A 55,830-nucleotide genomic window follows, 5' to 3' on the forward strand; every position below is an offset into this window, starting at 1 on the left:
CAACGAAGCATCCCGGCGGTGGCCGCCCCACGTCCAGGCATCACCCCAGGTCAACGACCAGATCTACGGCTGTAGTACTAGCCACCGGCCCTTCGCACCCCGAATGGAACCTCGCCGAAGCCAAGCGTCACCGCGCCAGAGACCTCAAATGCTTTGCCAGAACCCCGATTATCGAGTGGTCTTACAAACTCAGGCGCCGGATCTGCCATTCGGCGTCAGTATCGCCAGCCTCGGCCGCACGGTGATACCAGCAGAGCGCTTCCTGCCGGTCACCCAGCTCGTTGTACCGGACACCCAGGTTGTACATCGCGTCGCGAACGCCACGCTCGGCGGCCTGGTGATACCACGAGATGGCTCCGTCGTGGTTGCCGTCATTCAACTCAAGGATCCCCATACGGAACATCGCCATCTCATTGCCGGCGGCCGCGGCTTGGGCATGCCAGGCGCGGGCAGCTCCGAACTGTTCGCGTCGTTCACACTCGAGCCCGAGTTGGAGCATTGAGTCGACGTGCCCTTCAGCCGCTGCGTGCTCCCAGAACGTCAAGGCTCGGTCCATATCTCCGCGGCGCGCGTGCATATGGGCCAGATGCACAGCGCCGCGGACGTCCCCTGCGATGTGTGCCTGAAGGAACGCTAACTGTGCGGTCTCATTCGCGCCGCGCCGGAAAGCTTTGATTCCGTCGAGAATGAGCGAGTCGGGATCCGGGGAGTTGGTAGCCCTCGGCACTGACGAAGCCGGGGTTACGGTAGGTGCGCTGGGCGCAGGCCCTGCCCCCGGGGGTCGCGAGGCAGGAGGGCTGGACGCCCTCTCCCGACTGAACCAGCCCATATTTTCCTCTGCCTTTTGGTGACGCTTCTGACGTTCGGCGACGAAAGCGTTACCCAACACATCACGATGTTGAGCCAGCCGAGCTCCACGCTGGGACGCTAGAGCAGGTCATAAGTGCCGGTCAAGCACCGACCGGGTGAACCGCATCTGGCTGCCTTCGAGGTGTAGACGAAGTGCGCCAGAAAGCCGGACGGGGAGTACCGCTACATGGCGCTCCCCGCGATCAGATGCCGTGTCCTGAGCCGGGCCGATCGCGTCGGCGCCGCGGCGCGGAACGGACATCGCGGTGAGGACCTCCGTCAACGCCGACTTTTGCGAGTGCGGCGGTAGTGCGCAGCACCCCGCAGGGCCTCGAGTAGCGACCGCACGCGCCACATTGGCGCTGTGGGTGGCCCTCCCTGCGGCAGGCTCACGCTGGCGCGCGAGCCTCACAGGCCCGGGGCATCCGCGCCGGTGGATGGTCGCGGATGCGGTGGTGCGACAGCGGGCCGGACTACTCGGCTGCCCGAGCTGGTCGCGGGGTTAGCGTGGTCCGTGGTCACGTGACTGGCGGCCCAGGACTCCTCGGCCTGGCGGAGTCCGTCACGGACGGCCTCAAGGAGCCCGGGGCGCATCGGGGCAGGATTTGCCCCAGCTCGGAGGGCACCGGTGATGAGGCTTGTGAGCCGGCTCGCGGGGTCCGCGTGCTGGAGCACTCCCCACACGAGAGGTGGGTGCCACGCTGCGAGAAATGCCGCGGCGGCGGCAGTGGTCGCGAGCATGGGCCGTTGTTCGGCCGGCGCTGCACGGTAGGTGCGGACCAAGGCTTCGACGCGGTCATGGCGGGGATCTCCGTCGAGAGCGGACGCGAGCACGGCATCGCGCACGGTGACGTCTGTAGTGACTAGATGTGCCAGCGACTGCAGATGAGCCGGGTCGTCGATGCGGCCAGCAGCAATGTGGTCCAACGCGGCGACGGCAAGATCTGCGCGCGTGGCAGGCGAGACGGTGGTCAGATACTTCGCCTTAGCCCGGTCCAGCGGCCCGAAGAGCGGTTCGGGAAGGGGCGCGACTGAAGCGAACAATTCCTCGCGTGACGCTGCCGGGGCGCGCATGCCCAGACCGACCATGTCGGGTGAGGCCTGGGGGATCGGGAGTGCCGAGCTCCACGGACCAGCCGGGTCCTCGACCGACCGCCAGGTGCCGTCGAGAACCTGAACAGGCGTCGAAGCCACCTCGAGAGCATCCTCAATCTGCTCGGCAAGGAGTTCTGCGCGATCGTTCCCGTGGGGGCCATACCCGACGACGAACACATGCGCGACAGGATCGGCGTCCTGCATGTTCCTGCGGAAAGAGGCGACGACATCGCGTGTATCGATGCCGTCTTCCCACTGGAACGCGCCGTGCGCGATCGCCCGCTTGTCGGTCCCAAAGAATCCCACGACCACATGGTCGTCGGTGAGGTGGTGGCCGATCGTGAAGGGGATCTGCGCGACGTAGTGGCCGATCGATGGGACCTTGATGGTGGACATGGCTCGCTCCTTGTCGTCCTCTTGCCTGTGACTACGAGGTGCGCGCTCCGCGTCGCAGATGACGTACGTCGTGCATGCTTGCGGCCCGTGACCGCGAAGGTCACGGGCCGCTCGTTCTCGCGACGGTTTCAGAATCCAGGTCCGGGAAGGTCGGGACGTGCCTCACCTCCTGGTCCCGGTGGCTGCGACGGCGGATCGGGACTCGACTTTCCCGATTCGGCTCGTTGATGCTTTGAGACGCGGAGGTTCCTGATCCGGCGCCGGACGGCATCCATGTCATCCCGGCGGGCAAGGGTGTTGTCGATCGACACGTCGGCGTCGAGACAGTGATCGGTGTTCGCGGTGAGCCCGGCGGCTCGGGCGTGGTCGGTGACCTTCGCCAGACCCGCGGTCAGATCTCGGTCCAAGCCGAGCCCGGTCGAGTGGACCACCAGCTCCGAGGAGCCCCAGACGCTGGGACGTGCATCAAGTCGGCCCAAGACGTGGCTCGGGTTCGCGCGGAAGTACTGGTTGATCCGGACCTCCTGGCCACGAACGAGCTGGACCGACGTGGGTAGGAACGTGTGCGACCGGATGGGTGCGCCGAAGTGGCGACGCATGATCAGCAGGTCGACAACGGCGTCGTTGCCCGGGTTCTCCCGCAACGCGCCGGACGGCAGGCGCAGGGCTCCGACGAGCTCGCCCAGCTCGGTCAGGAGGCGACGACCCTCGACGTCGGAGTCGTCCAGCACGTCGCGGGAGACCAGAGCGATGGTGTAGCCGCCGGGTTCGGTGTTGGCCAGGCAGCCGATGATGCCCAGGATCTGCTCGATCCTGCGATCGCTGCCGACCCCGGGCCGGTGAAGCGCGACGTCGGTGTAGGCCGGGACGGCTATAACGACGTCGAACCGGTCGTGATCGACGTTCCGATCCCATGTGCGGAGCAGAATCCCTGGGTGTGGGGCCTGACCCGGCAGCCCGGGCCGCTTGGGGATCGTCGCGGCCAGCCTCGACAGGGCACCTGGATCCATGCGTCGCTCGAACACCGGGACGCCGGCGAAGGTCTCGGCGTCCTGCCCAATGGTGAGCATCCGACCACCGCTGATACCGAGGTCCCGCAGCGCCGCCCAGACTCCGCGGGCGATGAGTTCGTAGGCGCGTGAGGCGTCGGTGGTGTTGTGGTCGTGCATCGCAGTGATATCGGCACGAGCAGCGGCTTTGCCATGCTCGTCGTCACCGTAGACCTGATCGAGTGCCCGCTCGAACAAGTTCGGCTTGGCGTCGTCGTCGAACATCAGATTCCCCCTCGGGGCAGCGGGCGTCCGCCCAGGACGGGCAGGGACGACCGAATGTGATCCTCGACCGCACGGCGGGCAGCGATGTCCTCGGCGAGCCAGGTCTCGAAGTCGACGGCGCGGTCGAGGATCGGGATCGGTTCCGCGGCGTCTTTCCAGGCTTCCTCCTTGCCGAACCTGGGATCTCCGGGCCACAGCGTGACCTTCGTCGGGCGGTCCTCGGTCAGCGTTGTACCGGACTGGCCGACCCAGTCGTGCAGCCGCCGCAGCGACTCGGCGAGCTCGCGGTGCCAGGAGACAGGCGCGAGCGCCGATGCCTCGGGGTCAAACGAGGCGAGCCAGGCCGCGTGCAGGGCGGAGAGCTCCCAGCGCAGCACGGCGTGCCGGTGCCACAGCGGCGGGATGTGCGTGGTTCCGAGGCCGTAGTCCCGGCGCAGCCAGTCGACCCACTCGTCCAGGACCCGCCAGTAGATCTCCGCCTCGTAAGAGGTCAGCGCCCGTAGGTTCACCGGCTGCAATGGGATGGGGGCGTCCGGACCGCTGCCCGACGTCGGCGAGCCGGGCTGGTCGTCGCCATCCTCGTCGTATTCCTCGCCGGTGAGGGCTGCGACGTCACCGGGGAGCCCGAAAGCCTTCGAGAGGTAGGCGTCCAGAAGCGACTCGGCGTCGGACGCGATCCCCTGCTGGGTGGCGTCAAAGTCCTCGCGGCCCCTGCCGTCCGGCTCCGCGCGGTACGACTCGTCGCCGCTGGAACCGTTGGTGTTCTCGTTCATGACACTCGCCGCCCTCACGCTGTCCGCGCAGCGGAGGCACGCTCGGGCACGATCAGGCCCGCGACGATCGGCTGGTCGTCGCGCATACTCGTGGACCGTGCGGCCTTCTTCCTGGCGCGGGTCAACCGGGTGCGGCGCACGGTGTAGACGGCGTTGACGGCGTCGTGCCCGATCCGGCTCGCAATGAACGACGGCACGGCGGACCGGCCGTCCTTCAGCCGGCCCGACGCGATGAACCAGTCCCCGAACCGGAACCGGTTGTGCAGCACGTCCGCAATGTCTGCGAAGGCGACCAGGTTGCAGGCGACCGGGTCGGATTTGACGTAGTCACTGTTCTCGGACCGACGGCGAGGTGGGAAGACGTCTACGCGGATCCGGACATAGGCCGTGTTATTAGCTGCGCGCCGCAGACGCGGGTCGCCGGCGAGACGGCCAACCAGGCTCGTGGACATAGGAATGGGGTTCGACATGGCTGCCTCCTGAGATCCGTTCGCCCGCCGATCGACGGGCATTCTCAGAACTCAGGTACGTAGGCAACGCCAGGTCAGGCGCTGGCTGTGAGTCCACGTGATCAGGCGTAGCCCCTGGTGAGAACTGGGGCTCACGACCGCGCGAGCTTCACCTCTCGCGGCGTCCGCCCTTGAGGTTCGCGAACGGCAGGGTGTCGTACTGCCGTCGGAAGTCGGCGATGAGTTCCGACTCCAGGTCTTCGGCTCGGTCTGCGGTCGTGGCCATCCAGCAGACGAGCAGCTGGTCGCTGTCGGCGAGGTGCCAGATGTAGCGGCCTCCCCAGTGGGCAACGGGTTCGCCGGATCCGTGGCGGCGGTACTCGTCCAGACGCTTCCGCAGGGTGCGACGGCCGTTGGTGCCGCCTGTGGCCGTTCCGATGTAGACGACCGGCGTTCCGGTGACCCATTTCCGGTCCAGCTTCGTCCGGATGACAGACGGGTCGCGTCCTTTGAACCAGCCTGCGGGATTGACCTCCAGGAACTCTGGTTCGTCGCTTGCTTCTCGAACGATGACGTAGACGCCTGGTTCGTCCGGGACCCTGGATGTTGAAAGGTCTGGGAACGGCACGAAGCCGAGAAAGCCAGCTCTGCGTAGACCTGCTGTCGTCCACTCCACGGCATCAGGGTAGAGCGGACGACGCAGGTCAAGAGACCGGCCGGTCGTGATCGCTGTGTGCGTCCTCGAACGCGACCCGCCCGGTGGTGAGTTGGCCGGCGTCCGACCGCCTCGTCCATGGCCGCAGGGTTGCAACGATCGGCGGAGCAGCCCGGAGCAGCATCAGCCCCTGTCCGAATGGCAGGGTGCGGATCACCTCGGGCGGCATGACCGGCACGCGGCGCAAGGACCGCTGGACGGAGCGGGCACCGTCAGCTCCGATGGTCCAGGAGTCGGTGATCTCGTCTTTCTCGCCGAGCAGTGCGGACAGGTCGCGCAGGTCGGAGGCCGACGACGTCCCGCCGAGGACGACCTTGACGATCGAAGAATCCCAGATCGCCGCGGCCGACTCCGCACCCCACTGGTCTCGAGCCTGGGCCAACGACTGGAAGACCGGGATCGTGGTGATGCCGGTGCCACCGCCGTCAGCCATGAGAAAGCGCAGGGACGGTAGCGGTGTGATGTTGCCGATCTCGTCCAGCGCCAGCAAGAGCGGCGGGTCCAGGCGCTGCCCCGATGAGCGCGCGGCGAGACGCCGGGCCGTCTCGGTGAGGTCTTCGATCAGCGCGGCGACGAGTGCAGACGACGCGGACGCACCGGAGCCGGTGGCCAGGAGGTAGAGGGTCCCGCGCTCGCGCAGGAACGTCTCGGGGTCGAACCGTTCTTCGGGGCCGGGCGAGACGGCGGCGAGCACGGACGGGTCCGCGAGACAGGCCAGGGCTTGCCCGACGCCCATCCAGAGGCTGTCGCGCGTGCGGGGGTCGCCGTTGATCATCCCGTCCAGACCGTCGCCCCACCCGTGTGCGGCGCCCGGGTGGCCACGCAGGATTGCAACAGCGTCGGCCGCGGCGGCTGGCGACAGGGACCAGATGTACAGGTCCTTCGCGGTGCGCCCGGCGAGCGCCGCGGCGTGGAGCATGGCCTGCAGGGCCCCGCGTGTGGTGTTCTCCCAGAACCCGCCGTTGTCTACGCCCTTGCCGCCGAGCCCGGTCTCCTTCGCGAGACCGGCCGCGCGGACCATGGCTCGGCGCGGGGTCTCGCAGCCGCGGATCGGTGACCAGCACAGGCCGGCGCCGACGTCGTTGGCCAGGCCCTGAGGGTCGAACACCGCGACCGGGCCGATCGTCCTGCGGGCCGCGATCGTCACAGCGAGCGTGTCCGGCCGGGTGGAGGTGGTCACGACGGCACCCGGCGCGTCGAGGACGGCGTTGATCACCAGGTGCAGCCCCTTACCCGAACGGGGTGGACCGAGTACGAGCATCGAGTCCTCCACCGACGCCCACAGCTCACGCCCGTGGGCGTGACCGAGGAGGTAGCCAACGTCGGACGCCATCGCTTTCTCGAGCGAGGGGCGCAATGTCGTCGACCGCTTCACCAGGGCGCGGCGGGAGGCGGAGCGGGCCAGGTCGGAGGACGACGCCAACCCGGCTGTGTGGTTGGTGTGGGCCGACGGCGTCCGCAGTCCCTTCGCGAGCCGCCATACGAACCAGATGACGATCACGGCTGCAACGATCATCACGGTGACGGCGAACCAGTAGACGAACGTGTTCAGCCCCGCCGCGCCGAGAACGGTGCCCGGGTGGGCCGGGTCGGTGAGGACCTTCAAACCGGCCGCCGCGCCGCCGTCGGGCATGGCGTGGCCGGTGAGGAACGCGGCGACGTTGCCCGCGATCCGCAGCACCGCCGACAGGGTGATCAGCGCGGCCAGGGCCATCAAGGCGAGGTTGGTCAGCTCGTCCCCGCCGCTGCGGGTGGCGTTCGTGGTGGACATGTCATCTCCCGAGTTGCGGACCGTCGGCGTGGCTGCGGAAGCCGTGGTCGAGGTCGTCCGACCCCGGCGCCGGACCGGAACGGGTCGGACTGTTGAGGGCTTCGCGGATCGCTCGGAGGCTGAGCGGTTCGTGGTCGGCTTGGTTGACGTAGATCTCGCGAGACTCCTCACCGATCGCGACGACGTCGCCGACCATTGCCCGCAACGCGGCTGGCAGCGTGAACCCGACGGCGCCGCGCTCATCGGCGGCCAGGCGTGTGATGACCACGGCGACGGCGACCTGCTCCCCCGGTGTGTACCCGCCGGCCTCGAACCAGCCCGACGACAGGCGCCCGGTCTCGGTGGGTGTCCCTGACGGTGGCTCTGTGGGTGTGGAGTCCGGTCGTGACGGCTCCGCCAACTGCGCCGGTCGTGGGCCGAGATAGGCCAGCCGGTCGCGGGTGACGACGTCGGTGAAGATGCGTCCGCCGTCGTGCAGGACGACGTGCAGCGGACCGTCGTTCGTGGTCAGGAGTTGGTCCAGCACCCACGGCACATCCGATCGCCCCAGCCGCACCTCCGGAGCGATCCCGCCGGGGCCAGGCGGAATCCACGGCTCTTCATCGACCGACACGGCGACGTGTCCTTCGCTGTCGACGTCCATCACGACGCCGACCGGTCGGGCATTCATCGCCCTAGCCCATCCGTCAGTGCCCCCAAGGCAGTGCGGCCCGGGTGTGGTGCGCGACGGGTCAGCCCGTTGTCTACCACCGCAGCGTGAGCCGAGGCGGCGGGCGAAGGCGTCGTCGGACCGGAGCGCCGTCCGGGCCCCTTGCGATCGAGCGTGCGGTCCAGGCCGGGCGGATCGCCGTCGGGCACCATCTGCGTGTCCAGGCGGTCGAGGATCTGCAACGCGATCGTCCGAACTCGGGCCGCAGTCTGCTGGACCGCCATGACCGGGTCGACGCCCTTGACCCGGGACGCCCAGGTCGACACATACGGGACGGTGTAGTCCGACGAGTCGACGCCGTGCGCCGCCAGGACGAACGCAGCCACGGACTCCGCCTCGACCTCCGCGATCCCGCGATGGGAGGGCACATCCGGGTCGTTCGGGTCGTGCCCGACCAGGTGGCCGACCTCGTGACTCAGCGTCTTTGTCCTGGCCAGCGGTTCCATGTCCGCACGGACCAGGATCTTGTCCGGGCCCCACATCGTGACGCCGTTCGCGCCACCGATCTCCGCGGCGTTCGCCACATCGTCGAGGCTGAAGTCCTTTGCCCGGATCAGCGCCGCGAGCCCGTCCCACAGCCCGGGCGGCGCTTCACCACGCAGGAGCTGCGGCGCCGGTACCTCGGGCAGGTCAGGGCCGTCGGTGAAATCGACCGGAAAGACGTGAGCCGGGCGAACGCCCACCATCCGTCTGGCGACCGCCTCGCCCGCCTCGGGCTTCTCGCCCTTGGCCAGGCGGCGGACCGAGCCGTCGTCGGCGACTGCGACCCGTGCCGTAGTCGGGGCGAGGATCTGGAACGAGTGCGCGCCGCGCATCACGTTCCGCCCCAGCTGCTGCCACTGCCGGTACCCGGCCACGAACCGGGGATACGGCTCGGGCAGCAGCCCCTTCTCGTAGGCGGCAAGGCTCTGCGTGTACAACAGCAGACAGTTACCGAAGCTGTACCGGCGAAATTTCGCGGCGAACGCCATCGCGCGCTGCCAGTCCTGCCCGCTGACGAGCGCCTCGACGGCGCCGGTGAGCGTCTCGTGCAGGGCGTCGAGCTTCGCGTTGCGGTCGACGATCTTCTCGTCGGACGTCGGGTCGTCCTTACGCATGGGTCCTCCCAGTGGGTCTCTGGGATGCAGGTGCGTGCGACGTCCTAGCGCTGGCTGCTTGTGGCGGCCATATGGGATCTGAGGCGAGTTCCGGAGAGGCCGGTCACCCGACCGTGTGCTTCTGCACCTTCCTTGGTGTCAGCGTCAGATCGTCCAGGAGAGCCACGACTCACATGTCTGTCACCAAGTTCGGCACGGCCGCGGTTGTCGCTGCGGCGGCTGCGCTGCCCGCAGCCGCAGGCTGGGCTTTCGCGTCTGCCGCGGTCGCGGTAGTGCTCATCGCGGTGGCGGGGTTCCTGATCGCTTTGCAGCGCTTCACCAGGGCCTCGGGAGCGGTCCGCAAGGATCTGATCGCGCTCGTCGACAGGATCGTCACCGCTGCTCGTGGCGAGGATGAGGCACGCTGCCGGCGAGGCGGTGACGGCTGCTCGTCCGGTCGTGGAAACGGCCCAGACACTCGGGGGGAGGACAGATGACTGGGCTCACAACTCGGACCATCGACAGCTCCGAGCACGGTCTGGTCCAGTTGCGTTGCCGGTCTACGGCGATGTTGGGGCCGCGTCGGTCTCACGTATGACCCAAGTGGCCGGGCGTGAGACTGCCCCTGCGGCCAGGTACGGATCGAGCCCCGCGACCATCTACTTCTCGTCAGGGGTGCAGTCCGCGACGACGGTGGCGAACGTGACCCCTTCGAGGTCTTCGAGTCGTTCGGGCGACTGCGAGACGACTGTGCAGTCGTTCTCGTTCCAGGTGCTCTCAGGTACGCCCTCGACGACCAGTGTCAGCCCGCGGTCATCGAGCCTGTCGCGTGCTGAGTCCAGCGGCGAGCCCACAATGCCCGGCATGTCGTCACCGCGGATCCACTCCTCGTAGAAGAACTCGTAGGCGGGCCAGGCGAACCACATCACCAGGCAACTGACCACCAGGATCCCCAAGCCCTGCGGAATCCGGCGGCTGAGAATCATCACGATGCCGACCAGCGCGGCGATCGGGGCCGCGATCAGGACCGCGAAAAAGAGCAGGACGAACGCGATCGCGTAACCGAGCAGTGAACCGATCTGCCGATCTGACGCCCCAACGTGGACCGGACCCACGCTGCCGCCGACATAGACACCCATGCCAGAACTGTATTGGCCCGACATGCACGGTTCGCCCGTTGTGCGGGGTGAACTGTCGAAGCGACTATCCTCCTCGCCCGCGATCCGTCCCAACCTGACAGCTGTGCCGAGTCGGTGGCCTCGCCTGCGTGGACACCCCGCCCCGGAGCTGTCTCCACAGCCTGTCCCGATGCAGTCCATAGCTCGTCGGAAAGGTCATCGATGTGCCGCGCCCCGGCGGGCCCAGCGCCAGTCCATGGACAGGAACAACTTCGAGGTGCAATCTCCAGGCGCTCAGGTTCGTTCGGGATGTCGGAGTGCTGGTCGGCTGCGAACGGTAAGTTGCCACCGCTGTATGCCTGGAGCTGTGGATTCGATCGTTGGTCAGCGGAAGTGACGGTTTGCTCGTAGGGTTGACGGATGGTCGACCTGGTTGAACCGAGTGGTCCGTGACCCTTGTCGCGCTGCGTGGTGGCAGCGGCGAGGACGAGGCGCTGCGCTATCCCCAGGATGTCGAGGACTTCGAGCAGGAGATCGTGGACCAGCACGCGCTGGCGATGAGCGCGGCAGGACTGAGCGATCAGCACGTGGCATCGTCACGGTCGGTCGTGGTGGAATTCGCCCGGTCGTTGACCGTCCCCTTGTGGGCGGCCTCGTGCCAGGACGCTGACCGGTTCCTGGCCGAGCAGCGACGGCGAGGGCTGAGCGTGACCACACGCGCGGGCAAGGCCGGGGTCCTGGCACGGTTCTACGAGTTCGTCATCGGGCGCTATCAGGGGCAGATCCACCGGCTGACCGGGGTCGTGGTCGAGCAGCCGGTGGACGAGTTCAACCGGCAGTCCGGGGCATCGCTGGGCAAGGTGCGCGTGCCGCCGTCGGAGGTGGAGGTCGACAAGCTGTTCGCGGGGTGGCGCACGTCGGTCGGCGAGGCTCGGAAGTATCTACCGGCGGCCAGGGACTACTTCGCAGCGTCGTTGTGGCGTCGGCTGGGGCTGCGGATCAACGAGACGGTGATGCTCGACATCCGCGACTGGCGCCCAGATCTTGGCGGGATGGGCAAGCTCCACGTCCGGTTCGGCAAGGGGTCACGCGGCCGTGGACCGAAGCAGCGACTGGTCCCGGCAATCAACGGCGCTGACGAGCTCATCGACTGGTGGCTGGCCGAGGTGCGCCACCAGTTCGGCGACGACTGGTCGAACCCAGACGCGCCGATGCTGCCGTCCGAGCGGTTCGATGACGAGCTGGGCAGGTGCGGGCGGGTGGGGTCGAACGCCTTGCGTCGCACGCTCGGTATCCAGACTGGGCTGTGGCTGCCGTCGTGGTCGGGTCGGTTGACCCCGCACGTGCTGCGGCATTACTGCGCTTCGTCCCTGTACGGGGCCGGGATGGACCTCAAGGCGTTGCAGGAACTGCTGGGGCACCAGTGGCTCGCGACGACGTCGGGCTATATCCACGTGCGCAGCGAGCACGTCGAGCAGGCGTGGAAGAACGCTAATCAGCGGGTCGCGGCCCGCTTCGGGGAGGTCTGAGGATGAAGTGGAACCTGCGGCTGACCGCAGCCGAGCGCGGGATCTGGAAGTCTGCGCAGATGCGGCGCATGCTCGCCGAGGCCGGGTTGGAGATCAGCGCCGGGAAGATGTCCTCCTGGTGGGCGGCCAGCCCGCCGGTGATCCGGCTGGAGGAGCTCGATGTGCTGTGCGCGGTGCTGGGGTGCGTGCCCGGCGACCTGCTCATCCCGGAGCCGGAGAAGGTCGCTGCACGGCGCCCGGCCCAGGCCGAGGCGGTCGGCGGGGAGCATCCGGGAGCCACGGTGGTGACCCCGCGGTTCGGCAAGCCACGTTCGCAGCCGCCGCTGTGAGGTGGATTCGGTGAGGCCGGGTCCGGGCGCGCCGTTGCGCCCGCCACCTAAGTGCAACGGGTGCCAGACGGCGAAGGTCGCCTGGTCCAAGCCGCGGGTCGACTACTGCTACGCATGCCTGCCCGGTGGCCCGTTCACCCCGCCGCCGTGCCGGGCATGCGGTTCGACGGCGTACTTCAGTCAGGGACTGTGCGAGGCGTGTCATCCCGGCGGGCCGAGGTTTCTGTCCTCCTGCACCAGCTGCCTGGCGTGGGGCGTGTTCCGGCAGCACAACTGGATGTGCTGGACCTGCCGATGGTGGGCCACCCACTTCCCGACCAGCACGTGTGACTACTGCGGGCGCACCGCGCCGGTGGGGGACGCCGGCTCCTGCCGGTTGTGCCTGGAGCAGGCGCGCATGCTCCACGAACCCGGCCACGGCATCGACCTGGCCGGAGCGAACAAGCACGGCCAGCAGATGTTCCTCGCGAACATGCCCACGCCCACGCAGGTGCTGCGCCCACCGCCGCCACCACGGCGACCCAAGCGCCGCCCCAGTGCACCGACCCGACCGTTCCGCCCGGTCGACGGCATCCAGGGCGCGCTGCTGACCATGACGCCCGACCCGCAGCTCGTGACCGAGCGCGCCCGGTGGGAGGACGGAGAGCTGACCCGGCACTGCCACCAGATCGTGCGCGAGCACGCGGCCCAGCACGGCTGGTCGACCCGGCAGCGCAACGACGTGGTCCGCTCGCTCCGGCTGCTGCAGACCTACCGCAGCCGCCCCGAGGAACGGATCCGCGTCACCGACGTGCTGACCCTGCCGACCTACGACGGCAACATCGTCTCCACCATGGACGTCCTGGAGGCGGCCGGTCTCCTGGTCGAGGACCGCATCCCACGCATCGAGACCTACTTCACCACCAAGACCCGACACCTGCCCCAGCCCATGCGCGGCCAGCTTGAGACCTGGTTGAGCGTCATGATCGACGGGTCGAGCACCGCTCCCCGCCGCCGTCGTCGAGCCCCGGTCAACATCCGCCAGCAGATCCACGCACTCACACCGATCCTCACCGACTGGGCCGACCAGGGCACCACCTCCCTGGCCGCCGTCACCCCCGGGATGGTCACCGATGCCCTGCCAGCCTTTGGACACCGACGCGCCACGACAGTGACCGGCATGCGATCGCTCTTCTCGATCCTCAAGTCCCGCAAGGTCACGTTCCAGAACCCCGCCCGCACCCTGGCCAACCCTGGCACCGGAGGCAGCACACCGCTGCCGCTGGACACCGCGGCGGTCCGTGCCGCGCTGACTTCGTCCGACCCGGCCGTGGCACTGGCGGTGGCGCTGGTGGTCTTCCATGCCCTGACCAACCTCCAGGTCCGACGCGTCCAGCTGACCGACATCGCCGACGGTCGCCTCCAGGTCGGCGACCGCAGCATCCCCCTGGCCGACCTGGTCCGACCCCGGCTACGTGCTTGGCTCGACCACCGTGCGAAGACGTGGCCGAGCACGATCAACCCGTACCTGTTCGTCACCCAACGCAGCGCACCGCGCCTGGTCCACCCGGGCACGCAGTTCCCGTGGAACAGGACCACCCTTCGTCCGCAAGCTCTTCGGGAGGACCGCATCCTGACTGAGGCGCACGCCAGCGGCGGGGACGTGCGCCGGCTGTGCGACCTGTTCGGGATGAGCGTGGAGGGCGCCAGCCGCTATTGCGTCACGCAGGCCTCGCCGATCGCGCCACTGAACCACGGGCACGAACCGGAGTCCCGCTGAATCTGTCGGGCGGCTCGTCGGGTTCGAGTGGCGGGAGACGTCCGAGCGCGGCAGTCGCCGCCACGCATCCACCAGAGCGGTCGAGCAGAGTTCAGAGCCTTCGCAATGGCGTCCTGCGGGCAGCTTGCGCTGTGTAGAGCGGAGCTGGTCAGGCGAGGGACAGGAACAGCTTCTCGAGCTTCGCGACATCGAGCGCAGGTTCCCCGCTGGGTGTCGTCGGCTCGGTCAGGCATTGCTTCATGCCGGACGCGATGATTGCGAAGCCCGCCCGGTCGAGCGCTCGTGAGACAGCGGCCAGTTGCGTGACGACGTCCTCGCAGTCCTCGCCTGCGTCGAGCATGCGGATGACGGCGGTGAGTTGACCTTGTGCCCTTTTGAGGCGATTGCTGACCTTGATCATCTCCTGGGGATCGAGTTCCACCAGGTCCTCCCTTCGGTGTTGGCTCACCGTCGGTGAGCGCAGCTGGTGGTTCAGGCGCTGCGAAGCGTGGAAAGAGCCGTTCGCAGGCGGGTGCCGGCGTCGTCGGCAACGGCCCGGAGCGCGTCGTTGGTGGTGACCTCGACCATGACGGCGGGGTCGAGCGCCTCCACGACGATCGTGTTACTGGTGCCCTCGCGGACGACGACGTTGCACGGCAGGAGCAGCCCGATGCTGTCCTCGACCTGGAGGGCGGCGTGGGCCAGGGGCGGGTTGCAGGCGCCCAGGACGACCTGGCGGGGAACGTCCACGTCGAGCTTCTTCTTGAGGGTCGCGGCGAGGTCGAACTCGGTCAGGATGCCGAAGCCCTGCTCGGCGAGGGCGGCGCGGACTGCATCGACGGTTGCGTCGAAGGAGTTGTCGACGGTGGTGCTGATTGCGTAGGTCATTGTTGTCTCCTTGTATCAGGCCGGCCGGGTCACCGGCCGGTGGGGTCCACAGTCGAGCACGGGACGGACACACCGTGTGACCGGTGGCGGGACGCTCCGCAGGTCGACGGACAGCGTATGGGTGTCTTTAGCAGTATCGCCGGGTGTGGTCAGGGGTGGTGGTTCGTGGTGCTCCTCACGGGCAGGTGCACTGCTGGTCCTTGGGCACGTCGGCCATGACGGCGTCGACGTGCATGCCGCAGCCGGTCCAGGTGACCTTGCCGCAGGTGCTGCAACGGGCGGGGCTACACATGGTGGCTCTCCTTACGGGTCTTGCGGGCGGGGGGTGGGTCAGCGGCGCACGGAGCCGCCGGCGGCCTGCCAGGCGCCGATGCCGCCGGAGAGGCTTGTGGCCTGCATGCCGAGGGTGCGCAGCTTCTTGGCTGCGCTGCGGGAGCGGACCCCGGAGGCGCACATCACCACGACGGGTTTGTCCTGGTCGAGGCGGCGCGGTGCCTGTGAGGTGTTCGAGAGCGGGACGTGCACGGCCTGGGGTGCGTGGCCCTGGTTCCACTCGGCGCGCTCGCGCACGTCCAGGAGGCTCGCCCCGTCGCGAACGAGCTGGACGGCGGTGGGTCCGTTGACCGTCGAGGGCAGGGTTTCGTCGTCGGTGCGCCCGAGGATGCGACGCAGGGTGTCGAGCAGGCTCACGGGTGGGCTCCTTCGATGGTGCGGTGTGGGGCCGAAGCGGGTGGCGCGCAGGCTGAGTCGGTAGTCGGACAGGTTGTGCGCATCCGAGCCGCGCGTGTATCAGAACGCGCGGTACGTGCTCGGACTACTCAAGGACGGCGATCCCCACGCTCTTGTCTGTGCGGCGGATGTAGCCAACCGCGCCCGTGCCGCCAGCGACATCAATCGCCACGACGGTGCGCCGCGGCATGGTCATGTTCGATCCTTGACGCGCTGGACATGAGCCTACTATACCCCAGGGGGTATTAGGTGCAAGTTGAGCCTGGTGGTTCCTGCCTGTCGTGTCGGTCGGCGTGCGCCGCGGGTGCGCAGGTGCGTCGTGAGGGGGCTGGACTGTGCTCGCGCAGGAGGCGGGTGCGGTGGGCCACGGGCTTGCCGATGGCGAGTGGCTGCCATCGGAGCAACGGATGGTCTCTGGGTCGAGAGTGCGGAGCGCCCGTGCTGATCGGTGTCGACGAGCACCTGCACGGCGGTAGCGCGAGCGAGGCCAGTGGGTAGTGGGTCCTCCTCGTGCCGTTCCTGCTAGCCACCGATGTCTACCTGGCCGCAGTGGCCAGCGACATCCGACACGGACACACCTGGCCGTGGCACCGCCCCCTGGTGTGGGTCTCGGCGTGATGGCCGCTGCGCCGGTATTCGTCGGCCCCTCGCGACGGCTGCCCACGGCAGTTTCGCGGCACACATGGGGGAGCACCTGCTGGTGGGAATGGTGGCGCCGCTGGTGCTGGACGCTCCCGTCATGCTTGCGCTGCGGGTCACAAAACGTGAAGCCGGCGCGGGCGCTGAGCCGGGCGGTGCACGGCCCGGCCGGCAAGCACTGACCAATCCGGTCGTGCGCCGCTGTTGAACGTGGGTGGCCTGTGTGCGCTCTACCGCAGCCCCCTGTATGGGCTTATGCAGCAGGGGATGCTGGTGCACGTGCTGGTGAGGGTGCACTTCCTGCTCGCCGGCTACCTGTACACCGTCGCCTTGGTGCCGGTCGACCCGTCTCCGCATCGCACCGGGTTCGTCCTGCGCCCGATCGTGCTGGTGGTATCTCTGGCCGCGCACGGTGTGCTGGCGAAGCTGCTCTACGCCTACCCATCGCCGGGCGCCACCCCAACGGACACACACAGGCGCGCAGCTGATGTTCTACGGGGGCGACCTGGTCGACTTCGTGCTCATCTCGCTGTTATGCGCACAGTGATACCGCCTCACCGGACGGCGAACGGGTGTCAAGTTCCCCCGTGTAGGTCTCCGCGGGCTTTGCGCGGGAGGCTGTCTGAGTCAGTTCTCCGCACGAACGGCCGTCGCGGACATCGTGGCATCGTGGCATCGTGCTGATGGCAACGCTGGACCTGCCAGGCGGCAAACACGCCCGCCTGTAGATGTCATCGGATGCTAGATCCGTGCCGGTTCTCAACCGACCGCAGGCCGAGGGATCTTCCCGCCGCTGAACCGGCGGTGGGAACCGAGTGGTGCCGCCAACCCTGCCGGCGGCGAACGACCGACGACCTGAGCGTCCGTGCTGGTCCTCTGACGGTCAGCGGTGGCAGCCTCTGATTCGAGCGGCCTGCCGGCCCGACGCCGCTCGAGCGCGGTCGGCATCGAGCCTCTCTGGCGGGTGTTTCCCGCTGCTGAGCTGCCCCGCGTCGTGATGCCGTCCGCGTGGCATGAGTTGCTCTCTGCGCAAATCTGATGCACGCCCGTACACGCCCGACTTGCATACCCCAGGGGGTATCGGTGAGACTGTTGTAACGCCTCATGGAACGACCTCAAGGAGAGACACATGCTGCTCGAACGGATATACGACGAGGACCTCGCTCAGGCGAGCTATTTCATCGGTTGCCAGGCCACGGGTGAGGCACTCGTTGTCGATGCCCGGCGCGACGTCGCCGAGTACCTCGAACTCGCCCGGCGGCACGGTATGCGCATCGTGGCGGCCACCGAGACCCACATCCATGCCGACTACTTGTCCGGCACGCGGGAGCTCGCTGCCACTACCGGTGCCCAGATCTATGTCTCGGGTGAGGGTGGTCAGGGCTGGCAGTACGGGTTTGAGGCGAATCGTCTTCGCCACGGTGACACGATCACGATCGGGAACATCACTGTCGAGGCGCGCCACACCCCCGGGCACACTCCCGAGCACCTCGTACTACTCGTGACCGACGGCGCCTTCAGCAGCGCGCCTGGGTACGCGCTCACCGGCGACTTCGTCTTCGCCGGCGACCTCGGCCGCCCGGACCTGCTCGACGAGGCCGCTGGCGGTGCCGACACCCGGTTCGAGGGCGCCCGCCAGCTCTTCGCCTCGCTGCGCGACGAGTTCCTCAGCCTCGACGACCACATTCAGGTCTTTCCCGCGCATGGTTCCGGGAGCGCCTGCGGCAAGGCTCTGGGTGCGCTGCCGTCCACCACGGTCGGCTATGAGCGGCTCAACGCCTGGTGGGCGACGTACCTGCGCGACGGCGATGAGCAGGGCTTCGTCGATGAGCTGCTTGATGGGCAGCCTGACGCGCATGCATACTTCGGGCGGATGAAGCGGGAGAACAGGGACGGGCCTCAGCTGCTTGGCTCGCTGCCCCCGATGGTCCAGATGGCGAACGACGACCTTGCACGCCGCCTCGAGGCGGACGAGGTGATTTTCGTCGACACCCGCGACCAGCACGCCGTGCACGCAGGGACTGTCGTCCGCAGTCTCAACGTTCCCGGACTTGCGAAGGCGGCCAGCTATGGTGCCTGGGTCTACGACCCGGAGACCGAGACCCGTCCGCTAGTGCTGCTGGCCCCGGATCAGGGGTTCGCCCAGGCGATGCGTGATCACCTGGTCCGCGTAGGTGTCGACCACGTGGCCGGCTACACGACCGATCTCGACGGCCTGCCGACCACGGTTCCAGCCGTCGTCCCTCCGGCCGAGCTTGAGAGCGTCGATGTCGCGATGCTGCTCGATGTCCGCAACAGGACCGAGCACACCGCGGGCCACATTCCGGGTTCGGAGCAGCTCAGCGGCGGCCGGGTGCTGTGGCACCTGGACCAGCTGCCTGATGGCGGCACGATCGCGACCTACTGCCAGTCCGGGGTGCGCAACTCCGTGACCGCCAGTGCTCTGCGCCGGGCCGGCTACGACGTCGTCGAGCTCGAGGGCAGCTACGCCGGCTGGAGCACCTGGAAGCAGTCCCAGTCCGTCGCCACCTCCGCGTGACACGTCCCATCCCACCGACGAAAGGCACTCCTTCACACATGGCCGCCACCGCCACCGTCACGACCATCGAGCCCGACGAGCTGAAACAGCGCCTGGTTGACGACGCGCTGACCATCATCGATGTCCGGACACCCGCAGAGTTCGAATCGGTCCACATTCACGGCTCGTACAACGTCCCACTGCCGCTGCTGTCCGAGCACACCCACGATCTGGCCGATCGGCTCGGCGGCCGCGTGGTACTGGTCTGCCAGTCCGGAGTCCGCGCCGGGCAGGCGCAAGTCCGGCTGTCGTCGGTTGGGCTGCCCAGCGGCGAGGTGCTCGCCGGCGGGATCACCGCGTTCGAGTCCGCAGGCGGCCCTGTGGTGCGCGGCGCGCAGCGCTGGGCCATGGACCGCCAGGTTCGGATGGTCGCTGGGTCGCTCGTCCTGGTCGGGTTTCTCGGAAGCACGCTGATCCATCCCCGCCTTGGGTACCTCACCGGTGCGATCGGAGCTGGACTGACCTACTCTGCCCTGTCGAACTCTTGTGTCATGGCCGCGGTGCTGTCCAGGATGCCGTGGAACCGCACGTCGGTCAGCCCGACCTACGAGAGGTCCATCCGTTTCATCCCAGTCACGCCCCAGGCCGTCGTGGCACAGACCGCCTGAGCAGACGGGACGACCATGTACATCACCATGATCACCGTGCTGGTGCTCGCGGTGGCGGTGGGCATATCCCTCGGACTGCTCGGGGGAGGTGGCTCCATCCTCACCGTCCCGCTGCTCACCTACGTGGCCGGTTTCCCGCCCAAGGAGGCGATCGCATCTTCCCTCCTGGTGGTCGGCGTGACATCGATCTCAAGCATGCTCGCCCACGCCCGGCGTGGAAACGTGCAGTGGCGGACCGGTCTGATCTTCGGGACTGCCGGAACAGCCGGCGCCTTCGCGGGCGGTCTGGTCGGCGGGCACATCCCCGGCACGGTCCTGATGATCGCCTTCGCGGTCATGATGGTCGCCACGGCAGGCGCCATGATCCGCGGTCGCCGCGCCAGCACGTCTCGCGCTGTCCACGCCAGCGCGCGCCCGTGGGTGCGGATCGTCCTGTTCGGGCTCGGTGTCGGTCTGGTGACCGGTCTGGTAGGTGCGGGGGGCGGCTTTCTCGTCGTTCCAGCGCTCGCCCTGCTCGCAGGTCTGCCCATGCCTGCGGCCGTGGGGACGTCCCTGCTGGTGATCACCATGAACTCGTTCGCAGGGCTTGCGGGACGGCTCACGACGGTGTCACTGGACTGGGCACTCGTAGCCGCTGTCACCGCAGCCGCGGTCGCTGGCTCCCTGCTCGGAGCCCGTCTCACGACCCGAGTGTCCGAAGAAACGCTGCGACGAGGCTTCGGCTACTTCGTGCTCGTCATGGCCGTGGTGGTGCTGGTCCAAGAACTGCCTGGAGCGGCCGCTCTGGTCGTGGTGGCGGTCGCCGTGGTGGTGGCTGCTGTCGGAATCACGTGCCGGCTCACCCGGGTCCGCTGCCCCTGGGTCGCGCAGCCTGGCGCGAGCTGATCGTGCTGGGATGTGTCCAGGACTGGAGCCGATCCCTGACTGCGACGAGCGCCTCACCGAACGGCCAGCCTGTCACCGCATCGGGTACCCCGGTTCTGCAGTCCGTCGGGGCGTGGGACACGGCGGTTTGCGCTGTACATGCCTCGTGGTTCGCTCGCAGGCGCTCGGTAGTTGGGGTGTCGGAAACCGTTCGGTGAGGGCTACATCGATCCAGTCGACCGCGGGGCCCAGGCTTGTCCCACCGGGGCGCCCGCGCAAGGATGCTGAGGAGGCTGTCGCAAGTCCTCTGTGGTGGAACCACCACGGGACGAGTCGTGTCGGTGAGCGGTCCGTACGTCGCCTCACCATCCGGGCTCAAGGTGATCGCCGATAGCAATCCGCGCGCGGAGTGGCCCGGCCCCCGGGCGGCTGGTGATCAGCAACCGAGGCCAGTTTTGCTCCTGGTGGTGAGCCCATTCCTCGGTCTGGGTGAGCCGGAACAGGTAGACCAGGGGCGGGATAACGATGATCCCGGCGAGCGCGGCAACGAGCAGGAGCGCCCGGAGGGTGGCGGGGGCTCCCGCCGCGTCGGCGATGGTGACCTGGTCGACGAGCAGCCAGGGGTACTGGGCGGCGCCCCATCCGATGATGACGGAGGCGACCGCGACGACGGCGATGACCTGTGCGGCGGCAGGCCGGCGACGGAGCAGGAGCGCCAGCGCCACGATTCCGCCGAGCACCGAGGTGACGATCAGGGGCGCTGCCCGACCGGTCAGGCACTCGGCCAACGTGGTCGCGTCCTGGATGATGGGCGGCAGTGAGCCGAGCACCAGAACACCCGAGACCGCCCCCACCAGCAGGGTGCGACGACGCAGCCGAGCGGAGAGCGCGTCGTGGCCGGCGCGGGTCGCGTCGGCGGTCAGGAACGTGCCGGCGAGGAACGTGCAGCAGGCGACCGTGATCGCCCCGACCAGGAGTGAGGTCGGGTTCAGCCAGGTCGACCAGCGGTCGCCCTGGCCGTCGGCCGGGACACGTCCTGAGGCGATCGCGCCGGCAACGGTGCCCAGGAAGAACGGGGCGATGAGCGACGAGCCGGCGAACAGGGCGCCGTAGAGACGCGCCTGCGAGAGCGTCGGGGAGTACTTGCGGAACGCGAAGCGCGCGCCGCGCAGCACGATGCCGAGCATTGCAAGCAGCAATGGCAGGATCAGGGTTGGACATCGCGGCGGCGAAGGCGGTCGGGAAGCCGTCCACCACATGACGAGCACGTAGATCAGCCAGACGTGGTTGGCCTCCCACACCGGGCCGATGCTGTGGTCGATCTCTGTGCGCAGCTCCGCACCGCGGGCGTCGCCGCCCGCGGTGCGTTCGTAGAAGCCGGAGCCGAAGTCCGCGCCTCCGAAGACGGCGTAGGCCACCAGGCCGACGAACATGGCCATCGCGACCGCGAGCTCGACGGTCACGGCGTGTCCCTCGCGGGGTCCTCGTCGTGGAGTCTGGACTGTGGCCCGTAGGGGCTGGGGAGGTCCTGCTGGCCTTGCCGCCAGCGGCCGGCCATGGACCCCAGCACGAGCGCCGCGCCGACGGTCATGGTGGTGTAGACCACCACGGTGGTGGCCAGCAGCCACCACAGGCCGGAGTGATTTCCGGCTGCCTCGGTGGTGCGCATGACGTCGTAAACCACCCGTGGCTGGCGGCCTACCTCGGTCGCGATCCAGCCTGCCTCCACGGCGATGACGGCCAGGGACCCGGTCACGGCGCAGAACCTGAGGAACCAGCTGTGCTCCAGGAGGTCGTGCTTGCGCCACCAGCGAAGCGCCCAGTAGCCGACGAGGGCGAGGGTGAGCAGCGTGCCGATCCCGATCATCGTCTCGAACGCCCAGTGGGTGATGTTCACCGTGGGCTGGTCCGGCAGCGAGATGGTGTCCAGTCCGCGAACGGGCGCGGTGAAGGAATTTGCGCGATGAGCGAGCCGAGGACCGGGACGTCGAGGGCGCAGTGCACTTCGCCGTCGATCAGCAGACCGCCGATGCGCAGCGGTGAGGGGCTCTCCGTGGTCGTGGCGAGCTCGAACGCGGCGAGCTTGGCCGGCTGCCGGTCGCCGAGGCCGCCGCCGAGCAGGTGCCCGATGACCGGCTGGACGATCGCCGCCACGCTGGCGAAGGAGAACGGTATGAGGAACCAGAGACGGTGGTGGGCATCGCGGCGTCCGCGCAGCATGCCGACGGCGTAGACGCCCGCGATCGTGAAGCGGCCCCAGCCATAGAGGTAGATGCCCAGGAAGATGGCCTCGACGAAGAACGACAGCCCCTCCAGAGCGAACGGCAGTCCGAGGACGTCGCCGAACGTGCCCATCAGCCCCGGCCACAACAGCCCCATCTCGAAGCTGAGCACCGTGCCCGATACCGCGCCGATCGCGAACAGCACGGCGGACACCTTGGCCCATCGTGGCGTCAGGGCCAGCGCGACGGCGTTCGTGCGCACCGGCCCCGCCAGTGGCCACGAAGATCATCGCCGGGAAGGCCACGCCGAACGACGCCAGGATGATGTGCCACCCGAACGTGAACGCCATCTGAGGGCGGGCGGGCAGCAGGCCGGCCGGATCCGCAGCCGCTGCGATCAGGAGGTCCTGTGTGATCTTGCGACCGTATGTCGAAGAAGGTCACCCACCTGGGCAAGTCGATACGGGCGATCCGGTTGGCCCAGCGTCGGCCCGGGCGCTCGGGGACCGATAGGGCCGCGGCTGGGTTACACCTGGGCTGCCCGGTCTGAGACCACACGCCCGAACTCCTGGTCAGGACGCGGCATCCGCCGGGGCCGAATGAGCACGACGGCCACTGAGATGCCGTACGTCATGGGGCCACCTATGACTGTTGGGTGGCGAGCTCGGTGCGGACCTTGTCCATATCCAGGCCCCGCACCGCGGTGATGACCTGTTCGAGAGCTGGGGCAGGCAGGGAGCCAGGCTGGGAGAACACCAGAATGCCGTCACGGAATGCCATCAGCGTGGGGATCGAGCTGATGGCCGCTTGGGCAGCGAGCTGCTGCTCGGCCTCGGTATCCACCTTGGCGAAGGCGATGTCCTTGTGCTGCGTAGACGCCTGCTCGAAGACCGGGGCGAACATCCGACACGGGCCGCACCACGCGGCCCACCAGTCGACCAGCACGATGCCGTCCTTGTGGATCGTGTCAGCGAACGTCTCAGCAGTCAGGTTCACGGTAGCCATGTCGTCTCCTGTTCGTAGAAAATACCCTCCGGGGTATACAACGCGGTCAAAGCTAGCGTATTCCCGCCGCTGCCTGTCGCCTGACGTATCAGGTGGAGCAGGAAGCCCCAGCCTGGACCAGACGTATCGCGAGGCCGAGCCCGACCACGACTGCCGCGGTCAGCGCCATCGACCACTGGTGCGGGGCTGTCGATAGCAGCCAGGACGCAGCCAGAACGCTCAGAGCGGGCATCGCGGCGCACGGTGCGCAGCCGAGGTCGACGCGCCAGCCAGCACCGGATGCTGCCAGGAAGGTGGAAAGCGTGGCTGCGCTACCCGCCGCAGTGAGCGCGACGAGTGTCACCCAGGCCGGGGCCGGTGCAGGCGGCCAACCGCCACCGACGGCCACGAGTCCGGCGAACAGCGCCGGTGCCAGCAGCGTCGCAGTCGCGATGCGGCGCCGCGGCCAACGGGCGCCGGCGGCAGGCATGGAGAAATGTGGCAACGCTCGATCGGCACGGTCGTCGCGGATAGACCTCACGTCCGGCGTGGAGTCCAACCGGGGGCTATCGGTGGGCATGGTGGGCTCGGTGGGCATGGCAGTCCTTCGCGAAGGTTGGGGGTCGGTGTGGGGCACGAGACAAGTTCAAGCAACCGCACGGCGCCGTAGCTGGTCTGTCGAAGCGCTCGTTCAGGCGGCGAGGCTGCGGGCCCATGTCTCCGCGAATGCGGCCGACGGTGCGCGAAAGCGTTCCACCGGATGCAACAGGGGGCGCCACTGGGGTATCGGCCGGGCCGGGCGTGCCGGACCGACGCCCGTGTCGGGCGGCGTATTCCTCGCTGCGCCGGCTCGCGAAGAGGGCGGTGCTTGGCGTAGTGCACTCGTCTCAGGCTCCCTTCCAGGCATCACTATACCCCCAGGGGTATATGCGGGAGGTGGGCGCTCGGGGCGCTGCGCGAGCCATGGTGGGCCAGATCGGACAGGTCCAGGCAGGCCCCTGGTATCGCGGTAGGCGCTCTCGCCCCAGGCTGGGCCGATTGCCCCGACTGTCACTAACCCCGGGGCTGTCCACCACGGCGTTCGCCGATCTGGCCGGAGTCTGTCACCACCGGCAGGCCTGTGAAGGCCCTCCGCTCGATGGAGTGGGGCGCGGTTCCACGCTCCTGGTGCTGCGCATCTTGTCTATCAGCTGTGGGTCCGGTACGCGATCCTGGCCGCGGAGAAACGTGGCGGTGCCCGTCCCGGCACACGGCGGCTGGCGGGACACGTCGACCCTGGCCGGTCGCGGCTCCGGTTCGGGCCTGTCATTGTCGCAACCTTGCGACCGCACATTGCGGCGTCGGTCCGCATCCGGGCCGTAGCCAGATCGGCTCTCGCGTCGCGGGCACGGGTGCGAAAGGCCAGATGCCGTAGCTGGTCGACCTTTTGATCCTGACGGCCTCGCTCGTCGCCGGCGTGCTCGGACCTGGCGCCTCGGTCGCGACCGTGGTCTTGCCGATGCTGCTCGGTCTCGACCGGACGTTCGTGAACGCGGTCGGTTCGGCGCTGTCGGCGAGCCGACCCCTGAGCGAGCGTGCACCGCAGCATCCCGGAAGGCGCGAGCGCATTTCCGACCGGCGTGGAACTGCGGCCGCGTTGGCCGCTGGTCCTCCGTGGCCGTACTCGTCCTGCGCGTCGCCTCGACCATCACGGGTGCTAGTGCGCTGTGACGGCTCCATCACGGGATCGACTATCACTCATAGTCGACTATGTGCGATAGTCGGGCCTGTTGAATGTCGGGCAAGAGAAGGAGCAGCGCGTCATGGGTGTGCACAACGGGCAAGCAGCACGTCGAACGTGGGTGGTGCCTGTCCTCATCGTGGTGGTCGGTGCCTTGCTGATCAGCCTGGTGATCATGGTCAACCGGGGGCAGGCGGACCCGGGGAGAGGGACGGAGCTGGGCGCCGCGGTGGAGGAGGCGCCCACGGAGGTCGAGGGCCCCGCTCAGCCGGACCTGTCCTCGGCCGAACGGCACGATCCGGACGACTTGCAGGCGGCTGGACCCGTGGACGCACCGGTGACGCTTGTGGCCTTCTCTGACTACCAGTGCCCGTTCTGTGCGCGCTGGAGCCACGAGACCCTGCCGTTGATGATGGAGCACGTCCAGGCCGGTGACCTTCGCATCGAGTGGCGAGACGTGAATGTCTTCGGGCCGGCGTCCGAACGCGCCGCCCGCGCCTCGTACGCCGCCGCCCGCCAGGGAGCGTTCTGGGAGTACCACGACACGCTGTTCGCCGACGGGGAGAAGCGATCCGAGGCACAGCTGAGCGACGAGGCGCTGGTGGAGCTGGCCGAAGGTCTTGGCCTGGACACCGAGCAGTTCGTCACCGACATGGATTCGCCCGAGACCGCTGACCAGATCGCGAAGAACGCTCAGCTCGGTCTAGACCTGGGTGCCTACTCCACCCCGGTGTTCGTGATGGGCGGACAGTCGATCGTCGGTGCGCAACCTTCGCAGGTGTTCCTCGACGCCTTCGAGCAAGCTCTTGCCCAGGCCGAGTGACCTGATGGACATCGGACTCCTCAGTGCCTTCCTCGGTGGCGTCCTTGCGCTGCTCAGCCCGTGCGCCGCCTTGCTCATGCCGGCGTTCTTCGCCTCCACGGTCGGCGCAGGCCCTCGCCTGCTGACGCATGGCGCCATCTTCTACGCCGGACTGGTGCTGGTGCTGGTGCCTCTTGGCATCGGTGCCGGTGCGGTCGGGGCGCTGTTCGCCACCCACCGTCAGGCGATCGTGCTCGTCGCGTCGGTGCTGCTCGTGATCCTCGGGGTGGCGCAGGCGCTCGGGTTCGGTTTCGATCCCGCCCGCCTGCTGCCCGGTGCTGCCGGGCTTCAGACACGCGCCACCACCGCGACCGGATGGCTCAAGACGCTGCTGCTGGGCTCGGCCAGCGGTGTCGCGGGCTTCTGCGCCGGTCCGATCCTCGGTGCGGTGCTCACGCTCGCCGCCGCGGAGGGTGACATGGTCTCTGCAGGCGGGCTCCTGGCGGTCTACGGGGCAGGTATGGTCGCGCCGTTGTTGTTGATCGCTGCGCTGTGGGGCCGGCTCGGCGCCACAGGCAGAGGGATGTTGCGCGGCCGAGCGTTCACCGTACTGGGCCGCGAACTGCACACCACCACCGTGCTGACGGGTCTGCTGATCGTCGGCGTCGGAATGGTGTTCTGGACCACCAACGGACTCGTCGGCGCCCCGGAGCTCTTGCCCGTCGACGCCCAGGCCTGGTTGCAGGAACGCAGCGCGGTCCTGGCCAACCCAGTCCTCGACGTCGCCGCCATACTGGTCCTGGCGGTCCTGCTGCTACTGATCTGGGCACGCCGACGCCGGGCCGGAGCGACAGCGGCCCGGCCGGGCGAGCTCCGCGGAAGCGGGAAGCCATGAGCCACCAGCGTGCTCTTCGCACGGCTCCCGGCTTGGTGGCGGCGGTGCTCCTCGTGGTGACGGGGTGCGGGCCAGCCGGTCCGGAGCCGGACCGGGAGCCTCACCCGCCCGAGTCGTCGTTGTCGCAGGTCGACAGCAGCACGATCCGCCTGCCAGCCCCGTACGAGAACGCGCGCGTGGTTGACCCCGACTGGGACACCACCCCTCAGTACGCGGACGGAGTCTTTCTCGCCGGTGGGGAGCGTGACGGCATGCTGGAGTTCACCGCGGTCGACCTCCAGGGCGACGTCCTCTGGGCTGCGCAGCGTCCCATCAGCTGCGCCGGGTTCACCCTCAGCACCGGCGCCGACGGACAGGCACTAGCGATCCTCACCGACGTCCAGACGACCACGGACGCGCTGGCTGACCCCACCGCCACCGCCTACGACCTGACCACCGGCGAGCACGTCTGGGGCCCGGTTGATCTTCCCGGCCCGCACCAGGGGCCAGGACTGGTCTTCGCCGAACCGGCAGAGGCCGCCATGGGTGAGACCGGACCACGCGCCGCCCTGGACCCGGCCACCGGCAACCTTGTCCACACGGAGGACAGAACAACGGGCGAGCAGATCATCGGCGAGTACGACGGCACCTTGCTGATCGCCGACCAGACCTCGTTGATCGCGCGGGACACGGCCACCACGCAAGAACTCTGGCGCATACCGCTCGACAAGCACGGCTGGGACCCGGGATCGCTCGGCCCCTCGGTGCAGACCCCGCCGGCCGACGGACTCGTCCTGATCAGCACCTCAGACTCCACCGGGGCGCTCATCGACCTGAACGACGGGACGGTGCTGAACGACACCGTGCACGACGCGGCCATCGACCCGACAACCAACACCATGGTCGTCCTTGACGAGGCCGGCTTGCACGCGTTCGACGCTCGCAGGCAGTCTCTGTGGTCGCTCACCGTCAGCCCTCGGACCACGATCGCCGCCGTCGGCGGCGTCTTTCTCTACCTGCGCGACGGAGACAAGCTCCGGGTCCACAACGTCATCACGGGCGACGTCGCTCAGGCCTACGCCCCGGACGGCCAGGGACGCATCACGGTGCCGGTGGATATCACCGCTGAGGGGGCCGCCCTGCTCGAAGATGGCCGTGGCTACCTCCTGGCGACCACCGGAGGTCGTGCAGAAGGCAGGCCCGGCTCGTGAGGACGACCGGCCAGCGAAGGGCGTCTCTGCATATTGCTCGACTCGTCAGCATTCCTGCCGACGTCCCGCTCCCCATCACCGAACACGGCGAGCTGGAAGAGCAGCCGCAGCGCGGGTCAGATCCGGACGTATGACGCACCCTCGCGCTGTGCCTGGACGATCGACACCACCGCGGAGGCCACGGTCTGGATGCCAGGCTGAAGGCCATCTTCGATGCCGCGTCGTCGCATCCCGACCTGACAGGCCTGGACAGTCACGCCATCGACGGGGGCGACTCGTTCGGCGGTGCTGATGAGCCTGTCCAGTGCAGGGCCGTTGACGATGACCCGCACCCGTAGCGCCGGATCGGCACGGATGAGTGCCGCGCCTGCGGCGGTGGCGCGATCTACGTCCTCGGGATCATCAGAGGAATGCAGGACGACGTCGTTGCGTGGCCCGATCGTGCTGTCGGTCATATCGCTCCCTCGGGGCTTGTTGTGCGAGGCAGTGGGCTTGTGGGGTAGAAGTACGCCGTGCTAGGCGTTTACCATGCCACATAGTCGACTATGCGTAATAGTCGACCTGGAATCTTATGGAGGGCAAGATGGCAACACGGTTGACGTCCACATGGCCGCAGGCCGGCGTGTGGGCGGCGCGCGGGCTGCGCACCTGGACGGCCCGGCAGGTATGGGTCGCCGTCGGGGCGTCCGTCGCGTTCGGGCTGATGTTGGGTGTCGCGACGGTGCTCATCCCGAACTCGTTGTTCGCCCGCGAGATACCGCCGGTGTGGTGGAACTATCCGGTGTGGCTGCTGACGTCGGCGTTCTCCGGGATGCTGGTGGCCACCTACGCGACCGGGCGCAGCAGCGCGCCTGGGAGCGACGCGGACGGCAGCGCAACGGGTGGCGGGGAAGGACTCGAGCCGGAACTGCGGACGAGTCGCTTCGGCATCGCAGGAGGTGCCCTGGCCTGGTTCGCCGTGGGGTGTCCGGTGTGCAACAAGCTCGCTCTGCTGGCCCTGGGGTACTCCGGGGCCATCACGTGGTTCGCCCCGGTGCAGCCGTTCCTCGCTGTTGGTGGGCTGCTCCTGACAGGCACCGCGCTTGCCGTGCGGCTGCGTGGCCAGGTCGCTTGCCCGTCGCCAGCACGCCCTCACCTTCAGGAGATGGTTCGATGACCGCGACGAGCGCCTCGCAGGAGCCGCCACGCCTGGGGGCGCTGGAAGCCCAGGTCATGGATGTCCTGTGGGACCAAGGGCCGGCGACCGTCCGCGGCATCATCGACCGGCTTCCGCACGACCCTGCTTACACCACGATCGCCACCGTGCTGACCAACCTCGATCGCAAGGGGATGGTCGCGGCGCGCAAGGAGCACCACTCCACGTGGTACCAGGCTCGTGCTCGCCGCGAGGAGCACGTGGCTGCTGTGATGCGGCACGCCCTGGGGACCAGCCGAGATCGTGCCGCGTCCATCCTGCACTTCGTCGAGACCATCCCGCCCACCGACCTCGCCCTGCTGCGTGACTATCTTTCACGCCGCGGCACCGGAGACGCATCGTGACCGTGGAGATCTTCGCCGTCCTGCTGATCGTGACGCTGGCAGTCTCGGCGCTGGCCGGTCCATGGCTGCTGCGGCATGCTGCTCCTGCCCTGGTCCGCTTCCCACGGGTTGCGGTCGCGCTGCTCATGGGTAGCGTCCTGGCCTGGGTGCTGACCACGCTAGCGCTTGGTCCGCTGCTGGCCTGGGCGATCTCCGGGCCGGCCGTGCTACCCGACCACGCTGCCCAGGTCTGCCAACGGTGCCTGGCCGCGGCAAACCCGTTCGGCACCACACCCGTCGACACCGCTGTCCCGGTCCTGGCGTTACTCATCCCGTCTACTATCGGTGCGGGGCTGCTGGCCGCATCGATCACCGTCGAAGCGTTGCGTCGCCACCGCTCGACCGCCGACACGGCACGACGCCTTCAGCGGACCGCCGATTCCCGGGTAGTGCTCGGGCAACGAGTGCTCGTCACCCTCGACCCTCACCCGTTCGCACTGACCCTGCCGACACGATACGGCGGGATCGTCGTCTCCACCGGCGCACTGCAGGTCCTGGCCGGCGATGAGCTCACAGCGGTGCTCGCACACGAGCAAGCCCACCTGCACCAGCGCCATCACCTCATCACCACCGCGATCAGCAGCGTCGCGCGGCATCTGCGCTGGGTACCTTTGATCGCTGCGGCGGAGACCGCGCTCGCGCACTACCTCGAGATCGCTGCCGACGACGTCGCCCGTCGCCGCGTCGGAACTCCAGCCCTGGCCGCCGCGCTGCTCACTCTCGGGGAACACGCCCATGACGACGGCAAGCACAGTGCACACCTGGACGGTGCCCTACACATGCTCGGTCCCGACCGGATCCGTCACCTCGTGCAGCCTCGCAAGGGGATCACCGGCGTGCTGCCCGCACTCGTCGCTACGTCGTACCTCACTGTCCTCATGGTCCTGGCCACCACGGTGCACGTTCCGTACCTCATCGCCGCCGCCACCGGGTGCGCATGACTTCACACGACCACAGGTTGCGTGTGCCCGGCAGAGCCTGACCACAGACATTGACGAAGATGGGGAACTGCCGATGAAGGCGGGATACAAGGACAGCAAAACCACCGGTGCGCGCCATGTACGTCCCAGCGATCACCGCCGGTCAGGACAGCTGGTCAATCTTGCCGCGAACCTGCTGCTCATAGCGGCTGGCACGCTCGGCGCGTGGAACATTCTCGCGCCGCAGGACGTCGAGCGCTCCTACGGGACGCTCAAGACCACCACCAACGAAGTGATCAGCACGGCACGCGAGCGACTCACCGGTCAGATACCCACCGTGCATCTCGGGGCAGCAGGTGGTGTGTCGGAACTCGACGAGTGCGACGGCACTTTCACCGAGATGCTCTCCTACGAGCACGCGGACGTACCGACCGTGTGGGCCGCACACAACAACTGCGGAGGTGACGTCCTCCTGCCGTGGGACACCGGAGAACAGATCCGCATCGCAGGCAGCGATCAGGTCTACGAAGTCGTCGACATCCGTCACACCTCGAAGATCTGGGCCACGACCGACGATCTCGTCGGTCTCGACGGCGACCTCGCACTGCAGACCTGCCAGTACGGCCAGGACCGCATGAAGTTCATCGGACTCAGACCAGTCACGGCGCCCTGAACCCGATCGAGCACCATGGTGTCCCGGAGCGCGCTTGTGCATGGTCGTTCCAACCTAACGCCGTATGAAAGCCTTCCATGGCGCCGCTAGCAACAGCGAAAGCGGCTGCGACCAGGCCTTGACGACACGGCGCTCTCGGTCCGGCCCGGCGACCAGTTCGCCCTCCGGCGAGCCCAGACCAAGTGATCGGCTCGTTGTGGGCCGGTCGCCAAGGAAGGCGGGTTCGCCGCGTGCGCGGTACTGCTGGTCACATCGCTGGCTGCGCACGGTGTGCCGGCGAAGCTGATCAACACCTCCACACCGCAGGGCGTCATCACCGTGGACGCGCACACTGGCGCTCAGTTGGTGGCTCACCACGGGCGACTTGGCCGACTTCGTGTTGATCTTGTTGTTATGGGCACAGTGGTACCGCGCCAACGGATGACAACTGCCCACTGCGCCGACAACGGCACAGCTGTGAAGCCGGGATCGAGCAATCGCCCGGCCGGACGGATCGGACTGACGAACGGAAGGACCACCATGACGGGTGATTCGAACCGTACGGCGTCTCACCGTTGCGAACCGGTCGTACTGGGCAGCGTCCTGCTCGGGATCTCGAGGATGGCGGCCATCGACGAGATCGCGTTCCACCGGATCCTCGCCTGGCACCACTTCTATGACTATGCCACACCAGACATCGCGCTGGTCTCGGACGGGCCTACTGAACGCGGGCGAGCTGCTCTTCTTCTCTTTCAGGTTCTTCCTCATGCTCGACGCGCGACGACGACGCACCTTCTGGACCGCCGCAGCCTGGGCCGGGTTCCTCGTCGGTCTCGGACTGTTCCAGCCGTGGGACGGCATCGCCGACCATAAGCTCCTGCGACTGCACCAGATCCGCTACCGCGTCGAGGTCCTGCCGTACGACATCGCTTGGAACACCGCTGGCGGCATCCTGCTCCTGGCCGGCATCATCTGGACCATCGCACGCACCCGACTCGGGAACCGGGCGCCCACCACCGCCCGAACCGAGGCAACTGCGCAAAGGTGACCGCGGGGAAATGGCAAGTGTCGGGATCCTCCATGCGGTGGAAGGCTCAGATCTCGCGAACCTGAGCGTGCACAGGACACCTGGTAGGCGACTGCGCTCAAGTTCCCGGCAGAACGGTCAGAAATCACGGGAACTTCGGAGAGTTTCAGGCCATGCGCCCTGCTGTATCAAAGAGGGCGAGTTCCGCGTCATGGAGCTGCAGAGCCACGTGGTACGTCTTGCGGCCGATCTTCCACAAGCCCTCGCCAAGCCCCAGGTACGGCAGCCGCGCAGTCTCCGCGGCGGTCAGGCCCAGAGCCTTCGCCGTCGGGCCGAGCTGGTCGTTCTCCTGGCGGTAGATGATCCGGGTCTCGGCGTTCGCCAGGAGAGACGTCGCGATCGCGCGGTCCGCGGAGCCTTGGTCGCCGACGTTGTCCAGGTCGCTCAGCTTGTGGAACACGAGCAGGTTCGCAATGCCGTAGTGCCGGGCCAGTCGCCAGTGCGCGTCCATCCGGCGTAAGAGGGCGGGGTATTGCATGAGACGCCAGGCCTCGTCATAGACGACCCACCGCTGCCCGCCGTCGGGGTCGGCCAGCGCGGTCTCCATCCATGCGGACGCACAGGTCATGAGCACCGACAGTGCCGTGGAGTTCTCCGCAACGCGCGACAGGTCCAGGGACAGCATGGGCAGGCTCGGATCGAACGTGACGGTCGAGGGACCATCGAACATGCCTGCCAGATCGCCTGCGACGAGGCGGCGTAGAGCGTGGGCGGCCGCGCGGCCGTCCTCCCGGAGGCGGCCGTCAGGGTCATCGTCCCGATGCGGTTGGAGCAGGTGACCGACGACGTGCGGGAGCACCGCGACGCCGTCGGCCGCGCGGACTGCGGCGGCGAGTGCGACGTCGATCGTCGTGTGCTCCACCGGCGACAACGCGCGCCCGAGGGTCGTCTCTACCAGAGCCCCGAGGAGCGCTCGGCGACGGGAAGCGACCTGGGCGCCCCATTCGTCGTCCGACACCGACGATGGGCGAACACCCGGGTCCATCGGGTTGAGCCGGGCCGCGAGGCCCGGCCCGAGCTGGATCGCCTTCCCGCCGACGGCCTCGGCGATGGCGGTGTGCTCGCCCTTCGGGTCGCACGGCACATAGACGCGGCGGCCGAACGCGAGCGACCGCAAGTACAGCGCCTTCGCGAGCGCAGACTTGCCCGCGCCGACGATCCCCGCGACCACGACGTTCGGCGCCGTGATGCGGCCCTGCTGGTACAGAACCCAGGGGTCGTAGGTGAAGGAGGAACCGGACGGGAGCATCTGCCCGACGAACACCCCGCCTGCGTCAAGAGCGGACTCGGCCAGGAACGGGTAGGCGGCCTGCCACGTCGCTGAGGTGTCCTGATGCTTCGGCACCCGCAGGCTGATCGGGCTGCGAAGCCCGGAAGGGCCTGGCTCGCCGTTCTTCGGCAGGTAGCGAGCCGGCGCCTCACGGACCGACGGCGGCCGTGATGCCGTGTAAGTCTGCAGAGCCTTGAGCGCCCGACGTCGTTCGTGTCGTGCCCGGCGGGATTGGCCAGCCGGCGTGAACAACGTCGCCGTGTGGATGCGCTCCTGGTCAGGGCTCACAGGCCCGGTCCGTCCGTGGTCCGGAGCGTGATCCTCGAGGTGCCATAGGGCGCCAAGGGGTCGGTCGTGGTCGCATCGGGCGGCAGCGGGCGGGCGGCGCCCGATGTGGGTACAGCCGGCTCGGGCGGCTGCCAGGTGATGCGGCCCGCGGCATTCATCGCAGCATTCAGGTGGGAATGGACGTGCTCGAGTTCGAGAAGCGCGTCGCGAACGTGGGTGTGCACAGCCCGTACGTGGGCCTGGCCCTCCAGACCCGATCCGGCTTGGCCCTGCGCCTGCGCGGCATTCCGCGTGTGGACGGCCGCGATCTGCTGGGCGACCTGCGACAGGGAGCGGACGACCCCGAGGACGTCGCCCAGGACCGAGTACGCGTCCTGGGGGTGCTCGGTGCGCAGGCCGTCCGGTCCGGGCGGCTCGTCCTGGTGGTCGAAGCGGACCGTCGCGTGCGCCAGGGCACGGACGGCTTCGGTAGCTGCGTCAGCGTCGGCGATGTGGTCGCTGAAGATCGACATGACGTGCCTCCTTCGAGGGGCGAGACGGCTCGATCACCAGGTGCGCGGAAGGTGCCGGACTACAGCGCAGGGCCTGGCGGACGAGACCCGCGATCACTGGCATTCGGAGGCGGTATCGCCGGCTCGCGCACATTGCGGCGGCGCACGTTGGCGGACGGTCGTTCGACCGCAGCGAACTCCTTGAGCAGGCTCGCGTGCCCGAGGCTCAGGTTGTACACGAGGGTGTAGGAGCCGCTGACGGCAGTGCGGTCACCGTGGAATGTCACGACGTCCTCGCGCAGATCGCCGTTGGAGATCGCCGCGTTGACCGTCTCGTTGCCGTAGTCCCACTGGGCAAGGTGCTCGATCGCAACGTCGACGCCGTGCTCGGCGATCATGTCGCACAGGTCGTAGCCCTCGGAGTCCTGCATGAACACGACCTCGAAGTAGCGCGCCGGCGGCCATGCCGGCGGCGGCTCATCGATCTCGGTCTCGACCATGAACCCGAGCTCGGGATCCTCCTCTGGCTCGGAGATCTCTTCCCACCGGTCGAACAGCTCAGTGCGAGCCGCCTGCTGCGTGGATCCCAATCCGAGTCCGTGGTCGAGATCGGTGGGCGGCTCGTCCGGGTCAGGCCACTCCGTCAGGAGGTCGAGCTCGTCCGAGTTCTCGTACGCGGCCTCCGGAACCCATGAGGAAAACAGCCCCCGGTTGTCCGACGGCGTGCTCGGGTGCTGCATCGTGTACCAGTACGCTTCCCCGGCTGCGCCGAGGAAGGTCGCCAAGGTCCGGATCATCGCATCGACGTCCGGGTGATCGCCGACACCGGAGCGCAGGTCCGAACCCTCTACGGGTTCCCTGCCGGGGTTCCTGGTGTCGGTGATCCGGTACCAGTAACGCTGCCGGAACCCGCGATCTGGCAGCGGCTCGGGCTCACGGCCCTCGTGACGGACATCGAGGCGCAGATTCCCCGCGTGACGAACGGCGTGGATGTGGTCGGTAGTGCTCATGCCACACAGGTGCGTCGGCGCTGACTCGAGCCACATCTACGACCTATGTCATCGTCGCCGAGGGCACTTCCCTGTGCTTGGCCGAGGCCACCAGCGGACGCGGAATGGTCCCCTTGACCTGACAAACGGGAGATTACGGAACGCTCGTACCCGACCGACAGTCGCTGGGTCCTATCACCTGCCATTCGGTACGGCGAAGCGGCGAACCCATGTGCTGTAGACATACACATAAGTGCTCGCTGGTTGCCGGTCATTCCGTGGGGATTCCGCTGGGCTCACCGTCGAGTCCTGACAGTTCACCGGCGCAGGTGGGCCAGAACAGGTGGTGAGGCAACGAGGATGACCGGGCGCAGCTCCTCCTTGCCCGGCCTGTCACCCCGCACGCTGATAGCGGACAGTTCTTCGCCGCGGTCGAGCCGCGACGCGATGCGCTTAGCGTTCATCTTGTTCACATAGCCGCCGCGTTTCGCGGCGCCTGTGGCGTGCACCGCCACTGCGTTGGGGTCGTGTTCGTTGTCGGGTTCGCGGACAAGTTGCACGGTCTCGCCAGGGCGATAGTCGCCACGCTTAATTGCCGAACCTTGGTAGGAGCTCCCGCGGAGACCAAAACAGTAGATGCCCAGCGAATGGATGCGCGCACTCCTGGGGTTCACGATGCCCGCGCCGTCGTCGGTCACGATCACCAGCCGATCGCCGATGCGCTTGAGCTTTCCGCTTGGCATGCCGTCGGGACCCACGACGAAACTGCGTTCCTCGTCCTCGCGGCTCAGGAACTCTGAGCGTCGCACGGAGCGGCGGGTGGGCTCGGGTCGCGTAGCAGGAGCACGTTCTTTCTCGGTAGCGAGCGACTTTCCAGAGGCAACCGTCGTGTCGCTCTTGCCGAACAGGCGAGCCCAGAAGCCCACATCGACCTCCCGAGGAGTCCATGCACCACGTTGGCGTATCGTGCATCCTCGCACCGACGATCGCGCTAGGGCTCAATTCGCACCATCAATCACCCGGACTTCACCTGCCAGTGCTCACAGCTGTCGCTGAAGCGGTTACTAATCGCTGCCGACAATCTCCTGCCACTCGCGTGCCGCGGTACGGGTCGTGTCGTAATTGCCAGTCCTCATGCTGTCGCCGACGAGGTCGGAGCCGACGCTGAGGGCAACCGCTCCGGCATCGTGCCACGAGCGGGCATCTTCTCGGGTGATCGTTCCGGTCGGCATGATTCCGGCATCGGGCAGTGGCAGGAGCTGTCAGAGGAATCCTCGTGGTTCTGGGCCGCGCAGGGCACTTCACCCTCTGCATCGTCACTCGTGAGCCGCCCTGGTTCTAGCCTCAGGCCCATGAACGGAACAATCGCGGTCGCGGTGACTGGTCTTGTGAACGGGGTGGTCGGAGGAGCTTCGCTTCTTGCTGCAACGACGGATGCCGCCCCCACTCCCGCGCCCTGGCATGAAAGCCAGCTTCTCGGGGTAGTGGCAGGTGCGCTGCTCGGAGGGTTGGGCTCCTGGCTCCTCGCGGCTCACGCCTCACACACGGCGGATCGCCGGGCAGCCGAGCAGCGAAAGTTCGACCGCATCGAGCTGCGCCGAGAGACACGCAAAGCGGCCTGCCTGACTTTCCTCGCTGAAGCACGCAAGGCGCGTGACAACTTGAGGGACTACGAGCAGGAGTACGGTCAGCGGTACGGCGACATGTATCCCGAAGAGTATGGGAAGTACACCAGGTTCGATGAGGCCCTGGCCGAATTGGCGGTAGAAGTGCCGGAAGCGGTGTACATGGCCGCCGTGCACCTGCGTGACGTCCTGGACATCTATGTCTGGGAGTGGGACGTGACGAAGCAAGAGAAGGCGCATGCCACGGATGAGGACGTCGAGTCCGCTGAGACCAAGTTCCGGCGGGCGATGCGTAACCTGCTGGCCGACGCCTAAGCGGCGCGTAACGCTGGGTTTCCGCTGGATCGGCACCACGTAACGAAAGCAGAGAAGCCCCGAGTTGGCGGAATTCCGGGCCTCTGGTGCCCGTACAGGGCTTGAACCTGTGACCAGAGAAGACGAGCCCCGGGACCCGCAGAGTTCCGAGGCTGGTTCCCGCCGAGCTGGCAAGACCGGACCGTCCAGAACTGTGACCGCAAATCCCCGTGGCCAACCCCGCGACAACGAGCGAATTCACGCCCCCCCGAGCGCGACGATCGACATCACGAGACCAGCGAGTCCCAGCAAACCGGCGACGGCGATCCCAATCCACTCGCGTCGAGCGGCGCGCTCAGCAGTGGCCCGGTCCTCATTGCGAGCGTCGTCCGCCGCAACCTTGGCCGCCACTGCGTCGTCCCGATCGGCGTCGTAACTGTCCTGGAGCAACTTAATCTGATCGCCCTGCATCGACAGGAGAGCCTCCGTCCAATCGGGGATCTCGACCACGTCGGCTGCGGGCGGCTGGACATCAGTGGGCTCGGTATGCCGCGAGGCAAGACTGAAACTAGGGAGGTCGGCCAGCGACGAGGCAGGGAAAGTCGGCAGAGTTGCGGTGGCAAGTTCTCGGTAACGTCGCCCGAGCGAATCCACTGCCGTGGCAGCTCGGCCAGCCTTCGTCACCTTCGCAATGAACGACTCAACTCCCGGCTGCATGCGGCTACGCAGCAGCTGGTCGTACTTGAGGGCGTTCGCATAGTCGGGGTGGCTCTCGTCTTTGAGGATCTCCGCAAGCTCTCTGAGGCTCCGCTTTCCGATCGCGTTCACCGCAGGAGCGTCGCTAAGAGGGAGAGCAGGAGGCAGGTCCTCCCACTGCCCACCTGGCCGCTGGACTCTGATCCGGCGCTCCGTTGGCCCTTCGCTCTCTGAGGCTTCCTCAGTCATACTCACTCACTGTACGCAGCCGCAATCCGAGGCAGGCGATGGGTGCGCGCTAGGGTCACGACGTGAGTGCGATCTCGGCCCCACCCCCTGACACCGAGAGAGGGAACCTGCTGCTCGGGCACGTCCTAGCCGCTACCGGTGTCGACCCCAAGAACATGCTGGTGATCCGCCACACGTTTACCTCCCACGGACTGGCCGGGCCAGCGGCCCTGACAGCCGAGAGCGTGCTTGAGTACACGCGCCGACAGGTCGTGGGACGGTTCGGGGCGACGCAGCCGCGCCTATGGCTGACCTTCGTCCACGATGGCGGCGCCCGGTCTCGCTTCATCGGCACGTTCACCAACAACGGCGAAGCGGTGGCCGAGCGGACGGCGGATCACCTGTGCTTCGACTTGGAGCCGTCGGAGTTCCTCGGATCGCTGCGTGACCGACTCGTCGTCGAGTGGAGCGGCATGCGCAACTGGTTCCGCCGTGGTGAGCTCGCTGCGCTCTTCCCCCTCGTGGAGATCGCAGACCCCGCCGAGGTGCCATTCCCTGGTTTCGACGCAGTGCGCATCGACTTCGCTACGCTGCAGAAAGTCGTCGAGGACCGCCGCTACCGCTCCTGGCAGGTCGCCCTCGGGTCGGTTCAGGGCATCTATCTCATCGCCGATTGCCGCTCGGGCAAGAAGTACGTCGGCAAGGCCGACGGTTCCGAGCGCATCCTCGGCCGGTGGGCCACATACGCCCGCACCGGACACGGCGGCAACATCGGACTGACGGAACTTCTCGGCGCCGAGCCTGACCGCAGCCACGACTTCCAGTTCAGCCTGCTGCGCGTCTTTGGTCCCAGCACCCCGACGGCCGAGATCGACGCAGCCGAGGAGCACTACAAGAGGGCCCTCCTGACCCGGGAGTTCGGGTACAACCGCAATTAGGCAGGTCGGCGCGGCGGATCGGGTGGCATGACTCAGGAGGGGCTTCTGCGCGGTGTCCGGCGTGGTCACAGGGCCAGCGTGCGGGCACCCAGGTCTACAGCGATGCGACACCTGACGCCGAGAACGCTGCCGCTTGCTGCCCCCACAACCGTCTCGTCTCGCATCCGGATTGGATCGCCGCCTGCTCGACAGCCGCGACGTCGTGCTCGAGCTCGTCGAGATCGGTCGCGGAGACCGTGATCAGCCCGGTGGCTCGCAGCGCCCCGTGCCCGGCCGCGAGGTCGGCTTCCTGGGTCACGACGTCGTCGTACTCCGCGGTCTGGGTGACGTCCTCAACCTGGCCGGCCTTCGCGCGCTGGGCCGCCTCGGTGACGTGGCCAGTCTTCTTGCGGCGCAGGTCGCGCGCCGCGACGTCCGCGCGGACGGGTTCGTAGCGAATGGTGAAGGTCCGCTGCACGCCGCTCGTCAGGAGCAATGGCGCGAGGAACCCTGGATAGACGGCGCTCTGCGGCCACTGCGAGATCCACAAGGTGCAGTGCCATGAGGCGTCCGACCGCAAGGCGCCCCACGTCTCGGTGACGGCGACCGGGCCTGCCGTGTTCACCTCCCGCCCGAGGCCCGGATCCCGCTCCAGGTGCGGCGCGACGGTTGGGTCGTACGCCGTGCGCAGTCGCATCGCGAGACCCCTCGGGCCGAGCGGGGTCGACGGCGTCAGTTCCGCCGCCCGAAGCGCAGTCGCCAAGGTCTGTGCCTCCTGGCGTAGCACCGCGGCAGAGCCGCTGAGCCCGCCACCGGCGGTCCGGATCGCGCGCCCGGCGGCGCGCAGATCGAGGGTCAGGGAGACCGTCGCCTCGTGCCGTTCCGCCGTCGGCCCGGCGCGGTCGATGAGTTCACCGTAGATCTGGGCGGGCAGCGACCCGTCGTCGGCGCCGTTCGCACGCCACCACTCGGTCAGCGACGCACCGGATCCGGGCAGCGTGCGCTCGGTGACGGTCAGCGCTGCGATCCGTCCAGACCGGCAGGTGGTCGCGAGCACCCGTCCCCATGCTGTAACACGGCGCGCCTGGTCGGCAGAGTCCAGCATCGTGAACGACGACGCGGTCACCGGCACGGTCACGGTGAGCGTCGCCGCGTGCGGGTCGTGCACCAGCGCGGCCCCCGTCACTGTGTCGACGACGAGGCGCAGCGCCGCGGCGCGGCCCGGCAGCGCGAGGGTCCCCGCGGGGCGCGGGCGGTCGATCCGCACCCGGAACTCGAGTTGCCCAGTCAGCGATCGCCACACCCACGCGAGGCCGATGGGAAGCCAGGCGACGATCGGCTGTCCACCGATCGGCACGAGCGCGATCCCGGCGCACAGAACGGCTAGCGGCAGGACCGCGACGACGGCGTGCCCGCCCAGGTAGATAGCGCCGACCAGAGGCAGCACTCCGAGGGCGAGGGCCGTGAGCTGGGCGGCGGTCAGGCCAAGGAGCAGGGCACGCTTGGAGAGCCGCGAGAACTTCACCGACGTGAGCGGGTCGTCCGACGGCGTGGTGGCGGGCGCGGTCATCGCTTCCCTCCTCGGTCAGGAAGCACGGTAGGCACGTCTCGCCCTGGGGCTGCTGGCGGAGGTCCGGCCGGAGTCGCCCGAGGTTGTCTCGTGCCCGACGAGGTCGTGGGCGTCTGGGCCGCGCCAGTCTGCTGATCGGCCGCTTGCCCGACGGCGGACCCGGCCTTGGGCCCGGCCGTAGCGGCAGCCTTGGCGACCTGCGCTCCCACGACAAGGGGGACCGCAACGGCTGCGGCAGGTCCTGCCGCAGCGGCGGCTCCACCTGCGGCGCCACCGCCCGCCGCTGAGCCGCCCGCAGTGCTCCCGGCCGCCTTGGCGCCCATAGCTCCCATCTGGCCCGCCGAGCCGGCGGCCCCCGAAGGTCCAGTGCCCCCGGCGCCCAACGCCTTTCGACCGCTGGCGCCGCCAGCACCGCCGTCGGGCCCAAGTACCTTCTGTACGTTCCGGGCGGCGAGACCACCTGCCACTGCGGATCCGCCTGTGACCGGAACTGGCCGGTTCAGCGCGGCCTTTGCCTCCTGCTCGATCGACATCGCGTGGTACATGTCGAAGCCCATGAACGCGATCGCTTTGTACGTGATGTATGGAGCGAACCCGGCCACGAGCAGCAGTGCGACCCCGGCGAGCTTGTCCGCCAACCCGGCAAGGTCCCCGGAGACGGGCGACGCGGTGAGCGTGGTCGCGAGGAGGAAGACGACGACCAACACCAGCTTCGAGACGATCAGTGCGACGACGAACTGCGCCCACCGGGCCACCCACCCGCGGGTCGCGTCCCACGACGCCCCGGCTAGCGCGAGCGGAGCGAGGGCGACCGACAGGAGCAGCAGTGCCTTGCGCATGAGCAGGGAGAACCACACGATCAGCGCAGCTCCGGCCGCGAGCCCCGCGAGGAACAACGACAGCAGCGCGCCGGCCATGGGTGCGGCGATCGTGCCCGCCACAGAGAGTGAGCCGGCGACGGCGAGTTCGGCGCCCATGGCCTCCATCGACGTCCCGGCTGCGGTGACCATCGCGAGACAGACCTGGTCGGTGATCTCCAGGAGCAGTGCGGTGAGTGTGACGACGACGAAGGATCCGAGCACGCTCTTGGCGAGCCCGCTCAGCGCCCGGGCGAGTGCACCGGGCTCGCGCCGGAGCATGCCGCTGATGAGCTGGAGCAGGAAGAACGCCAGCATGAGGAAGACCGCCACGCCGAACACGAGGTCGTAGACGCGTGTGAACTCCCCGGTGCGCAGGTCGACGAACGTCGTGGACTCCATCAGCGTCCAGACGCTCCGGATCAGGAAGGACGCAACATCGCCGACTCCGTCGGCGAACTGGCTGACGATGCCGAGCGCCACGGAGCCCGCTTGGGTGGCGACACCGTCCGCCGTCTCTTGGCAGACGGTGGAGACGACCGGTGCTGAGCAGATGTCCATGGCTCACACCTGCTGTCCGACGGTCCAAAAAAAGTTCACGGCAGCCACGGCCGCGCCGCAGAGAACGGCCGCACCGAGGGCGACGAGCACGCCCGTCTTGCCGCGTCCGGCGAGCTGTGGGTTGGAACTGTTGGCACCGAACGCCCAGACGATGGCCGAGATGATCACGCCGAGCACGGCGCAGATCAGCCCGACGGTCATCAGCGCGCCGACGATCGTCTGGAGGGCATCGATGCCGGGCAGCCCGTTGGTGTTGGGGTCGATGTCGATCATGGTCGTCCGCCTTTCAGAAGTGGTTGCCGAGCTTGAGGAGCCACCCTCCCCACGCCAGCGCGCCCCCGGTGAGGGCCGCACCGCCGAGAGCGACGAGGACTCCGGTGCGGGCCTTGGCGACGGCCTGCCAGGACCCGGACGAGGCCGCGACAGCCCACACGATCGATGAACCGATCAGCACGGCCACGGCAGTCAGGAGCGCGAAGGTGAGCAGCGCACCGACGACATCGCCGAACGCCGTGCCTGCAACGGCCGAGAAGTCGGGAGCGACGTTCTTGTTCATCGTTCATCCCCGGTGGTGCAGGCCGCTGGCGCGGCGTCGGTCAGGTTGTCCAGGCGGTGTGCTCGGGACCACCGCTCGAAATCGACTGCAGGGTCGGCAAACCGTCCGGGATGTGCCTCCATGTGGAGGTGTGGCCCCGTCGCCGCGCCGGTGGAGCCGACGGCGGCGATCTGTTGGCCGGCCGATACCGGATCGCCGTCGTGCACGAGCACCGACCCGTCCAGCAGGTGTGCGTACGCCGACGCGACAGGTTCGCCGTCGATCACGTGGTCCAGGACAACGACGTTCCCGCCGCGGGCGTTGCGGCTAACGTCGGTGACGACGCCGTCTGCCAGAGCGAGGACAGGGGTCCCTGCCGGGGCGGCGTAGTCGGTGCCCGCGTGCAGGAGCCCGGTGCGGCAGACCGGGTGGATGCGGTACCCGTAGCCGGACGTGCGGGTCCAGGTCCCTGCTGGCAGCGGGAACACGATCCGGTTCGTCGGATGGAACGCTGCCACGGCAGGGCTCGGGACGGCGGCCGTAGCAGGCAGAGTGAGTGCGTCGAGGATCACCTCAGCGACGGGCTCGTAGGCGGCGTACCGGTCCGGGAACGCCGAGACCTCAACGGCCTGAGCGGCCGCGCCCTTAGGCAGCGAAGCCCATCCAGGTATGTCCAGGAGTCCGCGCGGCGATCCGTGGTTCGGACCGTCGGCACCGCCGAAGAAGGCACGCGCCTGGTACTCGGGGTCCATGAGCTCCGCCACGGAGCCCCAGCCCGAGACCGGGCGCATCTGGAACAGCCCGAGACTGTCGTGGTCGGACCCGACGCCGTCGTGCGGGTAGTCCGCGGAATCCGGGTAGACAGTGTTGGCGAGCATCCGTAGCCGGGACTCGGTCAGTGCCGCCATGAGGGCGACGACTATGCCGTCTCGCCCTACGCCCTCGGTGGAGCCGCCGATTCGCACGACCGTGGCAGCGTGACCGAGCTGTGTGCCGTCCAGCTGGACCGTTGTCCCATCGGCCATGGTCGCGGTAAGGCTCTCCGGGACGTCCGTGACGGACGGGCCGCACGACGGCGGTCGCGCGAGCGCGGTCACAACGGCGACGGCGAGCAGGCTCACAGTCGGGCCGAGCAACAGGACCGGGAAGACGAGGAACAGCAGCATCTTGCGCATGGTCGGCCCTCAGCCCAGAGCCTTGCCCAGAGCGCCCAGGCGCAGGAGCCAGCACTCGTCGTCGGGCGGGCACACGACGAACATCGTGAACTCCACCCTGGTCCGTGTGGCCTCCGGCTGGCCAGCGACCTCCCCGGACCTGTGCCGGATGCCTACGACGGTCACCGCGGTCGTCCCAGGGAGCAGGTCAGCGACCTGTCCGGTCGCGACGGCTTGCGTCCATGCGGTGGGCACAAAGGCGTTAGTGGTCTCCAGGTGCTGACGGGTCCGGTACTCCCCCAGCCGCTGCCACCACGAGCCGTCGGGCAGGTAGGCGGGGAGGTCTGCCAGAAGGCCGGGCGTCTCCTGCCCAGTCGGATCGGCCACAGCAAGGATTTCGCTGGTGATCGCCGCGGGCGTGTCGGTTGTGGTGTCCCAGTCAAAGAGCATCGAGGTGGTCCTGCGGGCGAAGGCAACCGGGTCCGACGTCGCTGCCTGGCCCGCCGAGGTTCTCGTCTCGCCGACGCTCTCTTCGGCGCCATCGGAGGCGGGAGGTGTAGGCGCTGATGCCACGGTGCTCGGGTCGGTAACGGCCGGACTGGTGGTTCTTGAGTTCCCGAGTACGAGGAACAGCCCCACCACGATCAGCACCGCCGCCGTGCCGAGGAAGACAACGCCAAGGGGCATTCGATCGCGCAGGAGGTGGGTGTTCATGGCCGGGCTCCGAGCGGGATGACCTCCGCCAGCCCGCCAACGGTGAGCACTACATCGGCCTCGTCCTTGGGCGCCGGCTCGTCGACGGTCACAGCGGCCTCACGAGCCACGCGCATCTGCTCGACCAACTCGGTCAGCCTCCGCTGGACGGTGCAGAGCGTCTCCCAGTCCTTCGCCAGCAGTTCTGGACCGAGGACCGCAGGGTCGTGCTCGTCCAGGAGCCGCGCGATCCCCTCCCATGCCGTGCCCCAGACCCGCAGCTTGTACAAGGAGATCCGCGTCCCCTCGCGGTGCGACGCTGCTCCGCGAGGCGCACCATGCTCAGTCTCGTGCGGGGCTGCGTCATCCGCGCCCACACCTCCGAGATCGCGGATGAGGGCTTGGACCTTCTCCCACTCGGGCGCGACCTGGCCACCGTCCTCGATCCGGTCGACGGCCTCCGCAGCGAGTGCCTGGACCTCTTCGGGCTGGGTCGGATCGGCCGAGAGATCCATCAGTTTGCCGATCCGCTCCATGGCCTGCCACGACTTCTTCCCCGTCGCCAGCAGCGCCGCCTGGTCGCGCAAGTCGCCCGGCCCGCCCACTTCGCCGAAAATCGCAGGTGCCGTTGACTCAACGGCTCCCACAATGTTCGAATCGCCGGCCTTGTCCGAGCGAGCCTTACCGTCTGGAGCCGTGGATCCGCCGTGGGCATCGAACCGCGAAGCCTCCTGGCGGCGCTGCGCTTCCTGCCGCAGCGCCTCCTTGAACTCGCGGTAGAGGGTCGCCTGCTCGGTACGGGTGTAGGCCTGGCGCAGCACATTCTCGTCGTGCTCAGCGAGAAGTCTGGTCGCGCCGTCGGACAGGCCCGAACGGACCCATACACGCACCTTCGTCCACCCGAGCTGCTTGACCGCTTCCAGACGCCGCCACCCGCACACCAGCACCCGCCCGGGCGTGATGGTGATCGGCTGGACCAGCCCGAGCTGTTCGATCGATGCCCGTAGCGCGTCGAGGTCGCCGAGCTCTTTGCGGTGCCGGACGCCGACGGTGATCGCGTCGACGGCGACGTCCAGGCCGCCGAGTGGCTCGTCCTCACGCATGGCGCACCGCCGGGACCGGCGCGGTCAACGCGAGGGCCGACAGGAGGCGGGCGTCGGCGAGAAGGTCGACGGGACGGGCGCCGAGCATCGCCCGCCGCAGGAGACCGTGGTCTCCGACGTCGCCGAGCAGGATGCGGCACAGGCGTGCCCAACTGCGGTGGTCGACGTCGAGCAGGTGCAACGGGGTCAGGTCCCGGCGCAGCGAGTCATAGGCGGCTCCCGCGTTGCCCGACTCTCGCAGCCGGTGGCAGACGTACTCGAGCGCCACCCGTGCATCCTCAGGCGGCCACCCGGACCACGAAAGCAGGGTACGAACTGTGATTATCCCGATCCGGACGTCACGGTCCGAGATCGTCTCGCGGGCCGACGTCCCGACCATCCGCGAACGGGGCGACTCGGCCGCCAGCCCGTCAGAGTTCTCGCCCGCGAGGCGATCGACGACAGCGGGAACTGCATCATCAGACAGCTCGCTGAAACGTGCGGCGTCGTGGTCGCCGGAGCTCATCAGCCGCCGAGCGTGATCGACTGAGCACAGGAGCCGATCGGCGCGGTCCGCAGCCTGCAGGGTGCGCTGGACCGCGCGGGTGACCACACCCCACGGATCATCGGCGTCCAGGGTCGACGGGAGACGAAGCACGTCGAACGCGGAGGTGACAGCGTCACCGGGGTCCTGTCCGTAGCGGTGCGCCAGGAGCGTGTACTTCAGCTCGCAGAACCGAAGCAGCGCGGGAACCTCGGCGTGCTTGCTCCAGCCGTCGGGACTGGCAGTGAGTATCGCGACGAGGAGACGCCGCAGCCCTTGCGGGTTGGCGAACGGCGGCAGGTCGCGGCCGGCCGTGAAGGTCAGGGCGCTCATGACAGCACCGGGCCTTCGTGGGCTACGCCCCGGTGGGGCGTAGGCGCCGGGGTACCGAGGTTCCGCAGCCGGCGGACCCCGCGGGCCGGGAGGCTGATGGTCCAGCGGATCAATCGGGCCTCCAAGTCCACGCCCCGCATCAGCCGTTCGGTGACCTTCGAGTCGTGGTGCAGGTCCGCCGCTCGGGTCCAGCGGACTCTGCGCGCGTTCGACGAGTCCGCCGCGGTCGTGTCGTCGTGCCGGGATGGGTCGCCGTGCACCGCGAAGGGATTCGGTCCGTCGGGGACGGACGCCTTTGCGATTCCCGTGCGGGAGGCGGGCGTGTGCTGGTCGTTCATGAGATCACCGCCGTGGGAGGCTCCGGACGGCGTGCGCCGCCCGGGACTGTCGGGTGGGACGGTCGGCCGCTGGCCGACGGTGCGACACGCGGGTGCGCGTGCCGGAACGCGGAACGGATCGCTGACTCGGCGACCCGGGCGGGGACGCCGACATGCAGGGCGGCGTTGCCGAGAGCTGCGAGTGTCGGTCCCAGGTCGTGTCCCGCCTCGACGGCACGGCAGGCCGCCCAGAACAGACGCCGTTTGCGACCGTCCTCGGGGTGCGCAGCGATCCACGCCGCCAGCCGCTCCGGATCAGAGGCGCCCACGGCGTCCGCGGTGAAGGCCGGAGTCCGGCGAGGGCGAGGCGGGTCGAAGAAGGCGCGCAGGTTGGTGCCGTCGACCGGCGCCGACAGGCGGCTGGCGATCGCGGCGACCTGGTAGACGCCCGCGGTCCCCTCGTCGTACACGACACGCGACGGCGGCACAAGAACGTAGCCACCGTCTGAGCGGAAGTCGACGTGGGCCGTGGCGCAGGTCCAGCATGCCTGCTCGCGCATGTTCGGGAAGTAGGCGTGCAGGCCACCCGACGGCGTGCGAACTGTGAACGCCCAACCGGCCGTCAGCCCTCGGGTCAGGGACGCGTCGAACGCGGGCCGCCCCGAGGCACTGTCATGCAAGTCGACGTCGACGACGTCGAAGCCCGAGGCGCGGCCGGTCGGTATGGCGAGGTTCGCCTCGGGCCATCGCCGCCACATCCGCTCCACCTCGGCGAGATCGGTCGTGGCGTCCTGGAACCCGTGTCGCGTCAACGGACGCTTGTCGCCCGGCACACACGGGAACACCGGCACACCAGCACGGATCAGCTGCGTGGCGACCTCTGGTGCCGACGACGCGCCGAACGAGGCGACCACCGCGCGGATCCGGCGGTCGAGTGCTGTGGGCTGCGATGCGTCCATGCCCACCACGCTGACACCAAGAATCAGCCAAAATCGCATGCGGAAAACCGCGTGCCGAAACCGCGCCGGTGGTGTTAGAGCAGGTCAGAACCGCGCAGGAGTCGCACCGATACTGGCTCCCTGCGCATCGCTGTCACCAAGATCGCCAGGCATCGCGCCACGGCTCAACCCGACATCCCGCCACCAGCGGCGGAGATCCTCGCCGTGCCACACCCCCGCAGCAGACGGTCCTACGCACCAGGCGGGTGAACTGCTAGTGCGAGGTTGCCTCCGTGGCATCAAGCGCCGCTTGGAGATCGATCGCGTGCTTTCCTACAAAGCGAATGGTCCGCTCTTCGCCAGCGAGGACGACGTCGACTGTGATGCTGTCGTGCGTTCCGACGTCCTGAGTCTGGAGGTCGTCCCTCAGTTCGCTGTCCGTCGTGCTCCGCGCGTACCTGTGCATCGCCGCGCATGTTGGGCACAGCGCAATTCGAACCTCGCGCAGGTCTCGTTGTACATCCGCAACGAACCGAACCGCCTCGAAGTAGTACTCGCCTTTGACCTTGAACGGCATCGCAGACGAACAGGCCTGGCAGACCATGACGCCTTGGCTGTTCGTGTAGAACTCGCGGAGGTAATTGCGAGCTGCGCTCAGGTGCCCTGGCTCCTGGATGGGGACCGAGCGCATCCGTTGCTCGTACCTGCGGCTGGGGGCATCCATCGCGGACTCGGCTGATCGTCTCGCTCGGTGCTCCGGAGCGGCCGATGCATCTTCGGGGAGCTCAAGCTCCGTCTCCATCTTGCCGAGCAGGTCCTCGAACCTCTTGGGGTTCTTCCTTCGCAGTCCTGCCAGCCGGGCGAGGTCGTCCGATGAGTCGAAGCCAAGCTGCTGTGCGACCTCGTCGGCGGACGCCTTTATCTTCTCGTCGGTTGCAGCCTTCCTGCCGAACCCGGCACGGAGAAGCAATGGCGCGTCACCCGGAACCTCAAGCGCATCGTCAAGGTCAGCCGGAGTCATGTCTTCGGGAAGGTTGAGGTTCCCGTATCTGTCAAGCACCCAGGGTGTACTCGTAAGTTTCTGAAGGAGTTGGGACTTCATCGGATGCCGGGGCCGCGAGGCATTTGCCTGGTAGTACGCATCGCCTCGATTGCTCGGAGCTGCAGCAACCACGCGCCAGAGTGTGCGAAGTAGCGTCTCGTCTTCGGTGGCGATGATCTCGTCGAACAGGCGGATGGTCCAGTCGGACTGAGTCCCTTTATGGGTTTCGTATTCCACCCAGCTCCAATTGAACTCGGCGTTGTCCCACCTCGGATCTGCACTGACAATTTGGAGCGTGCTTCGTGCACCAAGCTCGCGGGCGAGACCCGCAACGTCGACATCACTCGACATGTACTCCTCGACCAGTGGGCGCATGTGGTCACGCCCAGCGACCGCTTCGGCCCCGTAGAGCGCGCCAAGCCCGGTCGCGCCATACGGATCATCCAGATAGATCTTCGACGGTCGAGTCCAGATCAGTCCGCCATTCCCGTCGGATGCCAATAGAATCGGGCGGGCAGAGTAGTCCGAGGCTGTCACGACCCGATCTTGAAGCAGTCGATCGAGTGTTCTCAGGTCCTCGAAATGGTCCTCGAAATCGACTTCGGTCCCATACGAGTCCAGGCGCGCGTCCAGTTGTGTCACGGCGTCCCAGTTCTTCACGCCAGTACGTATGAAGAACTGCTTGAGAGCGTCTGCCTCCTGCTTCTCGGCTTTACCTTCTCCCTCGCTGAACGCGACGAGTGAGTCGAGCACGAGACTGTCTACGCGCAGTCCGGGTGTCGTCGGCAAGTGAGCCTTGGCACCGACCACGTGCTCCACCGCTGCGCCGTTCTGAACGCGCACCACGGGGGCAGCCGCGAGGCTGTCGGGAAACGGGTCGCTCCAGTAGCGGCGGCGGTAGTCACCGTGGCCGTACGGATTGTGACCCGGCTGCTGGGAGAGGCGTCCAAGCCCGGCATAGAAAGACCTCAGCCATTGGGTGTCCTTGCCTGAGATCCAGTCGTACCAGGACTGCAGGTCTGCCCGATCTGCATCATCGACGTGCTCGTCAGCCTGGTCTCCCCACAGCTCGAGGTCACTCCTGACCCCCTCGAGCCGCTCAAAGACCTCGGCGAGCTCGCTGGGGCCGAAGTCAATCGCCTCCAGCGAGTCGAGGAACCCACGAGGCCGACCGACTCCTTCAGGCAGCCATCCGGCCGCAGGGTTCTCACCGACACCGACGGAGATCTCACGCAAAACATCGACGTCTTCGGGTGTGAGCACCGTGCGCAGTGCGCTCACAGATCTCAGCAACTCCGTCGCCCTTGAGTACCCACCCCTGAACATGGGTGTGATCGGTTCGGTCTGGAAAGTTTCGAGTACTCGTTCGCGGATCACCTTGTAGCGCTCCGGAAGGCCATCGTCGTTGTTCGGAAGCGCGCTCAGGAGACCATCCGTAACGAGGTCAGCGTCGCGCATCGCCGGTAGATCCTCGGCAAGGAGGTCGGCGATGCCTGCAATGAGCTCGTCATTGCCGTCGCCGTCTCGGACGCTGTCGCGGGCCACGGTAGAAGCGAACGGTGCGTGGATGTGGAACTTCAGTCCGGACGTCTCCTTGACGGCCGGGAAGTAGATGAACACCTGGCCGTCGACGGGCTGAACGGCAAACTCTGGCGTGGCCGCCTGGCGCAGCTTCCCCTTCGGCCCTGGCTTCGGCGCCTGGCTGGCATCTGCGGCTTGCTTCTTGTCCAGTGCGAACGCTGCGGCCACGGGGTAGCGCTTCTCGCCGATCAGAACGTCGCCTGTGATGCGGTACCAGTAACTTGGTCCGAGTTCCTCATGGACACTCTCGATTGCAACGATGTGGTCGGTCACTTCACGTCGTTCGAGAAGACGCTCGTCACCGTCTGGGAGGTAGCAGGCGATCATCTTGATGTTGTTCAGGAAGAGCAGAGTCGAGCGGGAGATCTCCCGCAGCGCCTTGCTGAGTTCTGCCGAGGCCCGCTCGGCTGGCTTTTCGCTACGGTCGAACGGGAACCAGAACGTTGTCAGCCCGGGCCGAGTGTCTGGCTCGACGAGCGCCGGAACGAAGAGGTCAAGGATCTCGAAGGAGTGCTCGCCCGAATGGATCCTGGGTGACTGCGTGTAGGAGTAGACCGCCTTGAAGCCAACCCCGAACTTCCCGATGCTCGTGTGATCGTCGACCTTCGTGGACTGACCGATGCCGGTGATCGATTCAATGTCGCGGAGGTTGAAGAGCCGGGTTCCGTCGTGTTCGAAGCGCAGACCGTCCGACCGGAGGTCGAACGTCACCTCACGGGCGCCCGCGTCCTCAGCGTTCTGCAACAGTTCGTAGATGAAGTGGGCGTTGTCTGGGTAGAGATGGGCCAGCAACTGGCGGAGGCCCTCTTCGAACCCTCTATTGCGGCGTGTCACGTCCACGTACTCGCGGCGGTCTCTGGCCAGGGACTCGAATGTCATCACGACGCGACCACCTCCAGAAGCACGTTCGCGAGGTGCTGAGAGGTGAGGTCAGCGCGCCTCGCGGCTTGTTCTCGCGCGACAAGCAGGCGGTCGAATGCAGCTTCGGCAGCTCGGAGCTCTCCCGCCTTCATCACAGCGATGTCGGAGTGCGTCGCTGCGTCGAGCTGTCGCCGAATCGCGCCGAGCCGGCGGGCCTTCTGTGACGTGAGCGCGGCCACGCGCTGTTCGACGCCGGCGATCTGCCTGTCGCGGTGTTTTGTCCGAGCCTCGGCCCAGAGCGCGGCGTGCCGCGCGTCCAGCTTGCCCGCTGAGGACGGGTCCAGCGGCGGCCGATCGCTATCGACCGCCGCGGACAGCAATGCAGCTGCGCGTACTTCCACCTCGTGGTCCTGGGCAACGAAGCGGAAGGTGAGTGCATCGCGGGCACCAAACCTGGTCCAGGCGTAGACCGCGACCGGATAGATGCCTGGTGTGACGTCATTGGACGCGACCCGCAATGTCGCCTGAACAGGAAAGGTCACCTGGGAAGTCTTCGCCGCGAGGCGCACAAGTGGGTGCGTCGGGCCGAGCAGCTCGATGTCGTCGGCGTCTTCAGCGAGTTCTGGGTCAGTCGTGAGGCTGAGGACTACCTTGCCCCTGCGCAGGAGTCTCTTGAGTCGGTGTGCATCTACTGCCTGGGCGTCGAGATCGTCGATGATCTTCGCTGCCGCCTCGGAGTTGAGCGGGACCTGAGCCACACGCCCGGGTCGAAGGGCGATGCTTCGGCCGGGTTGGACGGTGCCGAGGTACCGCTTGATCAGGTCAGCGATCTTCTTGTTCTCAAGCCACTCGCTGGACGCCTCGGCGACGTTCTCCTCGAACGACTTGCCTGTATAGCCGAGCAGGTCGGCCTGTTGGTCTTCGAGTCGCTGGACTTCTTCGATCCGGGCGATCTCGTTGTCGGCGAGTTGTCTGAGCGCAGCCTCCCGCTCTTCCGGCGTCATCTCGAGGTTGGTCGCGATGTCGACCACTGCGTTCGTGATGTCGCCGAGGATCTTCTCGCTGCCGCCGAGTGCGTGGTTGAAGACGCCGATGCGCAGTAGGCAGCGCCAGTAGATCTCCGCCTCGATGGTGCCGCGGGTCAGGATGTTGACGATGGCGACCGTCTCGCTCTTCTGACCGCGGCGGTCGATACGGCCGATGCGCTGCTCGATGCGCATCGGGTTCCACGGGATGTCGTAGTTCACCAGTGTGTTGCAGAACTGGTAGTCGAGGCCCTCGGTACCGACTTCCGAGCAGAGCATCACGTCGAGCGCGAGCGGTTCCGCCTGGTCCAGCTTGAAGCGTCGACGGATCTCCCTGCGCTCGTCGTCGGGCACGCCACCGTGCATGACCCCAACTCGGATGCCCCACTCAAGGCACTTGTCTTCGAGGTACTCGATCGTGTGCCTGAAGGTACTGAATACGAGCACCTTGTTGCTGCCCTCGACGGACTTGTCTCGAATGATCTGCCGCAGGAGATCAGCCTTCGGGTCCGGCGCCCCCACGAGTTGCTCGGCAAGGCCCTGGATCGCGCGGACCTCCGTGCGGAAGGCCTCGATCTGCTCGGAGGACAGCGAGAACTCCTCCTCTTCGCCGGACATCTCGGCTCCGCGCAGTCTGTTCTCGAACAGGTCCTCGATCGTCGGCGCCAAGCCGGAGATCGAACTGGCCGCTTGCCGGTAAAGCGTGGACATCAGGAACTTCACCGGGATCTCGGGCGTGCGTGTGACGGCGATCTTCTCGCCCAGAGCGATGACAGCGTCGTAGACCTGTTGCTGAGCGTCGGTGAAGTCCACCTCTGGGGCGGAAGGCTTGCGGGTTGTGAACTCACCGATGTCGCGCCGGCGGGTGCGGGTGACGATCTCCGAAAAGGTGTTGAGCGCTTCGATGCGTCGGATCGCGCGGATACGCGTGCGGTCGTCGGCAGGGTCTTCCCCAAGCACGTCACGAAGTTCCGCAACGCGTGGGTCTAGAACCATGACATCACGGCCCCACTGCGTCTGAAGTGCCAGGTCGAGGTGGGTCAGGACCTCTTCCTGCCAGTCTTCGGCCGCTGCGCGAGCCGCTTGGGAGCCGTCGTAGAGGTGCTCATTCGGCCGGAGCATGACGACGTAATCGTCCCAGTCGAGGACCAGGTCGTCGCGGAGCAGGTTCACCAGGGTGAACAGGTCCTGGTTGTGGGTCTGGATGGGCGTGGCAGAGAGCATGACGACGGCTTCGGCGGCGTCCACGAAGCGCTGAACGTTCTGGAACGCCTTGGTCTCGCGGTTTCGGATGTGGTGCGCCTCGTCGACTATCACGAGGTCGAACTGGAGGTCGCCAGCCAGGTCATCCAAGCTCGCGAACTTCTTGTTCGACGTCTTGCGCTTGCCGGTCAGCAGGGTCTCGTCGAGGAGGGAGTACGGAAGGATCGCTTTGCGATACCGCGCTGGCCACGCGCCTTCTCGAAGAGTCTCTTCCAGACACCACCGCAGCGTCTTGCTGTCCAGATGTGCGAAGTCTTCGTCGAACCGCTTCAGTTCGTTGCGCCACTTGTCATCGACCACGAGCGGGCGAGGGCAGATCACAAGGACGGAGTCGGCCTTCTTGCGTGCCTGGAGTTCCTTGAGAATGAGGCACGCCTCAATCGTCTTGCCGACACCGACGTCGTCAGCGACGAGGATTCGCGGCCGGTCAGACTGCACGAGCCTGAGCACCGGTCGGTACTGGTAGGGCTCGAAGTCCACCCGCCCCGCGTTTCGCGTGTGCAGGTAATCACTGTTCTCATCGAGGAGGAGCGCGGACGTCAGACCAGCGTGCAGCTCGGCAGCAGTGACTCGCTCGGCGCCAGTCACAAGGGCGACCGGCTCGACCTGCAAGGCGAAGTACTGGTGGATCGTGCCGTCATGGAACACTGAGTACCGGGTCTCGCCGCCGATGGAGTCCACGGCGACGATGGCACCGCTCACTTCGGGACGCGCGACCAGGCGAACGACGGAACCCGGGAGGAATCGTTCGCTCTCGCTACTCGACATCGTCAGCCAGCCGTGCCACGGTGCACGGCCGCAGGCCGCTGGGCCGGGTGATTCGAATCGAGGGATCGGGTTCGCTTAGGAAACCCAGAGACCATCCTCGGATACCGACTGTCCAGAATGGTCCAAGGCCACGACAGAATCATGCCTGGCAGCGTAGCGGCGGGGTCCGGCACACGTCGTGCCTCGCCGTGGACTTTCACCCGAGTTCAGGTGCCAACCAGCGAGTTGCGGGAGCTGGTGAACGAGGCGCTCACACTCAATGAGGCCGGTAAGCTCCTTGACCACGAGGGACCAGATGGGACCGGTATCGTCACGTGGTGTGAAGGGTGTCCTGTACGTCGTAGTGTGCGCCGCCGGAGCCGTCCGTCAGTTGCCAGAGCGGTTCCTCCCACTGATCGCGGAGCGCGGCTGGGACGTGCACGTGCTGGCGACGGAACGCACCGTCTCGGTGTTCCCCGAGGTGATAGAAGAGATCGCCAACCTCACGGGACGTACAGTCCGCACTGACTTCCACACCACTGTGGGGTACTCGCTGCCCGATCCTGACGCTGTGATCGTCGCGCCGGCGACGTACAACACGGTGACGAAGTGGGCACTCGGCCTGGCCGACTCCTACGTCCTGACGCGGTTGGCTGAGCAGACCGGCCGAGGTGTGCCGATCGCCGTCGGCCCCTATATCAACGTCGCGTTCGCGAAGCACCCGACCTACGAGAGCTCGCTGGAGACGCTGCGCCGCTGGGGCGTCCGAGTCGTGATCGGGCCGGACGAGCCGCATCAGTCGGGAGTCGGCGCGGCCGAGACTTTTCCGTGGGCCAGCTTGCTCGACGCCGTCGAGACCGGCGGCAGCTGACCGTCCCGGCTGTGGGCCAGAGTTCGGCTGCTCAGTTGGCATTCATCCAAGCGCTGAACCGAGCCAATGGCTCGTTCGCGTGCCGGTGGGCGCGTACGAGCATTCGCGTCACCTCGCGGGTCGTCGGGTGGTGCCGCGTCTGCTGAGGCGCGAGGTCCCGGGCCTGTCGGAGGCACGCCAGGGAGGCGTCGTATCGCGCCTGCCAGAGGTATGCGCGCGCGAGGTCCATGAAGTGGTGCGCGGCGCGGGTGGGCGCGAACCCGGCCGGGATGTGCAGGCCTTCGGCGAGTGTGAGGGCGCGTGGACCATCACCGAGCTCGATCGCGCCGGCTACGTCGTGGAAGCTCGTGTTGGTCGGCCCGAACGCGAGATTGCGCCATAGATGGTCGGTGTCTTGTGGAAGTCGCCTGGCGATGCCGCTCGCTTCGGCGATGTGCTCGGCGGCGAGGCTCGCATCCCCGGATCGGGCGGCAAGGATCGTTGAACGCAGGTGGAGCGATCCGGTCATCCGCAGCGCGGCATCGTTTGCGAGGTCGGGCTTGAGCGCAGCCCGGGCTCGTTCGGTCAGGCGCAACCCGACGTCGTACGTGCCGTACCGCAGCATCGACGACGTCCGGGTGTGGGCAGCGAGCGCGGTGACCAGCGGATTACCCCAGCGGTCACCGATCCACGAGATCCGGTCAGCTGTGATTGTGGCGAGGTCGTCGTACCCGGTGGCGTGCACGATCGAGAGTGTAGGGTGCAGGACCGTCGTCGCCGCGTCGAACAACCTGGCGCGTTCGCTCGGTGCGTCGGTCGCGTGCAGGGCCGCGGTGATCTCCAGCAGTACCGCCGGGATCAGTGTCAGAGCCTGCACGTTCCGGTCGGCCTGACGCAGGCGT

The 55,830-nt window shown here is 67.6% G+C and carries 54 protein-coding genes and 2 pseudogenes (1 of these 56 only partly in view); 20 read left to right on the plus strand and 36 right to left on the minus strand.

Features of this window, described 5'->3' with window-relative positions:
• Positions 1–181: 181 nt before the first annotated feature.
• The 9 genes from ACYVK7_RS19755 to ACYVK7_RS19795 all read right to left on the minus strand — a co-directional run bounded on the left by ACYVK7_RS19755 (position 182) and on the right by ACYVK7_RS19795 (position 9,128).
• Positions 182–544, minus strand: a complete 363-nt coding sequence (locus tag ACYVK7_RS19755) for a tetratricopeptide repeat protein (protein WP_460889420.1) — start codon at positions 542–544, stop codon at positions 182–184.
• Between the two features lie 713 nt (positions 545–1,257).
• Positions 1,258–2,340 carry a hypothetical protein gene (locus ACYVK7_RS19760; protein ID WP_460889421.1) on the minus strand — a complete coding sequence of 361 codons (1,083 nt, stop codon included), beginning with the start codon at positions 2,338–2,340 and terminating at the stop codon, positions 1,258–1,260.
• 128 nt (positions 2,341–2,468) lie between these two features.
• Positions 2,469–3,614, minus strand: coding sequence for a hypothetical protein (locus tag ACYVK7_RS19765; RefSeq protein WP_460889422.1), 1,146 nt, complete (start codon positions 3,612–3,614; stop codon positions 2,469–2,471).
• Complete coding sequence (locus tag ACYVK7_RS19770) at positions 3,614–4,387, minus strand: hypothetical protein (protein ID WP_460889423.1); 774 nt, start codon at positions 4,385–4,387, stop codon at positions 3,614–3,616. Before ACYVK7_RS19770 ends, ACYVK7_RS19765 begins: the two co-directional genes overlap by 1 nt.
• A 14-nt stretch (positions 4,388–4,401) precedes the next feature.
• Complete coding sequence (locus ACYVK7_RS19775; RefSeq protein ID WP_460889424.1) at positions 4,402–4,899, minus strand: single-stranded DNA-binding protein; 498 nt, start codon at positions 4,897–4,899, stop codon at positions 4,402–4,404.
• 106 nt (positions 4,900–5,005) lie between these two features.
• The gene (locus tag ACYVK7_RS19780; RefSeq protein ID WP_460889425.1) at positions 5,006–5,512 is read right to left on the minus strand and encodes a hypothetical protein; all 507 of its coding nucleotides are present in this window, start codon (positions 5,510–5,512) and stop codon (positions 5,006–5,008) included.
• A 28-nt stretch (positions 5,513–5,540) separates the two neighbouring features.
• Positions 5,541–7,322 carry a type IV secretory system conjugative DNA transfer family protein gene (locus ACYVK7_RS19785; protein WP_460889426.1) on the minus strand — a complete coding sequence of 594 codons (1,782 nt, stop codon included), beginning with the start codon at positions 7,320–7,322 and terminating at the stop codon, positions 5,541–5,543.
• Between the two features lies 1 nt (position 7,323).
• Positions 7,324–7,992: a hypothetical protein gene (locus ACYVK7_RS19790; protein WP_460889427.1), complete on the minus strand. Its 669-nt coding sequence runs from the start codon at positions 7,990–7,992 to the stop codon at positions 7,324–7,326.
• Positions 7,989–9,128: an ArdC-like ssDNA-binding domain-containing protein gene (locus ACYVK7_RS19795; RefSeq protein WP_460889428.1), complete on the minus strand. Its 1,140-nt coding sequence runs from the start codon at positions 9,126–9,128 to the stop codon at positions 7,989–7,991. The genes ACYVK7_RS19790 and ACYVK7_RS19795 overlap by 4 nt, the downstream gene beginning before the upstream one ends.
• A gap of 173 nt (positions 9,129–9,301) precedes the next feature.
• On the opposite strand from ACYVK7_RS19795, the gene ACYVK7_RS19800 reads away from it, so the two are divergent.
• A complete protein-coding gene (locus tag ACYVK7_RS19800) occupies positions 9,302–9,604 on the plus strand; it encodes a hypothetical protein (RefSeq protein ID WP_460889429.1) in 303 nt (100 codons plus the stop codon).
• 162 nt (positions 9,605–9,766) lie between these two features.
• On the opposite strand, the gene ACYVK7_RS19805 is transcribed toward ACYVK7_RS19800, so the two are convergent.
• The gene (locus tag ACYVK7_RS19805) at positions 9,767–10,246 is read right to left on the minus strand and encodes a PASTA domain-containing protein (RefSeq protein ID WP_460889430.1); all 480 of its coding nucleotides are present in this window, start codon (positions 10,244–10,246) and stop codon (positions 9,767–9,769) included.
• Between the two features lie 428 nt (positions 10,247–10,674).
• On the opposite strand from ACYVK7_RS19805, the gene ACYVK7_RS19810 reads away from it, so the two are divergent.
• From ACYVK7_RS19810 to ACYVK7_RS19820, 3 genes are all read left to right on the plus strand, one after another.
• A complete protein-coding gene (locus ACYVK7_RS19810; RefSeq protein ID WP_460889431.1) occupies positions 10,675–11,754 on the plus strand; it encodes a tyrosine-type recombinase/integrase in 1,080 nt (359 codons plus the stop codon).
• 2 nt (positions 11,755–11,756) lie between these two features.
• Positions 11,757–12,083 (plus strand): helix-turn-helix domain-containing protein, encoded by a 327-nt coding sequence (locus tag ACYVK7_RS19815; RefSeq protein ID WP_460889432.1) that lies wholly within the window; start codon positions 11,757–11,759, stop codon positions 12,081–12,083.
• A 397-nt stretch (positions 12,084–12,480) separates the two neighbouring features.
• Positions 12,481–13,842, plus strand: coding sequence for a hypothetical protein (locus ACYVK7_RS19820; RefSeq protein WP_460889433.1), 1,362 nt, complete (start codon positions 12,481–12,483; stop codon positions 13,840–13,842).
• 148 nt (positions 13,843–13,990) lie between these two features.
• On the opposite strand, the gene ACYVK7_RS19825 is transcribed toward ACYVK7_RS19820, so the two are convergent.
• From ACYVK7_RS19825 to ACYVK7_RS19835, 3 genes are all read right to left on the minus strand, one after another.
• On the minus strand, positions 13,991–14,263 hold the full coding sequence (locus ACYVK7_RS19825) for a metal-sensitive transcriptional regulator (RefSeq protein WP_460889434.1): 273 nt from the start codon (positions 14,261–14,263) through the stop codon (positions 13,991–13,993).
• 50 nt (positions 14,264–14,313) lie between these two features.
• A complete protein-coding gene (locus ACYVK7_RS19830; protein WP_460889435.1) occupies positions 14,314–14,709 on the minus strand; it encodes a DUF302 domain-containing protein in 396 nt (131 codons plus the stop codon).
• Positions 14,710–15,039: 330 nt separating this feature from the next.
• Positions 15,040–15,399, minus strand: a complete 360-nt coding sequence (locus tag ACYVK7_RS19835) for a rhodanese-like domain-containing protein (RefSeq protein ID WP_460889436.1) — start codon at positions 15,397–15,399, stop codon at positions 15,040–15,042.
• Between the two features lie 721 nt (positions 15,400–16,120).
• On the opposite strand from ACYVK7_RS19835, the pseudogene ACYVK7_RS19840 reads away from it, so the two are divergent.
• The 4 genes and pseudogenes from ACYVK7_RS19840 (at position 16,121) to ACYVK7_RS19855 (ending at position 20,148) form a co-directional block, all read left to right on the plus strand.
• Positions 16,121–16,761 (plus strand): annotated as a pseudogene (locus tag ACYVK7_RS19840) (cytochrome c oxidase assembly protein).
• 445 nt (positions 16,762–17,206) lie between these two features.
• Positions 17,207–18,616: an MBL fold metallo-hydrolase gene (locus ACYVK7_RS19845; RefSeq protein WP_460889437.1), complete on the plus strand. Its 1,410-nt coding sequence runs from the start codon at positions 17,207–17,209 to the stop codon at positions 18,614–18,616.
• Positions 18,617–18,654: 38 nt separating this feature from the next.
• Positions 18,655–19,263 (plus strand): rhodanese-like domain-containing protein, encoded by a 609-nt coding sequence (locus ACYVK7_RS19850; RefSeq protein WP_460889438.1) that lies wholly within the window; start codon positions 18,655–18,657, stop codon positions 19,261–19,263.
• Between the two features lie 15 nt (positions 19,264–19,278).
• Entirely contained in the window at positions 19,279–20,148 is an 870-nt protein-coding gene (locus ACYVK7_RS19855) for a sulfite exporter TauE/SafE family protein (RefSeq protein ID WP_460889439.1), read from the plus strand.
• A gap of 341 nt (positions 20,149–20,489) precedes the next feature.
• On the opposite strand, the gene ACYVK7_RS19860 is transcribed toward ACYVK7_RS19855, so the two are convergent.
• The 4 genes and pseudogenes from ACYVK7_RS19860 to ACYVK7_RS19875 form a co-directional block, all read right to left on the minus strand.
• Positions 20,490–21,590 carry a cytochrome d ubiquinol oxidase subunit II gene (locus ACYVK7_RS19860; RefSeq protein WP_460889440.1) on the minus strand — a complete coding sequence of 367 codons (1,101 nt, stop codon included), beginning with the start codon at positions 21,588–21,590 and terminating at the stop codon, positions 20,490–20,492.
• Positions 21,587–22,611, minus strand: a pseudogene (locus ACYVK7_RS19865) (cytochrome ubiquinol oxidase subunit I). The gene ACYVK7_RS19860 and the pseudogene ACYVK7_RS19865 overlap by 4 nt, the downstream one beginning before the upstream one ends.
• A 380-nt stretch (positions 22,612–22,991) precedes the next feature.
• The gene (gene trxA / locus ACYVK7_RS19870; protein WP_460889441.1) at positions 22,992–23,354 is read right to left on the minus strand and encodes a thioredoxin; all 363 of its coding nucleotides are present in this window, start codon (positions 23,352–23,354) and stop codon (positions 22,992–22,994) included.
• 88 nt (positions 23,355–23,442) lie between these two features.
• Positions 23,443–23,931, minus strand: coding sequence for a hypothetical protein (locus ACYVK7_RS19875; protein ID WP_460889442.1), 489 nt, complete (start codon positions 23,929–23,931; stop codon positions 23,443–23,445).
• A 1,204-nt stretch (positions 23,932–25,135) separates the two neighbouring features.
• Between ACYVK7_RS19875 and ACYVK7_RS19880 the strand changes: the two genes are divergently transcribed.
• Genes ACYVK7_RS19880 through ACYVK7_RS19890 form a run of 3 tightly spaced genes read left to right on the plus strand, consistent with a single transcriptional unit; the run spans position 25,136 to position 27,940 of the window.
• On the plus strand, positions 25,136–25,876 hold the full coding sequence (locus ACYVK7_RS19880; RefSeq protein ID WP_460889443.1) for a DsbA family protein: 741 nt from the start codon (positions 25,136–25,138) through the stop codon (positions 25,874–25,876).
• 4 nt (positions 25,877–25,880) lie between these two features.
• On the plus strand, positions 25,881–26,750 hold the full coding sequence (locus ACYVK7_RS19885) for a cytochrome c biogenesis CcdA family protein (RefSeq protein ID WP_460889444.1): 870 nt from the start codon (positions 25,881–25,883) through the stop codon (positions 26,748–26,750).
• Positions 26,747–27,940 (plus strand): outer membrane protein assembly factor BamB family protein, encoded by a 1,194-nt coding sequence (locus tag ACYVK7_RS19890; protein WP_460889445.1) that lies wholly within the window; start codon positions 26,747–26,749, stop codon positions 27,938–27,940. Before ACYVK7_RS19885 ends, ACYVK7_RS19890 begins: the two co-directional genes overlap by 4 nt.
• A 116-nt stretch (positions 27,941–28,056) precedes the next feature.
• Here ACYVK7_RS19890 and ACYVK7_RS19895 read toward each other — a convergent pair whose 3' ends face one another.
• Complete coding sequence (locus ACYVK7_RS19895; protein ID WP_460889446.1) at positions 28,057–28,395, minus strand: DsrE family protein; 339 nt, start codon at positions 28,393–28,395, stop codon at positions 28,057–28,059.
• 128 nt (positions 28,396–28,523) lie between these two features.
• Here ACYVK7_RS19895 and ACYVK7_RS19900 point away from each other — a divergent pair, with 128 nt between their 5' ends.
• The 6 genes from ACYVK7_RS19900 to ACYVK7_RS19925 all read left to right on the plus strand — a co-directional run bounded on the left by ACYVK7_RS19900 (position 28,524) and on the right by ACYVK7_RS19925 (position 32,138).
• Positions 28,524–29,096, plus strand: coding sequence for a hypothetical protein (locus ACYVK7_RS19900; RefSeq protein WP_460889447.1), 573 nt, complete (start codon positions 28,524–28,526; stop codon positions 29,094–29,096).
• Positions 29,093–29,479 (plus strand): BlaI/MecI/CopY family transcriptional regulator, encoded by a 387-nt coding sequence (locus tag ACYVK7_RS19905; RefSeq protein WP_357462463.1) that lies wholly within the window; start codon positions 29,093–29,095, stop codon positions 29,477–29,479. The genes ACYVK7_RS19900 and ACYVK7_RS19905 overlap by 4 nt, the downstream gene beginning before the upstream one ends.
• Positions 29,476–30,459, plus strand: a complete 984-nt coding sequence (locus ACYVK7_RS19910) for a M56 family metallopeptidase (protein WP_460889448.1) — start codon at positions 29,476–29,478, stop codon at positions 30,457–30,459. Before ACYVK7_RS19905 ends, ACYVK7_RS19910 begins: the two co-directional genes overlap by 4 nt.
• Before the next feature lie 73 nt (positions 30,460–30,532).
• Positions 30,533–31,111, plus strand: a complete 579-nt coding sequence (locus tag ACYVK7_RS19915) for a hypothetical protein (RefSeq protein WP_460889449.1) — start codon at positions 30,533–30,535, stop codon at positions 31,109–31,111.
• 600 nt (positions 31,112–31,711) lie between these two features.
• Positions 31,712–31,963 carry a DUF2243 domain-containing protein gene (locus ACYVK7_RS19920; RefSeq protein WP_460889450.1) on the plus strand — a complete coding sequence of 84 codons (252 nt, stop codon included), beginning with the start codon at positions 31,712–31,714 and terminating at the stop codon, positions 31,961–31,963.
• A complete protein-coding gene (locus tag ACYVK7_RS19925) occupies positions 31,857–32,138 on the plus strand; it encodes a DUF2243 domain-containing protein (RefSeq protein WP_460889451.1) in 282 nt (93 codons plus the stop codon). The genes ACYVK7_RS19920 and ACYVK7_RS19925 overlap by 107 nt, the downstream gene beginning before the upstream one ends.
• A 145-nt stretch (positions 32,139–32,283) precedes the next feature.
• Here the strand turns inward: ACYVK7_RS19925 and ACYVK7_RS19930 are convergent, their stop codons facing one another.
• From ACYVK7_RS19930 to ACYVK7_RS19945, 4 genes are all read right to left on the minus strand, one after another.
• Entirely contained in the window at positions 32,284–33,735 is a 1,452-nt protein-coding gene (locus ACYVK7_RS19930) for an ATP-binding protein (protein ID WP_460889452.1), read from the minus strand.
• On the minus strand, positions 33,732–34,247 hold the full coding sequence (locus ACYVK7_RS19935) for a hypothetical protein (protein WP_460889453.1): 516 nt from the start codon (positions 34,245–34,247) through the stop codon (positions 33,732–33,734). Before ACYVK7_RS19935 ends, ACYVK7_RS19930 begins: the two co-directional genes overlap by 4 nt.
• A gap of 59 nt (positions 34,248–34,306) precedes the next feature.
• Positions 34,307–35,236: a hypothetical protein gene (locus ACYVK7_RS19940; RefSeq protein WP_460889454.1), complete on the minus strand. Its 930-nt coding sequence runs from the start codon at positions 35,234–35,236 to the stop codon at positions 34,307–34,309.
• A 296-nt stretch (positions 35,237–35,532) separates the two neighbouring features.
• On the minus strand, positions 35,533–36,141 hold the full coding sequence (locus tag ACYVK7_RS19945) for an HIRAN domain-containing protein (protein WP_460889455.1): 609 nt from the start codon (positions 36,139–36,141) through the stop codon (positions 35,533–35,535).
• Positions 36,142–36,567: 426 nt separating this feature from the next.
• Here ACYVK7_RS19945 and ACYVK7_RS19950 point away from each other — a divergent pair, with 426 nt between their 5' ends.
• Positions 36,568–37,155, plus strand: a complete 588-nt coding sequence (locus ACYVK7_RS19950) for a hypothetical protein (protein ID WP_460889456.1) — start codon at positions 36,568–36,570, stop codon at positions 37,153–37,155.
• A 237-nt stretch (positions 37,156–37,392) separates the two neighbouring features.
• On the opposite strand, the gene ACYVK7_RS19955 is transcribed toward ACYVK7_RS19950, so the two are convergent.
• Positions 37,393–37,962 (minus strand): hypothetical protein, encoded by a 570-nt coding sequence (locus ACYVK7_RS19955; RefSeq protein WP_460889457.1) that lies wholly within the window; start codon positions 37,960–37,962, stop codon positions 37,393–37,395.
• A gap of 179 nt (positions 37,963–38,141) precedes the next feature.
• On the opposite strand from ACYVK7_RS19955, the gene ACYVK7_RS19960 reads away from it, so the two are divergent.
• Positions 38,142–38,996, plus strand: a complete 855-nt coding sequence (locus ACYVK7_RS19960) for a GIY-YIG nuclease family protein (protein WP_460889458.1) — start codon at positions 38,142–38,144, stop codon at positions 38,994–38,996.
• Between the two features lie 94 nt (positions 38,997–39,090).
• On the opposite strand, the gene ACYVK7_RS19965 is transcribed toward ACYVK7_RS19960, so the two are convergent.
• The 12 genes from ACYVK7_RS19965 to ACYVK7_RS20020 form a co-directional block, all read right to left on the minus strand.
• Positions 39,091–40,545 carry an SCO6880 family protein gene (locus ACYVK7_RS19965; RefSeq protein ID WP_460889459.1) on the minus strand — a complete coding sequence of 485 codons (1,455 nt, stop codon included), beginning with the start codon at positions 40,543–40,545 and terminating at the stop codon, positions 39,091–39,093.
• Positions 40,542–41,963: a conjugal transfer protein TrbL gene (locus tag ACYVK7_RS19970; RefSeq protein WP_460889460.1), complete on the minus strand. Its 1,422-nt coding sequence runs from the start codon at positions 41,961–41,963 to the stop codon at positions 40,542–40,544. Before ACYVK7_RS19970 ends, ACYVK7_RS19965 begins: the two co-directional genes overlap by 4 nt.
• Positions 41,964–41,966: 3 nt before the next feature.
• On the minus strand, positions 41,967–42,236 hold the full coding sequence (locus tag ACYVK7_RS19975; protein ID WP_377187860.1) for a DUF6112 family protein: 270 nt from the start codon (positions 42,234–42,236) through the stop codon (positions 41,967–41,969).
• Positions 42,237–42,249: 13 nt separating this feature from the next.
• Positions 42,250–42,519 carry a DUF6112 family protein gene (locus ACYVK7_RS19980; protein WP_460889461.1) on the minus strand — a complete coding sequence of 90 codons (270 nt, stop codon included), beginning with the start codon at positions 42,517–42,519 and terminating at the stop codon, positions 42,250–42,252.
• Positions 42,516–43,673 (minus strand): M23 family metallopeptidase, encoded by a 1,158-nt coding sequence (locus tag ACYVK7_RS19985; protein WP_460889462.1) that lies wholly within the window; start codon positions 43,671–43,673, stop codon positions 42,516–42,518. Before ACYVK7_RS19985 ends, ACYVK7_RS19980 begins: the two co-directional genes overlap by 4 nt.
• A 9-nt stretch (positions 43,674–43,682) precedes the next feature.
• Entirely contained in the window at positions 43,683–44,366 is a 684-nt protein-coding gene (locus ACYVK7_RS19990) for a hypothetical protein (protein ID WP_460889463.1), read from the minus strand.
• Positions 44,363–45,448 carry a ParB N-terminal domain-containing protein gene (locus ACYVK7_RS19995; RefSeq protein WP_460889464.1) on the minus strand — a complete coding sequence of 362 codons (1,086 nt, stop codon included), beginning with the start codon at positions 45,446–45,448 and terminating at the stop codon, positions 44,363–44,365. Before ACYVK7_RS19995 ends, ACYVK7_RS19990 begins: the two co-directional genes overlap by 4 nt.
• Positions 45,441–46,304, minus strand: a complete 864-nt coding sequence (locus tag ACYVK7_RS20000) for a hypothetical protein (protein WP_460889465.1) — start codon at positions 46,302–46,304, stop codon at positions 45,441–45,443. The genes ACYVK7_RS19995 and ACYVK7_RS20000 overlap by 8 nt, the downstream gene beginning before the upstream one ends.
• Positions 46,301–46,642 (minus strand): hypothetical protein, encoded by a 342-nt coding sequence (locus ACYVK7_RS20005; protein WP_460889466.1) that lies wholly within the window; start codon positions 46,640–46,642, stop codon positions 46,301–46,303. The genes ACYVK7_RS20000 and ACYVK7_RS20005 overlap by 4 nt, the downstream gene beginning before the upstream one ends.
• The gene (locus tag ACYVK7_RS20010) at positions 46,639–47,580 is read right to left on the minus strand and encodes a bifunctional DNA primase/polymerase (protein ID WP_460889467.1); all 942 of its coding nucleotides are present in this window, start codon (positions 47,578–47,580) and stop codon (positions 46,639–46,641) included. The genes ACYVK7_RS20005 and ACYVK7_RS20010 overlap by 4 nt, the downstream gene beginning before the upstream one ends.
• A gap of 253 nt (positions 47,581–47,833) precedes the next feature.
• Positions 47,834–51,061, minus strand: coding sequence for a sacsin N-terminal ATP-binding-like domain-containing protein (locus tag ACYVK7_RS20015; protein ID WP_460889468.1), 3,228 nt, complete (start codon positions 51,059–51,061; stop codon positions 47,834–47,836).
• Positions 51,061–54,012, minus strand: a complete 2,952-nt coding sequence (locus tag ACYVK7_RS20020; protein WP_460889469.1) for a DEAD/DEAH box helicase — start codon at positions 54,010–54,012, stop codon at positions 51,061–51,063. Before ACYVK7_RS20020 ends, ACYVK7_RS20015 begins: the two co-directional genes overlap by 1 nt.
• 406 nt (positions 54,013–54,418) lie before the next feature.
• Here ACYVK7_RS20020 and ACYVK7_RS20025 point away from each other — a divergent pair, with 406 nt between their 5' ends.
• Positions 54,419–54,949: a flavoprotein gene (locus ACYVK7_RS20025; RefSeq protein ID WP_460889470.1), complete on the plus strand. Its 531-nt coding sequence runs from the start codon at positions 54,419–54,421 to the stop codon at positions 54,947–54,949.
• A gap of 31 nt (positions 54,950–54,980) precedes the next feature.
• On the opposite strand, the gene ACYVK7_RS20030 is transcribed toward ACYVK7_RS20025, so the two are convergent.
• Positions 54,981–55,830 carry the 3' portion of a helix-turn-helix domain-containing protein gene (locus ACYVK7_RS20030; RefSeq protein ID WP_460889471.1) on the minus strand. 353 nt of this gene lie beyond the right edge of the window, so 850 of the gene's 1,203 nt are visible here — the last part of the coding sequence; the start codon falls outside the window, past its right edge; it ends in the stop codon at positions 54,981–54,983.

It is taken from the genome of Promicromonospora xylanilytica (assembly GCF_054782895.1).

Bases quoted from the DNA above. Each gene is read 5' to 3' on its own strand.
- ACYVK7_RS19815 (WP_460889432.1), top strand. From the start codon at position 11,757: ATGAAGTGGAACCTGCGGCTGACCGCAGCCGAGCGCGGGATCTGGAAG.
- ACYVK7_RS19995 (WP_460889464.1), bottom strand. From the start codon at position 45,448: ATGCGTGAGGACGAGCCACTCGGCGGCCTGGACGTCGCCGTCGACGCG.
- ACYVK7_RS19950 (WP_460889456.1), top strand. From the start codon at position 36,568: ATGAACGGAACAATCGCGGTCGCGGTGACTGGTCTTGTGAACGGGGTG.
- ACYVK7_RS19830 (WP_460889435.1), bottom strand. From the start codon at position 14,709: ATGACCTACGCAATCAGCACCACCGTCGACAACTCCTTCGACGCAACC.
- ACYVK7_RS20015 (WP_460889468.1), bottom strand. From the start codon at position 51,061: ATGACATTCGAGTCCCTGGCCAGAGACCGCCGCGAGTACGTGGACGTG.
- ACYVK7_RS19875 (WP_460889442.1), bottom strand. From the start codon at position 23,931: ATGCCCACCGAGCCCACCATGCCCACCGATAGCCCCCGGTTGGACTCC.
- ACYVK7_RS19905 (WP_357462463.1), top strand. From the start codon at position 29,093: ATGACCGCGACGAGCGCCTCGCAGGAGCCGCCACGCCTGGGGGCGCTG.
- ACYVK7_RS19770 (WP_460889423.1), bottom strand. From the start codon at position 4,387: ATGAACGAGAACACCAACGGTTCCAGCGGCGACGAGTCGTACCGCGCG.
- ACYVK7_RS19760 (WP_460889421.1), bottom strand. From the start codon at position 2,340: ATGTCCACCATCAAGGTCCCATCGATCGGCCACTACGTCGCGCAGATC.
- ACYVK7_RS19785 (WP_460889426.1), bottom strand. From the start codon at position 7,322: ATGTCCACCACGAACGCCACCCGCAGCGGCGGGGACGAGCTGACCAAC.
- ACYVK7_RS19915 (WP_460889449.1), top strand. From the start codon at position 30,533: ATGAAGGCGGGATACAAGGACAGCAAAACCACCGGTGCGCGCCATGTA.
- ACYVK7_RS20010 (WP_460889467.1), bottom strand. From the start codon at position 47,580: ATGGACGCATCGCAGCCCACAGCACTCGACCGCCGGATCCGCGCGGTG.
- ACYVK7_RS19985 (WP_460889462.1), bottom strand. From the start codon at position 43,673: ATGCGCAAGATGCTGCTGTTCCTCGTCTTCCCGGTCCTGTTGCTCGGC.
- ACYVK7_RS19885 (WP_460889444.1), top strand. From the start codon at position 25,881: ATGGACATCGGACTCCTCAGTGCCTTCCTCGGTGGCGTCCTTGCGCTG.
- ACYVK7_RS19795 (WP_460889428.1), bottom strand. From the start codon at position 9,128: ATGCGTAAGGACGACCCGACGTCCGACGAGAAGATCGTCGACCGCAAC.
- ACYVK7_RS19990 (WP_460889463.1), bottom strand. From the start codon at position 44,366: ATGAACACCCACCTCCTGCGCGATCGAATGCCCCTTGGCGTTGTCTTC.
- ACYVK7_RS19975 (WP_377187860.1), bottom strand. From the start codon at position 42,236: ATGATCGACATCGACCCCAACACCAACGGGCTGCCCGGCATCGATGCC.
- ACYVK7_RS20005 (WP_460889466.1), bottom strand. From the start codon at position 46,642: ATGAACGACCAGCACACGCCCGCCTCCCGCACGGGAATCGCAAAGGCG.
- ACYVK7_RS19800 (WP_460889429.1), top strand. From the start codon at position 9,302: ATGTCTGTCACCAAGTTCGGCACGGCCGCGGTTGTCGCTGCGGCGGCT.
- ACYVK7_RS19920 (WP_460889450.1), top strand. From the start codon at position 31,712: ATGGCGGCCATCGACGAGATCGCGTTCCACCGGATCCTCGCCTGGCAC.
- ACYVK7_RS19890 (WP_460889445.1), top strand. From the start codon at position 26,747: ATGAGCCACCAGCGTGCTCTTCGCACGGCTCCCGGCTTGGTGGCGGCG.
- ACYVK7_RS19900 (WP_460889447.1), top strand. From the start codon at position 28,524: ATGGCAACACGGTTGACGTCCACATGGCCGCAGGCCGGCGTGTGGGCG.
- ACYVK7_RS19845 (WP_460889437.1), top strand. From the start codon at position 17,207: ATGCTGCTCGAACGGATATACGACGAGGACCTCGCTCAGGCGAGCTAT.
- ACYVK7_RS19925 (WP_460889451.1), top strand. From the start codon at position 31,857: ATGCTCGACGCGCGACGACGACGCACCTTCTGGACCGCCGCAGCCTGG.
- ACYVK7_RS19880 (WP_460889443.1), top strand. From the start codon at position 25,136: ATGGGTGTGCACAACGGGCAAGCAGCACGTCGAACGTGGGTGGTGCCT.
- ACYVK7_RS19805 (WP_460889430.1), bottom strand. From the start codon at position 10,246: ATGGGTGTCTATGTCGGCGGCAGCGTGGGTCCGGTCCACGTTGGGGCG.
- ACYVK7_RS19855 (WP_460889439.1), top strand. From the start codon at position 19,279: ATGTACATCACCATGATCACCGTGCTGGTGCTCGCGGTGGCGGTGGGC.
- ACYVK7_RS19965 (WP_460889459.1), bottom strand. From the start codon at position 40,545: ATGACCGCGCCCGCCACCACGCCGTCGGACGACCCGCTCACGTCGGTG.
- trxA (WP_460889441.1), bottom strand. From the start codon at position 23,354: ATGGCTACCGTGAACCTGACTGCTGAGACGTTCGCTGACACGATCCAC.
- ACYVK7_RS19895 (WP_460889446.1), bottom strand. From the start codon at position 28,395: ATGACCGACAGCACGATCGGGCCACGCAACGACGTCGTCCTGCATTCC.
- ACYVK7_RS19820 (WP_460889433.1), top strand. From the start codon at position 12,481: ATGCTCCACGAACCCGGCCACGGCATCGACCTGGCCGGAGCGAACAAG.
- ACYVK7_RS19940 (WP_460889454.1), bottom strand. From the start codon at position 35,236: ATGAGCACTACCGACCACATCCACGCCGTTCGTCACGCGGGGAATCTG.
- ACYVK7_RS19850 (WP_460889438.1), top strand. From the start codon at position 18,655: ATGGCCGCCACCGCCACCGTCACGACCATCGAGCCCGACGAGCTGAAA.
- ACYVK7_RS19980 (WP_460889461.1), bottom strand. From the start codon at position 42,519: ATGAACAAGAACGTCGCTCCCGACTTCTCGGCCGTTGCAGGCACGGCG.
- ACYVK7_RS19935 (WP_460889453.1), bottom strand. From the start codon at position 34,247: ATGTCGATCTTCAGCGACCACATCGCCGACGCTGACGCAGCTACCGAA.
- ACYVK7_RS20000 (WP_460889465.1), bottom strand. From the start codon at position 46,304: ATGAGCGCCCTGACCTTCACGGCCGGCCGCGACCTGCCGCCGTTCGCC.
- ACYVK7_RS19775 (WP_460889424.1), bottom strand. From the start codon at position 4,899: ATGCCCGTCGATCGGCGGGCGAACGGATCTCAGGAGGCAGCCATGTCG.
- ACYVK7_RS19790 (WP_460889427.1), bottom strand. From the start codon at position 7,992: ATGAATGCCCGACCGGTCGGCGTCGTGATGGACGTCGACAGCGAAGGA.
- ACYVK7_RS19970 (WP_460889460.1), bottom strand. From the start codon at position 41,963: ATGGACATCTGCTCAGCACCGGTCGTCTCCACCGTCTGCCAAGAGACG.
- ACYVK7_RS19765 (WP_460889422.1), bottom strand. From the start codon at position 3,614: ATGTTCGACGACGACGCCAAGCCGAACTTGTTCGAGCGGGCACTCGAT.